This window comes from Lentilactobacillus senioris, assembly GCF_026798195.1.
GTDB classification, from domain to species: Bacteria; Bacillota; Bacilli; order Lactobacillales; family Lactobacillaceae; genus Lentilactobacillus; species Lentilactobacillus senioris_A.
The window spans coordinates 115343-172132 of sequence record NZ_JAPQEZ010000002.1 but is presented as its reverse complement, the minus strand read 5'-3'; the positions used below and the strand labels follow the sequence as shown (position 1 = coordinate 172132).

Annotated in this window: 61 protein-coding genes, 1 tRNA gene, 1 pseudogene, 1 riboswitch and 1 other annotated feature (2 of these 65 only partly in view); of the genes and pseudogenes, 40 read left to right on the top strand and 23 right to left on the bottom strand. The window is 40.6% G+C overall.

Annotated elements, in window-relative coordinates; genetic code table 11:
• A protein-coding gene (locus OXT66_RS02940; protein ID WP_268595584.1) for a proline-specific peptidase family protein crosses the window boundary here: on the top strand, positions 1-143 show its end. 769 nt of this gene lie to the left of the window's left edge; only the last 143 of its 912 coding nucleotides appear in the window; the start codon falls outside the window, past its left edge; its stop codon occupies positions 141-143.
• A gap of 186 nt (positions 144-329) precedes the next feature.
• On the opposite strand, the pseudogene asnA reads toward OXT66_RS02940, so the two are convergent.
• A pseudogene (asnA, locus tag OXT66_RS02935) lies at positions 330-1336 on the bottom strand (aspartate--ammonia ligase).
• Between the two features lie 54 nt (positions 1337-1390).
• Positions 1391-1633: a binding site (T-box leader), on the bottom strand.
• Positions 1634-1908: 275 nt separating this feature from the next.
• On the opposite strand from asnA, the gene OXT66_RS02930 reads away from it, so the two are divergent.
• Entirely contained in the window at positions 1909-2115 is a 207-nt protein-coding gene (locus tag OXT66_RS02930) for a PLDc N-terminal domain-containing protein (protein WP_268595583.1), read from the top strand.
• 34 nt (positions 2116-2149) lie between these two features.
• On the opposite strand, the gene OXT66_RS02925 is transcribed toward OXT66_RS02930, so the two are convergent.
• Positions 2150-3670 carry an ABC-F family ATP-binding cassette domain-containing protein gene (locus tag OXT66_RS02925; RefSeq protein ID WP_268595909.1) on the bottom strand — a complete coding sequence of 507 codons (1521 nt, stop codon included), beginning with the start codon at positions 3668-3670 and terminating at the stop codon, positions 2150-2152.
• Positions 3671-3837: 167 nt separating this feature from the next.
• On the opposite strand from OXT66_RS02925, the gene OXT66_RS02920 reads away from it, so the two are divergent.
• Together OXT66_RS02920 and OXT66_RS02915 are read left to right on the top strand one after the other, a co-directional pair.
• A complete protein-coding gene (locus OXT66_RS02920; RefSeq protein ID WP_268595582.1) occupies positions 3838-4197 on the top strand; it encodes a VOC family protein in 360 nt (119 codons plus the stop codon).
• Positions 4198-4199: 2 nt separating this feature from the next.
• Positions 4200-4871: a CPBP family intramembrane glutamic endopeptidase gene (locus OXT66_RS02915; RefSeq protein ID WP_268595581.1), complete on the top strand. Its 672-nt coding sequence runs from the start codon at positions 4200-4202 to the stop codon at positions 4869-4871.
• A 14-nt stretch (positions 4872-4885) separates the two neighbouring features.
• Here OXT66_RS02915 and OXT66_RS02910 read toward each other — a convergent pair whose 3' ends face one another.
• The 5 genes from OXT66_RS02910 to OXT66_RS02890 form a co-directional block, all read right to left on the bottom strand.
• Positions 4886-6064, bottom strand: a complete 1179-nt coding sequence (locus tag OXT66_RS02910; RefSeq protein ID WP_268595580.1) for a DUF2075 domain-containing protein — start codon at positions 6062-6064, stop codon at positions 4886-4888.
• Complete coding sequence (locus OXT66_RS02905) at positions 6057-6776, bottom strand: alpha/beta hydrolase (RefSeq protein WP_268595579.1); 720 nt, start codon at positions 6774-6776, stop codon at positions 6057-6059. The genes OXT66_RS02910 and OXT66_RS02905 overlap by 8 nt, the downstream gene beginning before the upstream one ends.
• A gap of 134 nt (positions 6777-6910) precedes the next feature.
• Positions 6911-7255: a fluoride efflux transporter FluC gene (locus tag OXT66_RS02900; RefSeq protein ID WP_268595578.1), complete on the bottom strand. Its 345-nt coding sequence runs from the start codon at positions 7253-7255 to the stop codon at positions 6911-6913.
• Entirely contained in the window at positions 7252-7638 is a 387-nt protein-coding gene (locus OXT66_RS02895; protein WP_268595577.1) for a fluoride efflux transporter FluC, read from the bottom strand. Before OXT66_RS02895 ends, OXT66_RS02900 begins: the two co-directional genes overlap by 4 nt.
• Positions 7638-8297 carry a DUF190 domain-containing protein gene (locus tag OXT66_RS02890; protein WP_268595576.1) on the bottom strand — a complete coding sequence of 220 codons (660 nt, stop codon included), beginning with the start codon at positions 8295-8297 and terminating at the stop codon, positions 7638-7640. The genes OXT66_RS02895 and OXT66_RS02890 overlap by 1 nt, the downstream gene beginning before the upstream one ends.
• A 333-nt stretch (positions 8298-8630) precedes the next feature.
• On the opposite strand from OXT66_RS02890, the gene trpX reads away from it, so the two are divergent.
• The 5 genes from trpX to OXT66_RS02865 all read left to right on the top strand — a co-directional run bounded on the left by trpX (position 8631) and on the right by OXT66_RS02865 (position 14400).
• Positions 8631-9629 (top strand): tryptophan ABC transporter substrate-binding protein, encoded by a 999-nt coding sequence (gene trpX, locus OXT66_RS02885; RefSeq protein WP_268595575.1) that lies wholly within the window; start codon positions 8631-8633, stop codon positions 9627-9629.
• A complete protein-coding gene (locus tag OXT66_RS02880) occupies positions 9626-10516 on the top strand; it encodes an ABC transporter permease (protein WP_268595574.1) in 891 nt (296 codons plus the stop codon). The genes trpX and OXT66_RS02880 overlap by 4 nt, the downstream gene beginning before the upstream one ends.
• 1 nt (position 10517) lies before the next feature.
• On the top strand, positions 10518-11291 hold the full coding sequence (locus OXT66_RS02875) for an ABC transporter ATP-binding protein (RefSeq protein ID WP_268595572.1): 774 nt from the start codon (positions 10518-10520) through the stop codon (positions 11289-11291).
• Positions 11292-11513: 222 nt separating this feature from the next.
• Positions 11514-13031, top strand: coding sequence for a YfcC family protein (locus tag OXT66_RS02870; protein WP_268595571.1), 1518 nt, complete (start codon positions 11514-11516; stop codon positions 13029-13031).
• A gap of 19 nt (positions 13032-13050) precedes the next feature.
• Entirely contained in the window at positions 13051-14400 is a 1350-nt protein-coding gene (locus OXT66_RS02865) for a M20 family metallopeptidase (protein WP_268595570.1), read from the top strand.
• 53 nt (positions 14401-14453) lie between these two features.
• On the opposite strand, the gene OXT66_RS02860 is transcribed toward OXT66_RS02865, so the two are convergent.
• Positions 14454-15734, bottom strand: coding sequence for a uracil-xanthine permease family protein (locus OXT66_RS02860; RefSeq protein WP_268595569.1), 1281 nt, complete (start codon positions 15732-15734; stop codon positions 14454-14456).
• Between the two features lie 271 nt (positions 15735-16005).
• Here OXT66_RS02860 and OXT66_RS02855 point away from each other — a divergent pair, with 271 nt between their 5' ends.
• From OXT66_RS02855 to OXT66_RS02835, 5 genes are all read left to right on the top strand, one after another.
• Complete coding sequence (locus OXT66_RS02855; RefSeq protein ID WP_268595568.1) at positions 16006-16629, top strand: hypothetical protein; 624 nt, start codon at positions 16006-16008, stop codon at positions 16627-16629.
• Between the two features lie 137 nt (positions 16630-16766).
• On the top strand, positions 16767-17276 hold the full coding sequence (locus OXT66_RS02850; RefSeq protein ID WP_268595567.1) for a YbhB/YbcL family Raf kinase inhibitor-like protein: 510 nt from the start codon (positions 16767-16769) through the stop codon (positions 17274-17276).
• A gap of 71 nt (positions 17277-17347) precedes the next feature.
• Positions 17348-17827, top strand: a complete 480-nt coding sequence (locus OXT66_RS02845; RefSeq protein ID WP_268595566.1) for a universal stress protein — start codon at positions 17348-17350, stop codon at positions 17825-17827.
• A 130-nt stretch (positions 17828-17957) separates the two neighbouring features.
• Positions 17958-18824 (top strand): SDR family oxidoreductase, encoded by an 867-nt coding sequence (locus OXT66_RS02840; protein WP_268595565.1) that lies wholly within the window; start codon positions 17958-17960, stop codon positions 18822-18824.
• Between the two features lie 132 nt (positions 18825-18956).
• Positions 18957-19466: a DUF308 domain-containing protein gene (locus OXT66_RS02835; RefSeq protein ID WP_268595564.1), complete on the top strand. Its 510-nt coding sequence runs from the start codon at positions 18957-18959 to the stop codon at positions 19464-19466.
• A gap of 91 nt (positions 19467-19557) precedes the next feature.
• Here OXT66_RS02835 and OXT66_RS02830 read toward each other — a convergent pair.
• A tRNA-Arg gene (locus OXT66_RS02830) sits at positions 19558-19629 on the bottom strand.
• 49 nt (positions 19630-19678) lie between these two features.
• Entirely contained in the window at positions 19679-20011 is a 333-nt protein-coding gene (locus OXT66_RS02825; protein WP_268595563.1) for a hypothetical protein, read from the bottom strand.
• A gap of 126 nt (positions 20012-20137) precedes the next feature.
• Here OXT66_RS02825 and OXT66_RS02820 point away from each other — a divergent pair, with 126 nt between their 5' ends.
• Positions 20138-20695: a M15 family metallopeptidase gene (locus OXT66_RS02820; RefSeq protein WP_268595562.1), complete on the top strand. Its 558-nt coding sequence runs from the start codon at positions 20138-20140 to the stop codon at positions 20693-20695.
• Positions 20696-20710: 15 nt separating this feature from the next.
• On the top strand, positions 20711-22588 hold the full coding sequence (locus tag OXT66_RS02815) for an FAD/NAD(P)-binding protein (RefSeq protein ID WP_268595561.1): 1878 nt from the start codon (positions 20711-20713) through the stop codon (positions 22586-22588).
• Between the two features lie 57 nt (positions 22589-22645).
• Here OXT66_RS02815 and OXT66_RS02810 read toward each other — a convergent pair whose 3' ends face one another.
• Entirely contained in the window at positions 22646-23272 is a 627-nt protein-coding gene (locus tag OXT66_RS02810) for an LVIS_2131 family protein (protein ID WP_268595560.1), read from the bottom strand.
• Between the two features lie 88 nt (positions 23273-23360).
• Here OXT66_RS02810 and OXT66_RS02805 point away from each other — a divergent pair, with 88 nt between their 5' ends.
• Positions 23361-24305, top strand: a complete 945-nt coding sequence (locus OXT66_RS02805; protein WP_268595559.1) for a linear amide C-N hydrolase — start codon at positions 23361-23363, stop codon at positions 24303-24305.
• On the opposite strand, the gene OXT66_RS02800 is transcribed toward OXT66_RS02805, so the two are convergent.
• Positions 24297-25088 (bottom strand): Cof-type HAD-IIB family hydrolase, encoded by a 792-nt coding sequence (locus OXT66_RS02800; RefSeq protein WP_268595558.1) that lies wholly within the window; start codon positions 25086-25088, stop codon positions 24297-24299. The genes OXT66_RS02805 and OXT66_RS02800 overlap by 9 nt on opposite strands.
• A gap of 162 nt (positions 25089-25250) precedes the next feature.
• Complete coding sequence (locus OXT66_RS02795) at positions 25251-26414, bottom strand: D-alanyl-D-alanine carboxypeptidase family protein (RefSeq protein WP_268595557.1); 1164 nt, start codon at positions 26412-26414, stop codon at positions 25251-25253.
• A gap of 157 nt (positions 26415-26571) precedes the next feature.
• Positions 26572-26661: riboswitch (TPP riboswitch) on the top strand.
• Positions 26662-26756: 95 nt separating this feature from the next.
• On the opposite strand from OXT66_RS02795, the gene OXT66_RS02790 reads away from it, so the two are divergent.
• The 4 genes from OXT66_RS02790 to OXT66_RS02775 all read left to right on the top strand — a co-directional run bounded on the left by OXT66_RS02790 (position 26757) and on the right by OXT66_RS02775 (position 29671).
• Complete coding sequence (locus OXT66_RS02790) at positions 26757-27317, top strand: ECF transporter S component (RefSeq protein WP_268595556.1); 561 nt, start codon at positions 26757-26759, stop codon at positions 27315-27317.
• A gap of 12 nt (positions 27318-27329) precedes the next feature.
• Positions 27330-28760: an energy-coupling factor ABC transporter ATP-binding protein gene (locus tag OXT66_RS02785; protein ID WP_268595555.1), complete on the top strand. Its 1431-nt coding sequence runs from the start codon at positions 27330-27332 to the stop codon at positions 28758-28760.
• Positions 28757-29425: an energy-coupling factor transporter transmembrane component T family protein gene (locus tag OXT66_RS02780; RefSeq protein ID WP_268595554.1), complete on the top strand. Its 669-nt coding sequence runs from the start codon at positions 28757-28759 to the stop codon at positions 29423-29425. Before OXT66_RS02785 ends, OXT66_RS02780 begins: the two co-directional genes overlap by 4 nt.
• A gap of 63 nt (positions 29426-29488) precedes the next feature.
• On the top strand, positions 29489-29671 hold the full coding sequence (locus tag OXT66_RS02775) for an LBP_cg2779 family protein (protein WP_268595553.1): 183 nt from the start codon (positions 29489-29491) through the stop codon (positions 29669-29671).
• 30 nt (positions 29672-29701) lie between these two features.
• Here the strand turns inward: OXT66_RS02775 and OXT66_RS02770 are convergent, their stop codons facing one another.
• From OXT66_RS02770 to OXT66_RS02760, 3 genes are read right to left on the bottom strand one after another with little or no spacing between them, the layout of a single operon-like run.
• On the bottom strand, positions 29702-30067 hold the full coding sequence (locus tag OXT66_RS02770; RefSeq protein ID WP_268595552.1) for a hypothetical protein: 366 nt from the start codon (positions 30065-30067) through the stop codon (positions 29702-29704).
• A gap of 17 nt (positions 30068-30084) precedes the next feature.
• Positions 30085-31227 carry a hypothetical protein gene (locus OXT66_RS02765; protein ID WP_268595551.1) on the bottom strand — a complete coding sequence of 381 codons (1143 nt, stop codon included), beginning with the start codon at positions 31225-31227 and terminating at the stop codon, positions 30085-30087.
• Between the two features lie 12 nt (positions 31228-31239).
• Complete coding sequence (locus OXT66_RS02760) at positions 31240-32214, bottom strand: asparaginase (RefSeq protein WP_268595550.1); 975 nt, start codon at positions 32212-32214, stop codon at positions 31240-31242.
• A gap of 92 nt (positions 32215-32306) precedes the next feature.
• Here OXT66_RS02760 and OXT66_RS02755 point away from each other — a divergent pair, with 92 nt between their 5' ends.
• From OXT66_RS02755 to OXT66_RS02730, 6 genes are read left to right on the top strand one after another with little or no spacing between them, the layout of a single operon-like run.
• Positions 32307-32678, top strand: coding sequence for a hypothetical protein (locus tag OXT66_RS02755; protein ID WP_268595549.1), 372 nt, complete (start codon positions 32307-32309; stop codon positions 32676-32678).
• A gap of 59 nt (positions 32679-32737) precedes the next feature.
• Complete coding sequence (locus OXT66_RS02750) at positions 32738-33847, top strand: ABC transporter ATP-binding protein (protein ID WP_268595548.1); 1110 nt, start codon at positions 32738-32740, stop codon at positions 33845-33847.
• Positions 33840-34655, top strand: coding sequence for an ABC transporter permease (locus OXT66_RS02745; RefSeq protein WP_268595547.1), 816 nt, complete (start codon positions 33840-33842; stop codon positions 34653-34655). Before OXT66_RS02750 ends, OXT66_RS02745 begins: the two co-directional genes overlap by 8 nt.
• Positions 34652-35458: an ABC transporter permease gene (locus OXT66_RS02740; RefSeq protein ID WP_268595546.1), complete on the top strand. Its 807-nt coding sequence runs from the start codon at positions 34652-34654 to the stop codon at positions 35456-35458. Before OXT66_RS02745 ends, OXT66_RS02740 begins: the two co-directional genes overlap by 4 nt.
• Positions 35459-35460: 2 nt before the next feature.
• Positions 35461-36531, top strand: coding sequence for an ABC transporter substrate-binding protein (locus OXT66_RS02735; protein ID WP_268595545.1), 1071 nt, complete (start codon positions 35461-35463; stop codon positions 36529-36531).
• A 58-nt stretch (positions 36532-36589) separates the two neighbouring features.
• Positions 36590-36925: a hypothetical protein gene (locus tag OXT66_RS02730; protein ID WP_268595544.1), complete on the top strand. Its 336-nt coding sequence runs from the start codon at positions 36590-36592 to the stop codon at positions 36923-36925.
• A gap of 46 nt (positions 36926-36971) precedes the next feature.
• Here OXT66_RS02730 and OXT66_RS02725 read toward each other — a convergent pair whose 3' ends face one another.
• Positions 36972-39692, bottom strand: a complete 2721-nt coding sequence (locus OXT66_RS02725; RefSeq protein ID WP_268595543.1) for an HAD-IC family P-type ATPase — start codon at positions 39690-39692, stop codon at positions 36972-36974.
• A 75-nt stretch (positions 39693-39767) separates the two neighbouring features.
• Positions 39768-39977 carry a hypothetical protein gene (locus OXT66_RS02720; protein WP_056978715.1) on the bottom strand — a complete coding sequence of 70 codons (210 nt, stop codon included), beginning with the start codon at positions 39975-39977 and terminating at the stop codon, positions 39768-39770.
• A gap of 68 nt (positions 39978-40045) precedes the next feature.
• On the opposite strand from OXT66_RS02720, the gene OXT66_RS02715 reads away from it, so the two are divergent.
• Positions 40046-42412, top strand: a complete 2367-nt coding sequence (locus OXT66_RS02715; protein ID WP_419146374.1) for an ATP-dependent DNA helicase — start codon at positions 40046-40048, stop codon at positions 42410-42412.
• Positions 42413-42463: 51 nt separating this feature from the next.
• On the opposite strand, the gene OXT66_RS02710 is transcribed toward OXT66_RS02715, so the two are convergent.
• Positions 42464-43507: a lactonase family protein gene (locus OXT66_RS02710; protein WP_268595541.1), complete on the bottom strand. Its 1044-nt coding sequence runs from the start codon at positions 43505-43507 to the stop codon at positions 42464-42466.
• Between the two features lie 92 nt (positions 43508-43599).
• On the opposite strand from OXT66_RS02710, the gene OXT66_RS02705 reads away from it, so the two are divergent.
• From OXT66_RS02705 to OXT66_RS02695, 3 genes are all read left to right on the top strand, one after another.
• Positions 43600-44085 (top strand): hypothetical protein, encoded by a 486-nt coding sequence (locus tag OXT66_RS02705; RefSeq protein WP_268595540.1) that lies wholly within the window; start codon positions 43600-43602, stop codon positions 44083-44085.
• A gap of 99 nt (positions 44086-44184) precedes the next feature.
• Positions 44185-44667, top strand: a complete 483-nt coding sequence (locus OXT66_RS02700; RefSeq protein WP_268595539.1) for a Fur family transcriptional regulator — start codon at positions 44185-44187, stop codon at positions 44665-44667.
• Positions 44668-44894: 227 nt separating this feature from the next.
• Positions 44895-46142, top strand: a complete 1248-nt coding sequence (locus OXT66_RS02695) for an N-acetylmuramoyl-L-alanine amidase family protein (protein ID WP_268595538.1) — start codon at positions 44895-44897, stop codon at positions 46140-46142.
• Between the two features lie 26 nt (positions 46143-46168).
• Here the strand turns inward: OXT66_RS02695 and OXT66_RS02690 are convergent, their stop codons facing one another.
• The 3 genes from OXT66_RS02690 to OXT66_RS02680 form a co-directional block, all read right to left on the bottom strand.
• Entirely contained in the window at positions 46169-46939 is a 771-nt protein-coding gene (locus tag OXT66_RS02690; RefSeq protein WP_268595537.1) for a YibE/F family protein, read from the bottom strand.
• Positions 46927-48057 carry a YibE/F family protein gene (locus OXT66_RS02685; RefSeq protein WP_268595536.1) on the bottom strand — a complete coding sequence of 377 codons (1131 nt, stop codon included), beginning with the start codon at positions 48055-48057 and terminating at the stop codon, positions 46927-46929. Before OXT66_RS02685 ends, OXT66_RS02690 begins: the two co-directional genes overlap by 13 nt.
• Before the next feature lie 134 nt (positions 48058-48191).
• Entirely contained in the window at positions 48192-48620 is a 429-nt protein-coding gene (locus OXT66_RS02680; protein WP_268595535.1) for a universal stress protein, read from the bottom strand.
• A 141-nt stretch (positions 48621-48761) separates the two neighbouring features.
• Here OXT66_RS02680 and OXT66_RS02675 point away from each other — a divergent pair, with 141 nt between their 5' ends.
• From OXT66_RS02675 to OXT66_RS02655, 5 genes are all read left to right on the top strand, one after another.
• Positions 48762-49661 carry a hypothetical protein gene (locus tag OXT66_RS02675; RefSeq protein ID WP_268595534.1) on the top strand — a complete coding sequence of 300 codons (900 nt, stop codon included), beginning with the start codon at positions 48762-48764 and terminating at the stop codon, positions 49659-49661.
• Between the two features lie 162 nt (positions 49662-49823).
• The gene (locus OXT66_RS02670; protein ID WP_268595907.1) at positions 49824-51716 is read left to right on the top strand and encodes a M13 family metallopeptidase; all 1893 of its coding nucleotides are present in this window, start codon (positions 49824-49826) and stop codon (positions 51714-51716) included.
• Positions 51717-51859: 143 nt separating this feature from the next.
• Entirely contained in the window at positions 51860-52030 is a 171-nt protein-coding gene (locus tag OXT66_RS02665) for a hypothetical protein (RefSeq protein ID WP_268595533.1), read from the top strand.
• A 46-nt stretch (positions 52031-52076) separates the two neighbouring features.
• A complete protein-coding gene (gene map / locus OXT66_RS02660) occupies positions 52077-52871 on the top strand; it encodes a type I methionyl aminopeptidase (RefSeq protein WP_268595532.1) in 795 nt (264 codons plus the stop codon).
• Positions 52872-52943: 72 nt separating this feature from the next.
• Positions 52944-53447, top strand: a complete 504-nt coding sequence (locus tag OXT66_RS02655) for a phosphatidylglycerophosphatase A (RefSeq protein ID WP_268595531.1) — start codon at positions 52944-52946, stop codon at positions 53445-53447.
• Positions 53448-53492: 45 nt separating this feature from the next.
• On the opposite strand, the gene OXT66_RS02650 is transcribed toward OXT66_RS02655, so the two are convergent.
• Positions 53493-54086 (bottom strand): DNA-3-methyladenine glycosylase, encoded by a 594-nt coding sequence (locus OXT66_RS02650; protein WP_327058992.1) that lies wholly within the window; start codon positions 54084-54086, stop codon positions 53493-53495.
• A 37-nt stretch (positions 54087-54123) separates the two neighbouring features.
• On the opposite strand from OXT66_RS02650, the gene OXT66_RS02645 reads away from it, so the two are divergent.
• The 4 genes from OXT66_RS02645 to OXT66_RS02630 form a co-directional block, all read left to right on the top strand.
• Positions 54124-54480, top strand: a complete 357-nt coding sequence (locus OXT66_RS02645; RefSeq protein ID WP_268595530.1) for a DUF488 domain-containing protein — start codon at positions 54124-54126, stop codon at positions 54478-54480.
• Between the two features lie 105 nt (positions 54481-54585).
• Entirely contained in the window at positions 54586-55581 is a 996-nt protein-coding gene (locus tag OXT66_RS02640) for a LacI family DNA-binding transcriptional regulator (RefSeq protein ID WP_268595529.1), read from the top strand.
• A gap of 158 nt (positions 55582-55739) precedes the next feature.
• Complete coding sequence (locus OXT66_RS02635) at positions 55740-56486, top strand: sugar phosphate isomerase/epimerase family protein (protein WP_268595528.1); 747 nt, start codon at positions 55740-55742, stop codon at positions 56484-56486.
• Positions 56487-56497: 11 nt separating this feature from the next.
• Positions 56498-56790, top strand: partial view of a hypothetical protein gene (locus OXT66_RS02630; RefSeq protein WP_056978745.1) — the start only. It continues 1006 nt past the right edge of the window; the window shows 293 of its 1299 coding nt (coding positions 1-293); it begins with the start codon at positions 56498-56500; its stop codon lies beyond the right edge, outside the window.

The window sequence follows — 56790 nt, the reverse complement described above, 5'->3', positions numbered from 1 at the left end:
GAATGGCTGAAATGATTCCTAACGCTAAGTTTGTTTCTACTCCAAACGGTGGTCACCACCACATGATCGATAACGCTCCAGTTTATTATGATCACCTTGCTACTTTCATCAAAGAAGTAGAAGTAGGAACGTTTAATAAATAAGTGTGACAAGCTTCGAGAACTAACGAAGTTTAACCTAAAAAGCCGTGATAGTTCGATCGTTTAGATCGCTATTACGGCTTTTTAGTTAAAGTATAGTTAGTTGAAGTGCGGAACACGTTAAGTGTGAACTGATTCGGTAAATTCCCAGCATACTAAAAAGAGATAGCTTTCTAGCTATCTCTTTTTTTATAGTAAATGAATTCCTGCTGCTTCACATTCATCAATCATTGCTTGGGGCCAAATACTAGCTTGCACTTCACCTACGTGCGCTTTACCTAGCAACAACATGCACACTCGAGATTGACCAATGCCACCACCAATTGTGTACGGTAATTTGCCGTTTAACAAGGCTTGATGGAACGGAAATTGAATTCGATCTTCGGCATCGTAGAGCTTCAATTGTTTTAACAAAGTCTCTTCATCCACTCGGACTCCCATGCTAGAAATTTCAATGGCTCGTTGCAATGGCTCATACCAGAATAAAATATCTCCGTTTAGCTCCCAGTTATCATAATCTGGGGCTCTAAAGTCATGTTTTTCACCAGAGTTAAGGTAGCCACCAATTTGCATCAAGAAAACTGCACCTAATTCTTTAGTAATAGCATTTTCGCGTTCCTTAGGAGTTTTATCTGGCCAGCGGTCTTCCAATTGTTGGGTGGTAATAAAATGAATTTGTTCTGGTAAATGATGAACAGCTTCCGGATATTGATTGGCAACTTCACCTTCTACGTGCTTTAACACCTGAAAAATTTGTTCTACGGTTTCGCGCAAGGTGTGTTCATTCAACTCATCTTTAGCGATCACTTTTTCCCAGTCCCACTGATCCACGTAAATAGAATGAAAGTTGTCTAACTCCTCATCCTTACGAATCGCGTTCATGTTGGTATACAAGCCTTCATGCATCCCAAATTCAAATCTAGCTAGGGCCATGCGCTTCCACTTAGCTAAAGAATGGACAATTTCAATTCGATGACCGGGCAGCCCCACCATTGTGAAGTTAACTGGTGTTTCAGTACCGCTTAAATTATCGTTTAATCCGGTATCATGATCAACAAACATTGGTGCCGATAATCGTGATAAATTTAATTGCTTGCCAAATTCGGTTTGAAACGTATCACGAATAAACCGAATCGCTTCTTGGGTCTTACGAGGAGAAATTTTGCATCATAATCGGTGGGAATAACTACTGGCATAATATCAGATCCTTTTTTTAGTTTACAAAATAAAAAAGCCCCTCATCCCTTCTAACAAGGGACGAAAGACCTTTCGCGGTACCACCCAAGTTTCTTGCATACACAAGACACTCTAATACGTACTAACATACGCTCCGGTAGTAACGTTCCGACGACGCCAACACCTACTTTGCATTCGCATTTCAGTATGAAACTTAGAGAGTGTTATTCGACTAAGCCGCAACTAAATGGGTTTTCACTAGTTCCCATCTCACTGATAGTGCCTGCCTAATGTACTTGTCTCTCATACGTTTTTATTTTGTTGAATATTATCTTATCATATCTCCATCCCATTACAACCCTTAAATTAAAAAAAATCTCATTTGATGATTATTTTTTTAATTATATTCCGGCTAATTTTTCAGGTCATTTAACCTGACGGGTATTTTAACTTTAGGATTGGCTACTAACTGATTCTCCCCTTATCAATTCACCAAAATAGCCTATCATTTTTCTTAAACCCTAAACTTAATTTAAGCTATCCGTTGGCCAACCGGTTATACTAAGGACAATTAAAGATTGGAGGCGGCAACATGAAAAAAAGAAACTTAACTTCCGGCCAAAAACAAATGTTGGCCCCATTTGTAGCTTTTGAACTCACTGCTCTTTTCATAGCTTGGGCCGACATCATTAAGGCCCCTTCGTTTCGTCGAGGCAACCGAACTACCTGGTTACTTATTAGTTTAATTCAACCAATTGGTCCATGGTTGTACTTAAAATTTGGCAAGGCCAAAGCATAATAAAAAGACTTGGAATTTTTCCAAGTCTTTTTATTTACTCTGATTTTTTCAAGCTTAATTTTTCGACGTTTAAAATCTTATCTACAACTCCCTCGTAGAAGCCACTTTCATGACTAACCACGATCAGATTACCTTCAAATCGTTGCAAGGCCCGCTTCAAAGCTTCTTTGGTTTCTTCATCCAAATGGTTCGTTGGTTCATCCATGATCAAGAAGTTACTAGGCGTAAATTCCATCATTGCCAACTTCACCTTGGTTTGTTCACCACCAGATAGTTGACCGATTGGTTTCATCGCATTTTCAGAATCCAACCCACACTGAGCCAACTTCGTCCGAATCGCCCGTTGTTGTAACTTAGGAAAGGCATCGGCAATAATGGCCATGGGAGTCATAGCATCGTTTTCCCAATCCAATTCCTGACTGAAGTAGTTGATTACCGCAGAAGGTGAAAATTCAGCACTCCCACCCTTAGATGATAATTTACCCAAAATAGTTTTAATCAGTGTTGATTTACCAACTCCGTTAAAACCAGCAAACGCTACTTTTTCACCTAATGACATCGAAATCGTCACTGGTGCTAGCAACGGCTTATTATAACCAACCGACAATTCCTCTACCGTCAATGCATTATGCGAACCGGTATCGGCATACGGAAAGTTAAACGAAGCCCGAATGTTAGTCGAAGGTGGATCAACCCGTTCCATTCTCGCCAGCTTCTTTTCCCGTGATTTAGCCATCGTGGATTTAGAACCGGCTTTATTTTTCCGAATGAAACGTTCTGCCTTTTCAATTTCAACCTGTTGCTTGTCGAATTGACGTTGTTGGAACTCTTCACGTTCTGCTCGTTGCCGCATAGCTTGTTTAAAACTCCCCCGGTATTTGGTAATCTTGCCAAACGCCACGTTAATGATACAGTTGGTAATTTGTTCTAGGAAGTCATAATCATGAGAAACCACCATAACGGCGCCTTGAAAACTATTGAGATAATCAATTAACCACTCGATTTGAGCGGTATCCAAATAGTTCGTTGGTTCATCTAGCAAAATAACGTCCGGACTGGCCAAAATCATCTTCGCTAAAATAATCTTGGACCGTTGCCCACCAGACATTTCGCCAACTAGTTGGTCACGACCAATACTATCCAGGCCTAAACCAGTAATGGTTTGTTCAATTTCGGTGTCAATTTCATAAAAGCCATGAGCATCCAAATACTCTTGAGTTTGTCCAGCTCGATCCAGATATTTTTCTTCACCCGTTTCGGCGTATTGATTATATAGTTCAGTTAATTGTTCATTTCGTTCAAATAAATCCGCATAAGCCGTTTGTAAAAATTGAGTCAAGGTTAAATCAGCTTCAATATCGGCATACTGATCTAAATAACCAATTTTAATGTTTTTTTGCCAGTTGATCTGGCCCTTAAGTGGCAATTCGCTTCCGGTAATGATCTTAATTAACGTAGATTTGCCGACCCCGTTTTGGCCCATAATTCCCATGTGATCGCCAGCTTCGAGTTGAAATTCCGCGTCAGCATACAGATCCTTTTCTGCAAAGCTCATCGTTAAGTCTGATACTGTTAATAATGGCACTTTTTATCCCTCTCTATTCGTAAACATACATGTAAGCACGCTACACTGTTTTGTTCGCCACGTCAAGTTAGAACAATTCACAAACCTTCCCTAAAGAGTATATAATGGAATCTACTAAGCAAAAAGGATGAATTAATATGAATATTCGAGAAATTGAAGCTCTAAACTTACCCGTTTCTAACCTACAAGCTAGCCTACGCTTTTACCATGAAGTTTTTGATCTGCCTATTTTGGATTTAGCAGATGACGTTAAGGCAGCTCGTCTAGCCAAACAACTATTGGTTTTTAGTCCCCAAGAAGTTGTTAATCCGATTGAATTCAGTGTGGTGGCTAAGGACTCAGTCGCTGCTCTTCAGTCTCATTTAGCTAATTACGGAGTGGACATTAAACAACCAGCGCACACCGTTAAAGTAATGGGTCGTGACGCTACGGCTATCGTCGTAGCTGACTTAGACGATAATTTGATTACCATCAACACCTACGCACAAAAGGGGTAATTATGCGATATCTCTTCTTAAAGGGTGGCCAAATTGTTAAATGGCTATTCTTCTTATTTATTTACCTGCTGTCATCTACGTTAGTGTCCGTAGCCGGTGAATTTCCTAATCAACCCGATCGCATGGCCCAGTTTTTAGGAATTGGCTTAATTTCTAGTGCTATTTCTTTAGGCTTCATTGGCTGGCGGTATTGGGTTCAACTACAGGCGAATAATCCGCGTAATTTTGGCAAATATCCAGTTACGTGGCAAAAAGTTAGCCGGTTATTTCTATTATTTGCCGCCATGTTAGTTTTGCAGTACGTCTGGAGCCTATTAATCACTTTAGGTGTGTTACATTTTCCTGCTAACCAACAAGCCGTCGATGTTGCAGCTAATCAAATGCCGTTTTGGAATAATTTATTTGCCGTCGCGGTGGCACCGTTCTTTGAAGAATTGATTTTTCGGGGAATTTTCTTAAACTATTTCTTCGCCAAAAATACTAAATGGAACAACTTCTTTGGTATTTTGGTTAGCGGATTATTGTTTGGCTTAGGTCACGAACCTAGTTTTGACTCGACGCTGCTAATGTACTCCGCAATGGGTTGGCTGTTAGGCTTGACCTACTTACGATTTAGAGACATTCGGTTTAACACCGCCCTACACATTATGAATAACTTGCTGACGGTAATTTAAAAAACGTCTCCTGTTTAACGGGAGGCGTTTTCTTGTTGGTTTAACCAATTTCTTAATCGGGGGTCATGGGCATACAAGTAGGTTCCCTTCACCCCCCGATTTAGTAATACGTTCAGTGAATTACGTAAAAGGGCCACTTTGCTATTTTCATAGTCAATTCCACTTAAGTCTGCTCGATGTTTAAAAACCTCAACGTCAGTTGCCAACTCAGGATTAACCCCGAGGCGTTTATCAGCCGTTAAGTAAAATGGCGGTCCAATAATGATCCCAATGTAACTCAAATCAAATCCTTGGACGGTATAAATACTTCCTACCTCGTCAATTGTTTGAGGTTGTTCCGCCCACGGGGTACTCGTAAAATTGTATTGATCCCAAGGCAGCTTAAACCGGCCTTCAGTAATATAGTGTTTACCGCCATCCAAGATGGAAGGGTAACCAGAGGTGGCCGTAATTCTAGCCATACCAACTTCTTGGTTCTTGGCTACAATTTGTTGACGCATTGCTTCAGCATCATCATACACTCGAAAATCATAATCCGTCGCTGGTAGCTCTATTGGTTTAATTATTTCACCACTGACAAAATCATTAAGCCAGTTCAATAATTCTACCGGTGCCTGTAATCGGAACTGCTGTTTTAATTGTACCCACTGTTGCGGCCGTTTACCAATTACTTGCTGGAGTCGTTTAGTTGTCCAGTAACTTTTAGTTTTTAATACCTGCTCCGGATCAAATACTAAGACGGTAACATGACTCAAATTAATAATATCAGCCAATTGGTTATTGCCATAATAGTTATTATAATGATCAGCCTTGCTTAACAGTAAATGTGCTTCGTCAATCACCGCTAAATCTACCTGTGTGTTTTGCTTATGGGCTTTGTTAATAAACGTAGTTGGCCGTTCGAAAAATTTCTTTAGTAGGCCCGGGGTTGCTCCAGCAATTTGGCGATAAACTTTTAATAACTCCGGATGGTTAACCAAAAAGCGTGGCGTATTTATCTGCCGAGCCATTTGAGTAAAAAATTGATTTAGCAGTACACTTTTACCGGTCCCTGCTTCTCCTTGAAGCACAAAAACGGCATGCTCAGATTGAGTCATTGCCGTTTGGGTAAAAGCTATCATTTGTTTTAATGTCGCTTGCTGTTCAGCAGTTAACTCTGCATTAAACGTTAAGGCCTGATACTCATTATTCATTAGTATAATGTTGTAACCAAGTTAAGGCCATTTCAAACCAACTAGCAAATTCTGGGTACACTTCTCCGGCGTTTTGGTCGGCAACGTACTCGTTAGCCAAAGAAATACCGTGATTACCAGTGCTAAATTCGTGCAATTCAAACGGCACGTGGTTAGTTGCCAAAGTTTGAGAATATGGACCAATATGTTGGGTATAAGGCGTCACAGTATCATTAATGGAACCAAAGATAAAGGTTGGTAAAGTTTGCTCTGTAACTAAGACGTTCACATCTTCAGACTTGACGCCCATCCCTTCATCCAAGGTAGGCGCAATTACTGGGTAACCCAATAAAACGTACTTCAAGGCGCTGTCTGCGTGAGTTGAATATTCAGCAACCAACTGTCCGCCAGCAGAAAAACCTAACATGCCTAACTTATCGGTATCCACGTTAAGTTCTGCAGCGTGAGTTACAACGTAGTCCACAGCAGCTGCTACGGTTTGCTTACCATCCGCGTAACTTTTATGTTCCCCAATTGGGTAACGAATTACGGCTGCTTGAAAGCCCTTAGTCATAAAGCTCAGTGCCACACGCGCTGAATCCTTAGCTTGAAATTGCTTGTAACCGCCACCAGGTACGATGAAAATCAATGGTAACTTGGTCTTTGTGTTGTTTAAGTATAAATCTAAGTATGTTGCTTGTTCACGATTCAATTCGATTTCTGTATGTTGCATGAAATCACCTCCATGGTTAATGATAATGATTTAACGAGCCTAGTTCAAATAAAAATAAGCAATGATGCAATAGGAAAATTTGATAGTAAGAAGGGGTCGGCGGAAATCTAACCCACGTCCAGCGACATCGCCACCTAAATCTGCATTCCTAACCACAACAATCCCCAGCCGCCCACATAACTCACTAAGAGATAGGTGATTAATCGGCCCCACTGACGGGCATTAATTAACATTGCGGATTCGTTCATAAAAGTGGAAAAAGTGGTAAAACCACCAAGTACCCCGGTTCCTAACAACAACCAGGCAGAATTGCCCCACCCTTGGGCCAACAGTAACCCCATCAAAAAACAGCCAAGTAGGTTAATCACTAACGTGGCGATTGGAAAAGTAATTAAAATGTACTTTTTGACTAAGTTAGAAATACCGTAGCGGGCACTAGCACCCACCATCGCACCGCCACCAACTAGTAATAAATTCATGCAGGTCGCCTCCGTTCTACTAATTGTCTGCTAAGCCAAATTGCTGTCCAACTAATTAACAGGCCACCAAATAGACTAATTCCGTCATACATAAACGCCAACCCATATTGATGATGTAAAAACATTTGCAGTGTTTCATTACTAAAGGTAGAAAAAGTGGTCATAGCGCCGACAAAACCAGTCCCCATACCAACAATTACACTACTAGGTAATTTACTGACTTCACCAACATAATGACTAATAAACGCTAACAAAAAGCAGCCTACTAAATTAACTAATAAGGTAGCTACCGGAAAACCGTGCGTTGGAGCTAGCCACAAACTAATTCCGTAACGGGTAACGCCACCCAAAAAAGCAAAGCAGGCAACTACTAAATAATTCATTAACGCCTCACTCCTTCATTTTTAATTACTAAACTAGCACTAGTTTTAAACACCACTCCCTCGGTCACTGCTGCTTCTAATTCCGGTAATAACACCTGAGCTTGTTGCTCGGTCATAAAAATATCGATCACCACTGGCACGTTTTTGCTAAACGAAAACTTGGGACTGTATTGCTTGCGTTCCTTACCAAAACCCTTGATTCCCTTGGTAACTGAAACCCAATCGATTCCAGCTTCTTGCAACGTATTTAAAACAACGTCTAAATCATCCCTGCCATCACTTTGCTTAACGTTTTTCATAAAAATTTTGACATTCATATGTTCACTAAGATTATTTTTCAACTTGTTATCAGCCTCCTCTGGCACGGTTGTCACTTCACCACGTTCCACCACCATTGACTTAATCGTTGGTAATACTTGAGCTAATTGTTCATTAGGCAACACGGCTTCTAAAATCAGCGGATCGTTATTAAAAGCCGAATCTTCCAAGACGTTATCTTGACGCGCTGTATAATCAGCTAACCCGGTCAAGCTCCTTCTGATGGTTAAACCAGCTACTTGTTTCTGCCATAAATATTCTTGAATTGTTTTTGCAACGTTTCCCGTTTGATTGCGCGCCATTTCTGGTACTAGGACTCGTAATAACGTTCGATTAGCCATCTTAAATTCCCCTTTGTAAATATTTTTAGTTGACGAATGGTACCTAACTAGCTTAATATTAAAATATTCTCACACGAAAGGAAAGATTACTATGACTAATTGTTACGTACTTCAAACTTGGCAAAGCCGGTAACAAGTCACATCGATTCGGATGCGGCTTGATCTTGTTGCGATCAAAAACGCATCCGGGCCGGTAATCTTTCACTAACTAAGGCTGGTCGGATGAAATCCGGCTGGCCGCTTTTTTTCGAGTAATTCCGCCACCGGCTGGATTACTCGTTTTTTTTTCGCTGAATTTTGATCACCCACTTTGAAAAGAAAGAAGAAAAAACTATGAAACGAATGTACGGCCTTATTATTATTTTACTAGTATTTTTAGGAGTGGCGTTTGTCAAAGAACAACCCACTTCTTCTCAGCAAATCAGCAAGACCCCCACAGTTGGGATCTTACAGTTAATGTCTCACCCCGCCCTTGACGCCATTCATAAGGGAATCGTTGCCGGCCTAAAGGACGGCGGCTACACCGAAGGTAAGAACCTGAAGATTGATTTTCAAAACGCTGAAAATGATCAGAGTAACCTGAAAACCATGAGCACCAAGTTTGAAAATGAAGACACTGATATTTCAATTGGAATTGCTACCCCAGCGGCTCAAGCATTAGCCAACACCATCACTAATCGCCCAGTGATTTTAGGAGACGTTACCGATCCTAAAGGCGCTGGTTTGGTTCAAAATAATAAACGCCCCGGTGGCCACATCACCGGCGTTTCTGATCGAGCACCACTTAAGCAACAACTGGGGTTAATCAAACAATTAATGCCTAAGCTCAAAACCCTTGGTATCATCTACACTTCCAGCGATGATTCCGCCGTGTCCCAATACAAACAGTTCGTTCAAATGTGTCAAAAAGAGCACATCCAATATAAAGCCTACTCCATCACCAACTCTAATGACTTGAATCAAGTAGCTCAAAAAGCAGCTGGCTCAGTGGATGCGATTTATGTTCCTACCGATAACACCATCGCCGGGGCTATGAGTACCCTATCCGCCGCTGCCGATCAACAAGGGATTCCGGTTTTTCCAGCTGTGGACACCATGGTGAAAAACGGTGGCCTAGCTACTTATAGTGTCGATCAATACCAAACCGGAGTGGCGATTGGTAAAATGACCGCCAAAATTTTAAAGGGTAAGGCTAATCCAGCCACCACACCCATCCAATTTGTCGACACCGGTAAACTGATTATCAACGAAAAGCAAGCCAAGAAGCTAGGTATTAATATTCCTGCTAACTTAATTCAAGAAGCCAAAACGAAGGGAGAACTAATCAAATGAGTATAATCGTATCTGCAATCGGACAAGGCCTCATTTGGGGTGTCATTGGGTTAGGCCTCTTCTTAACCTTTCGAATTCTAGACTTTCCGGACATGACCGTAGAAGGAACTTTTCCCTTAGGAGCCGCGGTTTGTGCCGCTGCCGTTTCTCACGGAGTTTCACCAATTTTAGCCACGTTGTTGGCTTTTGGCGCCGGCACTTTAGCTGGTCTAGCTACTGGAGTACTTTACACCAAGGGAAAAATTCCGATTCTGTTGGCTGGGATCTTAGTGATGACCGCCACGTACTCTATTAATTTACGAATTATGGGCCGAGCTAACCTTTCCCTATACGGCAAACACACCCTATTCAACGGCCAGTTCCTAAACTCATTACCACCATACTTTAATAGTGTGGTTTTGGGCTTAATCATCATCGCTATTATCACCGCCATCATTATTTACTTTCTCCAAACTAACCTTGGACAAGCTTTTATCGCCACTGGTGATAATCCAACCATGGCCAAATCTTTAGGTATCAGTACTGACAACATGCAAATTATGGGTGTCGGGGTTTCTAATGGTTTAATTGCCTTAGGTGGCGCTTTAGTTGCCCAAAATAACGGTTTTGCCGACGTTAACATGGGAATCGGCGTGATTGTAGTGGCGTTAGCTTCGATTATTATTGGCGAAGTGGTCTTTGGAGAATTAACGATGAATCAACGCTTAATTGCTACTACCCTCGGGAGTATCCTTTATCGTTTCGTGATTTTAATTGTCTTAACCCTTGGCTTTAATGCTAATGATTTAAATTTGATTTCAGCTATCGTGTTAGCAATCTTTATGATGGTCCCAGCGATGGAAAGTCGCTTTAGACTTAGACACACGTTCTTAAAAGGAGGTAAGTAACATGGCCACTCCATTACTAGAACTAAAAAACGTGGTGGTAACCGTAAATGCGGGAACCCCTGAAGAACTAAACATTATGGATCACCTCAATTTAACCATTAATCAAGGCGACTTCATTACCGTCCTTGGGACCAACGGTGCTGGTAAATCTACTTTATTCAACGTTATCGGAGGCGATTTGCCAATTACCAGCGGCCAAATTTTACTTAATGGCAAGGATATTTCTCACTTAAGCGTCGAAAAACGGACCCGTTTTTTAAGTCGTGTTTTCCAAGATCCCAAGATGGGAACAGCTCCACGGATGACGGTAGCAGAAAACTTACTACTAGCCCAAAAACGGGGGCAACGAAGAACTCTCCTTCCCAGAAAACTCAAACAACAACTACCTTCTTTTGAAGAACTGACTGCTACTATGCCTAACGATCTTCACGAGCGCCTAAATGCTCCCACTGGTAAACTTTCTGGTGGACAGCGCCAAGCCCTTAGCTTCTTGATGGCTACGGTTAAACGGCCAGATATCTTACTGTTAGATGAACATACTGCTGCTTTAGACCCTAAGACCTCCACTGATTTAATGCGTATTACTAACCAACGAATTAACGAAGAAAATCTTACCTGTTTAATGATTACCCATCATTTAACGGATGCCCTTCAATCTGGTAACCGGTTAATTGTATTAAGTCACGGCCAAATTGTTTTTGACGTCAACGGACAAGCTAAACAAGATTTAACCCAAGAACAACTTTACGATTACTTTAGTGATTTAGCTGATTAATAAATATTTTCTGAGCAAGGCTACCATTATATGGTGGTCTTTTTTAGTTAATTTGTTGGCACTGCTTTCATTGAACCCTTTGCTCACTATTGCTATAATACTTTTAACAGGAAAAAATAATAAAAATTAATCACGTTATTATTTATCTTCTGTAAAAGTTCATTTTTTCACCACATTTATTGTTTATAGTATGTATTAATAATTAGTAAAGGAAGTGACACCATGCAAAATGATACTAAGAAGACCAAGAAGAAGTTTCAGATGCCCTCGGCGTACACGATTTTATTCCTGATTATTATTTTCGTTGCATTACTATCCTGGATTATTCCGGCAGGTTCTTATTCCACAGATAAAGCTGGCAATATTATTGCTAATACTTATCGATCTGTGGCTTCTAATCCGCAAGGAATTTTGGATGTTTTCTCTGCTCCAATCTACGGAATGATTGGAAACGATAAAACTGACGGAGCTATTTCGATTTCGCTATTTATTTTAGTAATTGGTGGCTTTTTAGGTGTTGTCAATCAGACTAGAGCATTAGATGATGGGATTGCTTCAATCGTTACCCGCTTTAAGGGTCGCGAAAAATTACTTATTCCTATTTTAATGATCTTATTTGCAATCGGTGGTTCTACTTATGGAATGGCTGAAGAAACAATTGCCTTTTATCCCCTTTTAATTCCGGTAATGATTAGCGTAGGCTTTGATTCATTAGTCGCAGTTGCTATTGCGCTAGTGGGTTCTCAAGTAGGATGTTTAGCATCTACCGTTAATCCGTTTGCGACCGGGGTGGCCTCTCAATCTCTGAATATTTCTCCTGGAGATGGCTTGTTATCCCGGATCGTCTTATTAGTGATCTCAGTTGGGATCAGTATTATCTATGTTTACCACTACGCTTCTCAAGTCGAAAAGGATCCTAAACGTTCCTACGTCTACAACCAACGAGAAGATGACCTCAAGCGCTTTGCATTAGACACTAAAAACGTGGATCAAGAAGGCATGACTGGCCGGCAAAAAACCGTCTTAACCATCTTTGGTCTCACTTTCTTCATCATGATTTTAGGTTTGGTACCTTGGGACAGCATTAATCCTAAGTGGACCTTCTTTAATAACTTTGCCAAATGGTTACAAAACTTACCAGTAATCGGTGACATCATTGGTTCTAATATCGTACCGTTTGGTTCTTGGTACTTTACCGAAATTACTACACTCTTCTTAATGGCTGCAGTGTTAGTAATGTTTATCTTTAAGATGAAAGAAGCTACTTTTATTGAATCCTTCATGAACGGAATGAGCGACTTCTTAGGCGTTGCCATTATCGTAGCCGTAGCTCGGGGTATCCAAGTGGTTATGAACGACGGTAATATTACCGCCACCGTTCTTCATTGGGGTGAAACTGGCCTTTCCAACTTAGGGTCAGCATTATTTATTATCGTAACCTTCATTTTCTATATCCCAATGTCATTCTTAATTCCATCCACTTCTGGATTAGCAGCAGCTACTATGGGAATTATCGGACCAATGGGTAAGTTTGCTGGCGTTGATCCTAGCTTAGTAGTCACTGCTTACCAAAGTGCTTCTGGCTGGGTAAACTTGATTACTCCAACTTCTGGTGTGGTTCTGGGGGCCTTAGCTATTGCTCACGTGAACATCACTGATTGGTGGAAGTTCATGTTCAAATTAATGATCTACCTATTCATTTCTACGATTGCCTTTCTAGCAATCATGACTTTTATCTAGACATTTAGGAGGCCTAATAATGAACAAAATTGTAACTGAAGAACAACAGCAACAAGCCATTGAAGCGTTAAAAAGAATGGTTCAACACCCTTCTTATTTAGACCAAGAACATAGTGCTGCTGGTGCTCCGTTTGGTCCTGCCATTGCCGCTGCGTTAGATGAAATTCTTGAAATTTGCCAAGAAATTGGCTTTAAAACCTACCGTGACCCAGCTGGTAATTATGGTTATGCAGAAGTCGGTGAAGGTGACAAAATTTTCGGAATTATCGGTCATGTTGATGTAGTGCCTGCTGGCGATGCCAGTGATTGGGACAGTGATCCTTATCAAGCTACCATTAAAGACGGTTATATTTATGGTCGCGGAACTCAAGACGATAAGGGACCTTCAGTAGCCGCTATCTTTGCAGTCAAAGCCCTAATGGATGCTGGCTATCAATTTAACCACCGAATTCGGTTTATTTTTGGGACCGACGAAGAAAATCTGTGGCGCGGGATTGCCGTTTATAACCAAAAGGAAGCACCGATTGATTTAGGGATTGCTCCTGATGCGGAATTTCCGTTAATTTACGCAGAAAAAGGCCTTGAAGAAGGTTACTTAACTGGGCCTGGTAGTTCCGAATTTACGTTAGAGATGCAAAATCCATTTAATGCGGTTCCTGCTAAGGCCGGTTATAACGGGCCTAAATTAGCTGAAGTTAAGGATGCTTTAACTAAGTATCACTTTGACTTTGTTGACAGTGCTGACGGTGGAATTACGGTTACTGGTAAATCCGTCCACGCGATGAACGCACCAGAAGGAACTAACGCGGTCTTAAGATTAGCCATGGCATTAGACGAAGTCTTTCCATCTAAGCCCCTAGATTTCATTGGTAAGCTCTTCAAAGAAGATGCTACTGGTGAAAATGTTTTGGGCAAGGTAGCAGACGAACAATCCGGGCAACTAACCGCTAACATTTCCACTCTTACCGTTAGCCCCCAAGAAACTAAGATGCAACTAGATATGCGAATTCCAGTAACTATCGATCGCGATGAGTTATTAGCTCAATTACGGGCAGCAATTGCTCCATATGATTTAGCTTATGAAACCTTCGATTATCTTGCTCCCCTATACGTCCCAACTGATAGCGAGTTAGTCAAGACTTTGATGAGTACCTACGAAGAAATTACTGGTGATCAAACTCAACCTCAAATTTCTGGTGGTGCTACTTATGCTCGAACTATGAACAACTGTGTGGCTTATGGAGCTATGTTGCCTGGAGTACCTGATTTTATGCACCAAGTTAACGAAAACTGGGAACTAGCTAAAATGTTTGAAGCAATGGATATTTACGCCGAAGCAATTAGACGTCTTTGTACCGTTGCCAAATAGTTCTTAAAATTAAAACCGGTAACTCGATTAATCGAGTCACCGGTTTTTTTATTTTATTTTTCACTGGCTGCCTCTTGAGGCATAACTAAGTTCAAAATAATAGCGATAATGGTAGCTAGTGCTAACCCCGTAAATTGAAAACTCCCCAGCTGCAAGTATGCGTTCCCTACTCCAATTACTAACGTGGTAGAAGCAATCATCAAGTTTCGTTTTTTGCCTAAATCAACTTGATGATCAATCATCACTTGAATGCCGGAAGTAGCAATTGTTCCAAATAGTAAGAAACTAATTCCCCCAATAACCGGTAATGGCATTTGCATGATTAGTACGTTAAGCTTGTTTACAAAGGCAAACAACATGGCAAATACAGCAGCGCCCATCAAAACGTAAACACTGTGTACCTTGGTAATCGCCATCACACCAATATTTTCACCATAACTAGTAACCGCTGGTCCCCCAATTAACCCCGCTACTAGTGAAGCTACTCCATCTCCAGCTAACGTCCGATTAAGTCCAGGATCCTTGAAAAAATTTCGGTGAGTGAGCTCATCTAACACCATAATATGGCCCATATGTTCAGTCATCGTCACAAATGCAATCGGTGTGATGGTAATAATGGCGCCCCAATCGATTTTAAACGGATAGGAGAGTCCCGGCACTTCAAACGGTGGCAACTTAAACCACGGCGCTACAGCTATAGCATGCAAATCAACAATTCCACATGCTACCGAGATAAGATAACCACCGACAATGCCCAGTAAGATTGGAATTAAACCAATCAAGCCCTTAAACGCCATGTTAAAGAAGATCGCTAACCCCAGCGTAGCCAAGGCAATCAAGAAATACGTAAGATCATAATGATTATTTTTCATCATTGCGTCAGTAGCAGCACTTCCAGCTAATGAAAGACCAATTACCATTACGATTGGTCCCACCACAATTGGTGGTAAAATTTTATCCACCCAAGCAGAGCCAATCGCCCAAATGATTCCTGCCACTAACAGGTAAACCAGGCCAACCCCAATTACCCCTTGAGCAATTCCTGGATAACCAGTAGTTTTCATCAATGCCATCATTGGTGTAATAAACGCAAAACTTGACCCCATATAAGCGGGAATTTTACGTTGGGTGATCATAATATGTAACAGCGTTCCAATCCCTGACGAAAACAGGGCAATACTAGGACTTAGGCCCACTAGTAACGGAACGATTACTGTTGAGCCAAACATGGAAAACATATGCTGCAAGGATAACCCCGCCCATGCTAAGGGACTGGGCTTGTCATGAATATCTAAGAGCGCCGAATCGTCATGAAAATCAGAATTTTGTGCCATATTGTCACCTCATTAGTTTTTAACTAATCAAAAACGCCCGCTGCCAGTAAGCAGCGGACGCAACACGGTGGTGCACTTTTCCCGTCTAAACGATTCGCAAAGATCTTACCGGCCTCTCTGGACCAAGTTAAAGATTAGTTATTGGACTAAGTATAGTGAACTCACCAATAAACTGTCAAGGTTTTTAGTAAATTTTCGTCTTTATCTATTTTCTGGTATAATAACAATTACAGTAGTGTTTAAGTGTCATTGAAAAGTAAGGGATTAAAAATTGAAAAATTCAGATGATAAACCTCAGTATAAGACCTATGACTTTAACACCGATGCACAACGTAAAAATCAACACCGCAGAAAGACAACTAATTATCTGCATGGTTGGTGGATCGGATTTCTAATCATTGCGATTGCTTTAGGAATCGTTTACGGTATTAACTTGTGGCAAAATCACGCCCACTCAGTAACCAATACCGCTGTAGTCACCCAAAAATCTAAACGCCAAATTGAAAAAATTACGGCAGCTACCAAAAAAAGTGCGGACCGGGATGTAGCAGCTGATAAAGTCGAACGGTTCCGTAGCCAGCTTAATAAACAAAATAATAACGGTTTAACAACCGATCAACGAACCAATTTGCAAAAACAAATTGATCAAGAAGCTAATCAAAATGCTAAGTCACAGGAACAAACGTTATTGGATAATACCGCTGCTAAACAGGTAGCTGCCAATAAAACGGCTCCAGTAACCGATCAATTTAGCCAAACTCACACCTTCAGTACCATTGCTGATGCCAAAAATTGGGCCAATGCTACTAAAACGGAATGGCTCAAAGCCGGTTACTCTGACTACACCATTACCGCTAATGGTCAAGGATACTATGTCCTGAGGTTTTTAAAATAATTAGAATTAAGACTGAACATCATAGATGTTCAGTCTTTCTTTTTAAGTCCTAGTTTAATTTTATTTTTCAAGTTAAATATTAGAGCCCAGCTACAATCTGGATTATAATAGGATTAGATGTTAAGGAGGTACCACATATGAAAATTCAAGTACCACTCGAAGCTGGTCAACTGGCCGACCGATATTCTAAATACGCAACGATGGCTAATCAAATTGACAACACCCCTATTGTTTCTTTTCCTATTCACATCAGTGATACCCCTAAAGAAGCTAAAACACTAGCTTTAACCCTGTTAGATTGGGATGCCATTCCAGTTAGTGGGTTCGCCTGGATTCACTGGATTGCAGCCAATATTCCGGCAGAAGTAACTGACATCCCCGCTGACAATAGTCAAAATCCATTAGTAGCAATGGTTCAAGGCCGTAATAGTACTGCTGGTTCTTTAATTGGTAATCAAAATCCACTCACCGCATTTCGTTATAACGGCCCGCAACCACCTGACAAACCCCATAATTACCGCTTAATGGTTTTTGCATTAGACGTTAGCCTTAATTTAGAAAACGGATTTTGGTTGAATGAGCTACAACACCAGATGCAAGGTCATATTTTAGATACCGCCGAATTTATTATTCCGGCCCGCAATTAAAATTTAAAATTTCAGAAAAGACAAAGTTAGTGATATAATATACTTATTAACGAGTCCGGGAGGTTTTGCAAATGAACACTCACTATTCCAATGTTTTAGTTCCCCTTGATGGATCAAAACAAGCTGAAATGGCGCTTCAAAAGGGCGCTAAAATTACCGTTACTAATGAAGGTCATCTTGATATTTTGATGGTTTTAAACACATCTCAATACGGATATAGTTACGGTGGTTTAGTAGATGGTGATGTCATTAACAATCTTGTCGATGACAGTACTGCCTACCTAAAGCAACAATTAGCTGACCTACAAAAGAAATATCCCGAACTAAATGCCAATATTCATATTCGGTTTGGTAACCCTAAGACCGTTATTAGTTTTGAATTTCCTAAAGACTACCATAGCGATTTAATTGTTATGGGAGCTACTGGAATGGGACGACTCCAACGGGTAGTCGAAGGTTCTGTTACGGCGTTCGTGAACCGTAATGCTACTTGTGACGTCATCGTCGTTCGTACCGACTTAAATAACGAACCAATCAAAAGTGTAAAATAAAGGTAAGACGGTGATCAGTGATCATCAGTCTTACCTTTTTGTTAGTCACGAGTTCAATTTATTGCACCTCTTGTAAAAGACGTTATCATGAATATAAGCCTTAAATTCGAATAGAAACGGAGTCCGTATTATGAAATATGCTATCACGGGTGCCACCGGTCATTTTGGCCAACACGCTATTAATACCCTACTAACTAAAGTCAATGCCAGTGACGTCATTGCCATTGTTAGAAATATTAGTAAAGCTCAAGAATTTTTGCCGGCTGATGTTACCATTCGTCAAGCCGACTATACTAATCCAGAGCAATTAACTGCCGCCTTAAACGGGGTAGATAAATTATTGTTCATTTCATCTCAACCTGGAGCAGCCGTTCCCCGCTTACAGCAACATCTCAACGTAGTTAATGCTGCTAAGGAAGCCGGAATTAGCTTTATCGCCTATACTAGTTTCCCCCATGCTGACAAGGCTACTTCTCCTCTTTCTGCAGATCATAAAGCTACTGAAGCTGCCATCGAACAAACTGGAATTGCTCACAGCTTTTTAAGAAACAACTGGTATATGGAAAACGAACTGGGCTTAATTTTAGCCGTGAATGCTGGTAAACCATTCATTTACTCTGCTGGTAACGGTAAAGTAGGTTGGGCCTTGGAACGCGACTATGCAGAAGCTGCTGCTCGTGTTTTGACGGCCGATAATCCTAAAGCAGTATATGAATTTGCTGGACCCAGCCATACTTTTTCAGAATTAGGAGCTGTGGTAAGCGAACAAGCAGCTAAAAACGCCCATGTTAGAAGCGTTTCGGATACAGAATACGCTGATTACCTAAAAACCGAAGATCAATTAGATGAACAGTCTATTGCAACCATCTTAGCCATTCAAGATCTCATTAAAGCAGGCGAATTGGCAGAAGAAACTGATGATTTGGCGACTGTTTTGCAACGTCCGATCGCTTCTTTAGGTGAAATGGTGAAAGAAGTTATGAGAGAAGATCGTTAATATTTAACCGTGAGGGACTAATGGCTAGTCCCTCTTTTTTAAGCATTATTTTCTCTATCTTAATGTCAATGTAGTATATTGGAATTGAGGGTTATTATAACCTAATTATTAAAAGAATCTGGGGGAATCATCATGCAAGAAAGAATGAGTGGCTTTGATCCATTTGAATTGGTAGTTGGTATTTTAAGTGTTATTGTTTCAATTATTAGTTTAAGAAATCCACTATCAACTTTTGGATCCGTCGTAGTCATTGCCGGAATCGTTTCAATCATTGTGGGATTATATAAGTTATTTAGTGTTAGACCTTATGCCGAAAGCAAAGGTTGGCTAACCTTTAACGCCATTTTAGATATTATTATCGGTAGCTTAATGTTATTTAATAACGCCTTTGGATACCTATTCGTTGCTATTGCCTTTGCTATTATGTTTTTAACCGACTCCTTTACTACCTTGTGGGCTGCTAAGTTCATTAAAGATGATAACCACGGTCTATACATTTGGGATATTATTATTTCTATTTTGGGAATTATTTTAGGAATTTTCCTACTACTTTCCCCAGCCCTATCAATGATTTCATTATCATTCATGATCGCCGTTTTATTTATGACTTTTGGAATTGAAATGATTGTTCATTCATTTTAAATTAAAGTAAACAAAAAGCTGGAAACTAATTAGTTTCCAGCTTTTTTAAATCACAACTATGGATTTAGTTTTGATTTAGTGCCCCTGCCAATGCGTCCCCTCGGAATCGAACCGAGATCATGAGGACCGAAATCTCATGTGCTATCCATTACACTAAGGACGCCTTACAGAGTCTATCATAGCAAACTAAATACCAAATTTCAATTTACGTTCTATTGTTGCATTGCAATATTACCAGCTTGATCTTCTAACAGAGTCAATAATTTATCAGCGTCTGTATTAAAATCGGCTAAAAAGCTTTCCCCACTGGGCTTAATAACGTTAGACACTTTGCCAGTAACTCCAACTACTTCTAAGTTAGCACCGTTAAATTTAACCGTGTCATAGTGACCTTCTTCGGCATAGTCTAAGTAACGTTGGAAAATTTCCGTTAAAACGGTTTGAAAGAACTCAGTTTCATCAGTTTGCGGTTCATGAACCCGTTGCACTGCCAAAGCTTCTTGAAATTCAATGGGGGTGGTTGGTAAGTTTATTAACATAATCATTCTCCCTTCTTCTGGTACTATCCTAACATTTTTAACTTTTTTTCGCTGATGACTTGCAATTACGGCGCGAATAGTTGACGATATAGATAAATTTAATTTTACAGCCCACGCCATCGGAGGACTATAATGAATACTAAATTTAATCAAAGTTATCTTAACGTTAAAACTATCGCTCCAGATGTAATTGTTGATCTTCGTTATGCTACTACCAATAACTTCACCGGTAAAGTTATTTATGATTTTGATCAAGCCATTGCTAGAGAAGATACTGCTAAAAAATTAGCAGTCGCTAGTGAAAACTTGAAGCGCCAAGGTTATCGAATCAAAATTTGGGACGCCTATCGCCCTGTTTACGCACAAGAACATTTATTTGAAGTTTATCCAGATCCTACTTGGGTAGCTGAACCCGATCCCAACTTTAGCCATCAAAAGGGCGTTACGTTTGATGTTACCCTAACTGACTTAGCCGGTAACGAATTAGAGATGCCAACTGCCTTTGATGATTTTACGGCAGCCGCTAAGCGGACTGCTCATCGGACCCAACAAATTGATAAAAATTACCACATTCTTACCGACGCCATGGAAGCCGCTGGCTTTGTCGGTTACGAAAATGAATGGTGGGATTTTCGGGACGCCGATATGGATCAATTCGGACCCAACCAGGTTGATCCCAAAGAATACTAAACTAGGAGTATATAAATGAAAACTGCAATTATTGGTGCAGGACCCCGTGGGGTTTTGACCGTCTCCGCCTTAATCAATCAATACAAAAATAGAACCGATAAGGAACAACCTTTAACTATCGAATTATTTGATCCATATCCAATTGGTGGTCGCGTTTGGACAGTTGATCAATGGCCTGGATTAATTATGAATACGCCGGCTGACCAGGTGACTTTATTCACCGATGCCTCCGTCACTCTTTCCAGTCCTGTATTCGACGGACCATCCCTATTTGAATGGGCTGCCAGTGACTTAGCTACCAACTACTTAACTGATAAGGGATTAGCTAAAGAATTAATCACGGCTGCTCAAAACTTAGGGCCTAAGGACTATGCTCCACGAGCTTTATTTGGAGCCTATATTCAATGGTTTTACGATCAATTATTGTTGCAATTACCTTTTAATGTACACATTAATTTTCACCAAGAACTCGTAATTCGACTAGACCGACTAAAAAACAGTTCCATTACTTTAACTACAAGTGAACAAGAATATATGACCGATTCAGTAACCATCAGTCTAGGCCAGCAAGAAAATTATCTAACAGAAGCAGAACAAACCCTAGCTATGTACGCCGAAGAACATAATTTAAGTTACACTCCCCCAATTAGCCCTGCTGATGCCGATTTAAGCAAAATTCCGGCTAACGAAAACGTAATTGTACGAGGAATCGGACTCTCATTTTTCGATTATGTTTCAGAACTAACATTGGGCCGGGGTGGTCATTACATGCAAAATAGTGATGGCACCCTTGTTTATCAACCTTCAGGTAGAGAACCACGCATTATCGCCGGTTCTAAACGTAGTATCCCATACTACCCTAAGGCAATTAGTCAAAAGGGATACGGTGAAAAAGTTCGCCCTAGCTTCTTAACGGAAGCCAACATCCAGGCTGCATTGATCGATGGTCGTCTTCCCTTTGAAGAGTTCATCAGCCTACTTAAATTAGATATTGAGTTAGCTTACTATACTGCCTTAATTGATACTCATTATCCTACCCAAAATGCTAGCCAGTTTAAAGCCGCCTTTATTCAAAATGAAAACCGCCAAGCCGTTATTGAATCCTTCAATATTTTACCTGGAGATGTTTGGAATTGGGATCGAATTATTCATCCCATCGGTAACCAAGGCGTTATTTCTACAGCTGAATACCAAAATGAATTAATAAGCTGGATTGACTGGATTACTGCAGATGCTAAATTAGGTTCTAAAACTGGACCCATTACTTCAGCACTAGAATTGCTACGAGATTTTCGGGACGTAATTCGTTCAAGTATCAATCGGCAATTATTCACAGATGATGAATATGTCAATCGCTTTTTAGCGGAATACAACTCAACTAATAACTTCTTATCGGTTGGACCACCGGCTTTACGAACAGCTCAGTTATCTGCTTTAATGCGCGCTGGAATTGTTACCATTACCGCTCCAGATATGGAAATCGAAGGGCGAGATGGGCGCTTTGTAGCAATCTCACCTCGTAATAACGACGTTTTTGCTTCCGATATTGTTTTAGAAGCGCGAGTTCCCAAGCCATCTATTTTAACTACTGCTAATCCATTATTAGAAGACATGGTTAGCAGCAATTTATTAAGTCCTGAAACCATTATCTACAATGGAAAAATTATGCCATTACCGGCCGTGGCGGTTACCCATAATAGTGATCAAGTGATAGCTGCTACTGGTCCCGTTCTTCCGAATGTCTTTGTTTGGGGATTACAACTAGAAAGCCTTCGCTGGAGTACTACTCTAAGCCCTCGTCCTGGTGTAAACGACTTAAATCTCCAAACTGCTGATTTCATTGCAGCTAAATTACTCCACTTAACTCCTGCAGACGATGCAGAATTGATGTAAAAAACGCACTGAGGAGATCATTACGATCTGCTTAGTGCGTTTTTTTACCAATTAAATTTAATTGTCTGTGTTCATAAATGATTTATCTGGAATACGGATTAAGCTAAAGCGGTTAGCTTGACGACCTGCGTGCAACCCAATTCCGTTTAAGAAGGTTTTCTTATATGTTGTCGTCACCGTTCCCACCCATGCTTTTTGGTAGCGAGTGTCTAAATGGTCCAGCTTCTTTTGGTCCCAATCATACGCTGAGGCCTGGACATTAACGTTATGTTTTCCCATTACGATGGTGGCGTTCAAACTATCAACGTGGTATTTTTCCCCATTCACTAAGTAGGTATACTGTTGAATAGGCCGTTTTTTACCAGCATTTTTAACTTGAACGTAGTATGAATGATCGCCATTAGAATCAATTACCAACGGTTCAAATTGATACGATGTGTCTACGGCTGATTTACTTAGCTGATTAACATCTTGGAAGAAGGTTACCTTGCTCATCGCAAAAAAAGCTGCTAAAAAAATTACTAATTCAACTGTTGATTTTCCTAAATTGCGCCATGAGAAATTGCGTTTTTCGGTAACAATCAGTTTAATCCGCCGAACTCGCATGTCGTGAACCATCCAAATTCCGTAAATTAAAACGATTGCCCATAACGCCATCCCGACCAAGTTCCAGGTTGACTTCATAAATAAATTCTCCTTTTCCTTGTCAATAAGTCTAGTTTACACTATTTTAGAGTTAATTGAAAAATAAAGCCGATTGAAGGTGGATAAAATGTGTACCAGTTTAACATTAAGTAGTTTAAATCAACATCAGTTCCTAGCACGCACCATGGATGTCCCCGTAGCAGAGGATTGGCACGTTATCTTAATGAATCAAACCACTTGGCAACCCGCGCTAGCCCCTAATCGTCCAGTTCAGTTCCCGTTTGTGGGAGGTGGCCGACAAGTGGCAGATCAATTTGTGATGGCCGATGGAGTTAACACCGCAGGTTTAGCTTGTGCTGAATTACAGTTTCCGATTCGCGCTAAGTACCAATCCGAACTATCTGATAGTAAATTAAATCTAACTCCCCAAGATTTGCTTTTCTGGATCCTATTTGAACATGATAGTGTTCAAGCCGTAGCAACTGATTTGGCTAATATTGAATTAGTAGCCCGTCCCTGGTTAGCTGGCAATAAAATTTTTAGTTTTCATTGGATTGTTAGCGATCGAACTGGCGAATGCTTAATTATTGAATCCACTAAGGAAGGCCGCTTAGTCGTCAATTCAGAGCTAGGAGTATTAACCAACTCTCCAGACTACCCCACCCATGTCGCTAATTTAACCACGGAGCTGCACACTAATAATGGCTTGGCCGCCTTAAAAGCAGCCGCCAGTCAACGGGTATTAGCTAACGAAATTCCTATGGCAACTAATACCCCAACCACCCGCTTTTTATACGCAGCCATTGCCAAATTAGGAACTAGCCAGCCAATCAACCATCATCAGGCTGTTAATTGGTTGTTTAATTTGCTCGATCAAGTAGCCATTCCCTTTACGGATGATATGTTGGAGCATGCTAACTATAATTTTACCCACTACCAGTCAATTTGTGATACCACTTCGTTAACGTATCGATTCCGTTCCACCATGCCCCACGAAAAGCGAACGGTACTCAGATTTGAGTTAACCGATTTATTAACCCGTTATCCCCACCAAACTAGATTACTAAAGTAGTTGTTGCATAATTTGTTGGACTCCACTGTGATTATTATCTAGCGGGGTAACTTGAGAAATTCGAGCTAGCAAATTAGCAGCGGCATTTTTCATCGCCCAGCCTTGTTGAGCAGCTTGTAGCATGGCGTAGTCATTATCATTATCACCAAAGGCCACTAATTGTTCTTCGGTTAACTGCCAACTAGTTAATAACCGTTGAATGCCTGTTAACTTGCTAACCCCTGGTAACATAATATCAATGCCATTCATCCCACTCATGACCGCTTCCACTTGGTCACCGAATTGATTTAAAATGGCTTGCTTATATTCAGTCACATCTGCTTGCGGCCAAGTTACATCTAACTTATACGCTGGTTGATCAATAGTTGATAGATCAATTGCCTGCAAATCAGCATAGAAATACCGAGCTGCTACGAAGCACTCACTATCTGCCGGCTGGTTGGAATACGTTTGCGTTGCCGTTACCACAATAATTGCCGCTTGTGGATATGTAGTTACCAGCCACTCAACCACGGATTGCCAAAGCGATAATGGTATTGAAGCTTGATAAATGGTTTGACCAGTTTCATTTACTACGTGAGCGCCGTTATCACAAACATAAGAAATTGGGCCAGTCACGTTCGCAAATAATTGTCTTAAATGTTCATAATGATTACTACTAGCCACCACTAAGTGATCACCATTAATTTTCATTTGGGCTAATAAACGTTGGACTAGCAGTGCATCAAAGTTTCCTTGATCGTTTAAAAAGGTGCCATCCATATCACTAGCAAAAACTGTCACTTAACATCCCTTCTTTCACCATCAGCATACAAGAAAAGCTTATTTTTGACCAATAAGTAAATGGGCTACATCTTATTCGTTAATTTAAATAATAAAAAAACTCAGTTGAAGACAATTCATCTTCTACTGAGTTTTTATTGTAATTATCACTAATTCTGAACTCTACTTATACACATCTGCCGTGCTGTAAACGTGTTTCATTAAAGTATTAGTTTCAGTAAATTCATTTTGATCGTTTAACACCACTGTGATCAACCGGTGCTTACCCGGTTTTTGAGAAGTGGCTACCAAACATAAGCCAGCGCGAGGAGTATAGCCGGTCTTCAAACCGTCCACATTTAGATCACTAGAATAATAAGTCTTCCCCTTTAGCAATCGATTAGCGTTAGTTAACGTTTGGCCGTCAGTTTTCATTGAAGTCAACTTGGCCTGATCTAACACTTCTGGATACTCGTTAATCAAATTACGTGCGATAGTAGCCATATCTTTAGCAGAGACTTGGTTACCATCAGTATAATTGCCGCTGACCCAGTATCCAAATGGACTAAGATCATCGTTTTCTAGTCCGGAAGCTGAAACAAACTTAGTTTTACTGCTTAAGCCCCACGCATCAGCTTGGGAATTCATCTTTTGAATAAACTTAGCGTTACTGCCTGAAACCCAACGTCCCAGAGCAATCGCCGCATTATTAGATGATTCAATCAAGGCTGCATTATATAATTGGCGCACAGTATATTTATGGCCAGTCTTAAATTGAAAACCACCAACAGCATAACTTAAGCCCATGGAACGTAAGCCGGCCCCTGAGACAGAAACCGTCTTATTCCAGGCATTTTCTTTTTCTGCTTTTTGAACGGCTAAATAAATAGTCATTAACTTGGCAGTAGAGGCCACTAACCGTTGAGTATTGCCATTATGTGATTCCAATACATCACCGGTCTCAGCATCCATGGCCACGTATGATTTAGCGTATTTCAACCCAAATGGTGATTCACCTTCGGTCAGGTATTTACGCCAAATCCAACCACCGATCCCACTAGCACTCTTGGCATAGTAGAAGACGGCCTTTTTACTACCGTTTTGCATCACTGCTTCTTTGGTGACGTAATATGTAACGTACGGATGAGTTTTGACGTTCACAATCTTCTTAGTGTGAGCTTGATTATAAAAAGATCCCGCATTGCTAGCCTTATGGTATGCCGTTTTAGTGACATTTTTCATACTTACCGTTTTATAAGCCGCTTGAGAATTAACTTGGTTGATAGTAAAACCACCCACTAAGCCAAAAGTTACCGTTGCTAATAATTTGATCATTTGTGTTTTCATTTCGTTTTCTCCTTTAACCCTATCTAAAATAGCATGGAAAAAGGTTAGCAACAATACTTCTAACCATTCTGTAACCCAGATGTTGAAGTGTTAATCCATTTGTAATTTTGGAAATAATTTGTAAGTATCGAAGGGATTCGTTATAATACAAGTATCATACAACTATCTGGGGTGCCTAACGGCTGAGAAACACCCATCGAACCTGATCTGGTTAGTACCAGCGAAGGGAGCATATTCCGTTGTATTCCGAATGGATAATAATGCTAGATGAAATGGGCGCAGTTCGTTAACTCGGACTGCGTCTTTTTTAGTTGCGTGAAATTTATTTTGGAGGTTGTTGTCATGAAACAACAACGTTGGTCTTTACGTAATATTATCTTAATCGCTTTAATCGCTATTTTTTGCGGTTTGATTTTCTGGGGGGCCGGTTTCTTATATACCGCTCTCACCGTTGCTTTGACGCCCCTAGGAATGGCGCCTTACGCCAATGATATTTTGATGGGCTTATGGTGTATGGCCGGTCCGTTAACCGGTTATATCATTCGCATTCCTGGTTCCGCCTTCTTAGGAGAATTTTTAGGCTCTGCCGTAGAGGTTTTTCTGGGTGGTCAATGGGGAGCTAGTGCTTTTATTTCTGGCTTAGTGCAAGGAATTGGTTCAGAACTTGGGTTTACCTTAACTGGTTACAAGCATTACGACTGGTTGGGCTTAAACGCTTCAATCTTGTCCACCACTTTGATTACCTTTGCTTGGGACTGGTTCCGAAGTGGTTACAACCAATACGGGGTCTTAATGTTAATTGGTTTGTTTATCACCCGGTTAATTTCCACATTCGTATTCGCAGGTTTACTAACCCGGTTAATCACTAATTTACTAGATCGCAGTCAAGTTTTAAGTCGCTAAGTAGGTGTTAAAATGACCCAAGTTACCCTTTCAGATTTTTCGTTTCAATATGCCAAGACCACTCAACCGGCACTAAGTCACCTTAATTTGACCTTTCCGAGTGCTCAATTCAATTTGTTGATTGGGCCGTCTGGTAGTGGTAAAACCACCCTGTTAAAATTCATTGCGGGCTTATACCCTCAATTCATCGAACAACCAGCAAGTGGCCAAATTTACTTTGACGATCAAGAAATCAATTCATTAACGGCCATGGCTAAAAATCATCAAGTCGGCATGGTCTTTCAAAACCCTAATCAACAGTTTGCGATGGACACCGTCGAAAATGAACTAACTTTTGTCCTTGAAAATATGCAAGTGCCACCAGAGCAAATGACTGACATGATCGATCAAGCCTTAGAGTTTTGTGAGGTTAAATCATTAAAAAAACGGTTGTTAAACACCCTTTCCGGTGGCGAAAAACAACGGGTAGCTTTAGCCTGTATTGTGGCTATGGATCCAGCAGTGATCGTTTTAGATGAACCATTTGCCAGCATTGATCCCCATACTCGCCAAGACCTTATCGAAAAGCTCAAGCAGCTGCAATTACAACACCATAAAACCATTATTTTAGCAGATCACGACTTAAGTGATTACGCCACTGTAGTGGATCAAGTGTTTGAATTAGATCCGCAGACCCACCAAATCAGTGAGTTAACTTCAGCTGAAGCCCAACAACGATTTGAGCAATTTAGCCAAAACATTAACGCCCAACAAGCCGTTTTATTACCCACTGATTCCGCGGTTAAATGCTTAACACTTAACCAATTCAGTTTAGCTCCACATGGCAGTGAACTGATTGCCTCCACTGATTTTAGTTTTTATCAGGGACAAACTACACTAATCACCGGTGAAAATGGAATTGGCAAATCGACTCTGTTCGCAGCTTTAACCAAGTTGATTAACTATCAGGGAATCATTGATTATCTAGATCACAACATCGCTAAACTCAAGGCTAAATCATACGCTTTAGACGTTAGTTTGCTCTTTCAAGATGCAGAAAATCAATTTTTAACCATTACGGTGGGTGAAGAAATAGCCTTAGCTAAAAAATATCGACGCCATTTTAAATATTCTGACGAGCAAATTCAAACCATGTTAAGCCAACTAGGCTTAGCTGGTCGCGAAGAGCAAGTGGTCTATTCCTTGAGTGAAGGACAAAAGAAAAAACTGCAAATTATTATTATGCTTATTATGGCTAGCCCCGTATTACTAATGGACGAACCTCTTAAAGGCTTGGATCTAGCTTCAGTCCAAATAGTGGTGAGCTTACTTCAACAAGCTAAACAACTCTTTAATCAAACTCAAATCATCATTAGCCATCAGTTAACGGGATTAGCCCCCTTAATTGATTTACACGTACTATTTAAAGATCATCAATTAACCTACCAGGAGGTGCTGGGATGAATGCAGGCTTAAAACTCTTTTTAACCATTTTAGTCGCCATTGAAATCTCGTTTGTCACTAACCTCACCGTTAATTTGGTGGTCATTGGCGTCAGCCTTATCATTTTATTATTCACCAAAATCAAATGGCGATCGTTAGTGAAACTGTTTTTTTGGCCGCTGTTTCCAGCAGCTGGCTTACTAGTTTCTCAATTGTATTATGGTAATGGCGGCCCACTTTTTGCTTGGATTTTATTCACACGAATCTACGCATATGTTTTTGTGGGAGCCATCTTTACCGAAACTACCGACCTCACCACTCTGGCGTTAACCCTCGAGCAAAATTTTCATCTCCCTGCCAAGTTTGCTTACGGTGTACTGGCGGCATTTAACCTCCTACCTAAAATTGTAGAACAGGTGAAAACCATTAAGACGGCCGGACTGATGCGTGGCGTGGTCTTGCATTTTTGGTCCCCTCAGCTATACTTCAAAGCCATTTTAGCTTCGATCTCCTGGTCCGAAAATCTAGCAGAAGCAATGACCTCTCACGGTTTTGTTGAAGGCCAGCGTCGCAGCTTTCGGTATCCGATTAGACTTAACTACCTAGATTGGGGTGCATTTTTCATCATAATCGGAGCTTTACAATTATTAATCTGGTGGGCCACCAACTCTCAGAGTCTTTTTTAACTGAAACTGCCATTTATTGGTATAATGGGATTAGAATCTTATGCTAATAATGGAGGTAACAACATGAGTGATCATTTTAGTACCCTAGCCGAAGAAATTATCGACTTTCAAAAACAGCACGAATTAGCAGATACCCAACTAGCTTTTAACCTACACATGTCAGTAGAACGACTTCACGATATTAAATCAATGGAAGTTAAACCCACCGCAGAAGAAACTGCTAATATTACTAGTTATGTACGTTAAATAAAAAGTCGTTCCCTATTGGGAGCGACTTTATTTTTTATGTTGTTTTTGTGCTTGAGCGTTCTTTTGTCTTCTGATTTCAGCCTTATGTTCGGCTTGTTCTTCGAGAAGCTGTCGTTTTTTTAATTGTTCCGCTTCAATTTGTGCGGCCTTTAATTTTTGTTCCGCAGCTTTTTTAGCCTGCCGTTCTTCATGATAACTCCAAAGACCCACAAAAATGAGGGCCAAAATAATTGAAAACGGAAATGTCCACCACTCAAAGTAGCGACCATCAGGATAGACCAGCGGACCAATTAAATTATAGCCGGCCATAAAGACCGTTAAGCTCCCTACCACTTCCAATGTGTTTTTTAACCACTTAGGTAATTTGGAGGGCGTTTTTTTGTTGTCTGGCATGTTCTTCCTCTACGATTCTATAATCGGGATAAATAGGCTTTTAGAAATTCAAACGCCATTTCTACAATCGTTTCTAACCCGATAGTTTCTTCACGCATAATATCATCATCCCTAGTTGCGATAGTTATCGTTGCGTTTTGCATATTGATCTTTTTAATGACCCCGGTAATCGTGCCCGCTTTTAACGAGCGGAAACGAATCACAGCTTGAGTTCGTTGACTTTGGCCAATAATTCGTAAAAAGTTATTATCCGTAGCATCAAACGCCCGATCAGAATTTAACAATGGCGCTGAAAAACGGTGCCAACTCTTATTTTCAGCTACGACCGCCGCGATCAGACTTAAATAATCACTGGCTGTGATAATTTGGTAGATATCATCATACCTAAACCACACATAGCCACCAAATTGACCATTACCATCCACCATCGCCATAATTATTTCACTGGCGTTCACCACCAAAAATTGCCCGATATAAAAATACTCTCGGTTGTTTTTCGGTTGCACAATGGCTAATTGCTGACTGGTGACCAATGCTTGTAATTGCTGCGATAGATCCGTCAAAACTAATTGCTGCGGATCTACGTGATTGGCCGGCACCATTTGAGCCAATAATGGCGTCAATGAAGCCATTTCTTGACCCCCAAACTCAATTCCCACTACCTCATCAGTAGTCAAAACCGCAGTCTGACGCTTTTGAAAGTCGTACTTATCTACTCGATCAATTAAAATTTGTTGATCGTCAAATTTAACTACGACCCCTTCTTGATACTGTTCGTTCTTACCCACGCGAGTGGTAATTAACATAGCTAACATTTGTTGATTTTGCAGTAAGGTTAATAATGCCTGAGTTAACTCCATCGCTGAAGGTAGTAGTAATTCAGTTTCTTCATGGTGTAATTTTTGTTTATCCGCAAATAAAATCAATTTTTTCATGTGATCTAAATCAAAACTGTCGGTTTCAATAAAATCAACGATCGCATTTTTTAATAACACGCCACCATCTCGGATGCCGTTGTCATTATAGGTTTCCAAAATGAAAGCTTGGCTGCCTACCCGTTTAACATAACCAGTATAAACTACATCATTATTAACTTGATAAACGTTAATTAGCTTACGCCGTTTTTGGGCCTTCAATAATTGTTCCTTTAATTCACTCAAATAGTTACCGCCTTACGAAATGGCGTCACTGACGAAGTTGGCCAAATCAGCACCGGTTTTACCAGCACTTAACCCTACCAATAGCTTAATACGGGCTTTAGGTCCGTTTAAGCCCCGACAGAAAGTAACACCCATTTTCTTTAATTCAATTCCGCCACCCTCATAACCATAAATGTCTTGGGCAACTCCGTTATAACAACGAGAAACTAAGACAATTGGAATATTATGGGCTAATAATTTAGTAATTCCAGCTAGTGTTTCTGGTGGCACGTTACCAGCACCAGTTCCTTCCAACACTAAGCCTTTGGTTTCTGGTCTGTCAATAGCATCAAATAAGAAACTATCCATTCCAGCATAGGCTTCTAGTAAGTAGACATTATCAAGCACCTGATCAATATCACATACTTCGGATTGCACTAGTTCTTGGAAAAAGACCGCTTTGTGTTCTACAATCAAACCAATTGGTCCAAAAGTAGGAGTTCTAAAAGTATCCACGTTAGTTGTATGGGTTTTAGTTACGTATCTAGCAGTGTGAATTTCATCATTCATCACCACTAAAACGCCCTTGCCGTAAGCTTCTGGGGTTGCGGCTACTAATACAGCCGACTGAAAATTATAAAGACCATCTGAACCGATTTGGTTAGATGAACGCATTGCCCCGGTCATGACTACCGGAATAGTGTTTGGAAGCGTAAGATCTAAGAAGTAAGCCGTTTCTTCTAACGTATCCGTACCGTGAGTAACAACTACGCCGTCAATCCCCTCGTCTTCTGCACGCTTAATACGTTGCTTAATCTTAAGCATGTGTTTAGGGGTAATGTGGGGAGATGGTAGGTTAAATACTTCTTCATTAATTAATTCAATCTCGTCATTAAGGGGTCCAGTTGCTGAAGCAATTGGGTTTGCACTGTTCGGAGTTACTTCTCCATTTTCATCTTGTGACATTGAAATGGTACCGCCAGTATGTAGCGCCAAAATTCGTTTCATTTTTGGTTCCTCCGTTTTTTATAATTATCTCATTCTATTGTACAGTTATCCGATTTTAATTTGAACCATAATTCACGAAAGAAGGAAAATTCATGAGTCAATCTGATCGTTTTTTTCAACCACAAAACTCCAAAGATGCGATGCGTCAAATCGAAAAGCTTTTTAATCAATACAAAGACGCTCCGTTAACTAGTGAACTAATTGCTTACCACCGTTCGCTAGTGAGTCGGCTACAAACCGATATTTTAGCAGCCGCTAAGCAAGAACATGTCCCCGAGCGAATCGCTGCTAACCGATCCATGATAGACATCATGAACCGTTGGCTCACCATTCGTTTAAGTGGCCAACCCTATAATGGTAAAATGAAAAGTTTCAAGTTTGTGGCTGAAAACAGTAACCCTAAATTTAAACGCCGAGTTCTCAAAACAAAAGGAACAAGCAATCACCGATCCGCTAGGCATTAGCGAAGACACAATGCTATAATTAAATTAATATTGGCTTAGAGATTGGAGGTTCGATTCACATGAATCAACCCATCATTGAATTATCTAATGTATCTAAAAAATACGGTGACCAAACCGTATTAAAAAATATTAACTTGCAACTAAACCAAGGAGATTTTTATACCCTTTTAGGTCCTTCTGGCTGCGGTAAAACTACCATTTTACAAATCATTGCCGGTTTTACCCAACCAACCAGCGGTCAAGTGTTGTTTAACGGCAAACAAATCAACGATCTACCAGCAAATCAACGTCCCTTAAACACAGTCTTTCAAGACTACGCTTTATTTCCTAATATGTCGGTATTTGATAATATCGCCTATGGTCTTAAAATTCATAAAACTCCCAAAGCAGAAATTGCTGAGCGAGTTCATGAAGCTTTACATCTAGTTCAATTAGACGACTTCGGCGAACGTGAAATTGCCGAATTGTCTGGTGGTCAACGCCAACGAATCGCAATTGCTAGAGCGGTGGTTAACCGCCCTCAAGTCCTATTGCTAGATGAACCACTATCGGCGTTAGATGCCAAGTTGCGCAAAGACATGCAATATGAACTACGAGAATTACAGCAAAGTCTAGGAATCACTTTCTTATTTGTGACCCACGATCAAGAAGAAGCCCTAGCAATGAGTGATGATATTTTTGTCATGAATAAAGGCGAAATTTTACAAGAAGGCGATCCGGTGGATATTTACGATGAACCGATTAACCATTTTGTAGCTAATTTCATCGGTGAAAGTAACATCATCCCCGGTAAAATGATTGCGGATTATAAAGTTGCGTTCTTAGGACACCAGTTTGAATGTTCTGATGCGGGCATGCAACCTAACGAACCCGTGGAAGTGGTAATCCGACCAGAAGATTTAGTCATCACCACTGCCGAAAAGGGTAAGATTCAAGTCAAAGTAGCTACTCAACTATTCCGTGGGGACCACTACGAAATTATCGCTTTTGATCAACAAGATAACGAGTGGCTAATTCACTCCACTAATGCTACTGAAGACGATGCCATAGTAGGATTGCAATTCGGACCTAAAGATATGCATGTCATGCGCTACAACGAAACCGAAGACATCTTCAACCAACGATTAGAAAGTTATGAAGATGACGATGAGGAGCCAGATCATGACTAAACAACGAAAAGCAATTTTATACGTTCCTTACCTCCTATGGTTATTGTTATTTGTGGTAGCACCAATGGCCTTGATTTTTTACTATTCCTTCTTCAACGTTGAACATCAATTCACCCTGGCGAACTACGCTAAGTTTTTCACCTCGGGTACATACTTAATGATGACGGTCAATTCGGTTTGGTACGCCCTTTTAATCACAGTGATTACCCTACTAATCAGCTATCCTACTGCCTGGTTTATTACCAAGTTAAAACACCGTGATCTATGGATTTTGCTGGTCATTTTACCAACCTGGATTAACTTATTATTAAAAGCCTATGCTTTCATCGGCCTTTTTGGTCGGGGGGGCTTAGTTAATAGTGGTTTAGCCGCTTTAGGATTGGGATATCATCAACTTTTATTTACCAACACTAGTTTTATCTTAGTAGCCGCCTACATCCAAATTCCGTTCATGATTCTACCAATCTACAATTCGTTAACGGAAATTAGTGACTCCTACGTTAAAGCCAGCTGGGACCTAGGCGCTACTAACCGGCAAACTTTTTGGCATGTTATTTGGCCCCTTTCAATGCCCGGAGTAAAATCTGGTATTCAAATCGTCTTTATTCCTTCACTCTCCCTTTTCATGATTTCGCGTTTAATTGGCGGAAACAAGATTATTACCCTGGGGACTGCGGTTGAAGAACATTTTTTGACCACGATGAATTGGGGGATGGGATCTACCATCGGCGTAGTTTTAATTATTTCGATGCTGATTGTGATGGCAGCCACCCGCAATCGGCGCCATAAAGGGGGAACCTTCAAATGAAAAAAAGTCTCCTGCGTTGGCAAAACTGGTTTTTGATTATCGTTTTTGTCATTTTATACGCTCCCATTGTCTTTTTAATTGCCTATTCATTTAGCAGCGGCACCACCATGGACCATTTTGGTCACTTAAGTGGCGTTCATTACGTTGAATTGCTTAGTGATAAGCGTATTTTGGCCATTTTTTTGGATACCATCTTAATCGCCCTGTTATCTTCAACGTTAGCGACTATTGTCGGTACCCTAGGCGCCATGGCTATCCATAACGCCAAGCACCGCCAAACTAAACAGGCGCTCTTGTCTTTTAATAGTGTCTTGATGGTCTCTCCCGACGTTATTATCGGGGCTAGTTTTTTAATTTTCTTTACAGCATTACGCGTTCCATTAGGATTTTGGTCGGTATTATTAAGCCATACTGCCTTTGAAATTCCCATTGTGGTCCTAATGATTCTCCCACGATTAGGAGAAATGAGCCCTTCCCTATTAAATGCTTCGGCAGATTTGGGAGCTTCTAATTGGCAAACCATGTCCCAAATCATTTTGCCGTTTATTTCACCGGGAATTATTGCCGGCTTCTTCATGGCGATCACCTACTCACTAGATGATTTTGCCGTAACCTTCTTTGTAACCGGTAATGGTTTTACCACCCTCTCAGTAGAAATCTACTCCAGAGCTCGGCAAGGAATTAGTCTAGAAATTAATGCCTTGGCTGGTATCATGTTCATCTTCTCGTTAATTTTAGTGGTGGTTTATTACTTGATTGAAAACCGCAAGCCCGTTAAGCCCAAACGAATGGGGGCGCTTTAACCTTGAAAAAAATTGTAAGTGCCTTAATCTTAATGCTGTTAATTTGTTTAGGATTAGCCTATGGTAGCCACCAATTACAACAAGCTACTGGTGACGGTGGCGATAAGGTTTTAAACCTTTATAACTGGGGCGATTATATTGATCCTAACTTATTAACCAAGTTTCAAAAAGAAACTGGCTACCACGTCAACGTCGAAACCTTCGACAGCAACGAAGCTATGTACACTAAGGTTAAGCAAGGTGGGACTAGTTATGATTTAACCATTCCTAGTGAATATATGGTCGAAAAGATGCGAGACGATCACTTATTAATTCCACTAGACCATAGTAAACTGACGGGCTTTAATAACTACGGTAAGGACTACCTCAATAAAAGCTTTGATCCGCATAATCAGTATTCGCTACCTTACTTCTGGGGAACGTTAGGCATTATTTATAACGATCAACTGATTAAGAAAAATAGTGTCACTCACTGGAACCAGCTATGGAATCCAAAATACAAAGATCAAATCATGTTAATTGATTCCGCTAGGGATATCATGGGCCTCAGTCTGATTTCGCAAGACCATTCCGTAAACACCACTAATTCTAAAGAATTAGTGGCTGCAAAAGATAAGTTAGACCGTCTGGCCCCCAACGTGAAAGCCATTGTGGCGGATGAAATTAAAATGTACATGGCCGAAGGTGAAGCCCCACTAGCCGTGGATTGGTCCGGAGAAGCCCGGGAAATGATGGATCAAAATCCTCATTTACACTACGTAGTTCCTAAAGAAGGCAGCAATATGTGGTTTGATAACCTAGTGATTCCCAAAACTGCTAAGCACTTCAAGGCCATCTATGCCTTTTTGAACTTTATGAGTCAGCCTCAAAATGCCGCTCAAAACGCTGAATACATTGGTTATGCCACCCCTAATACCGCCGCATACAAATTATTACCTGCCAGCACCAGAAATGATCAAGCATTCTATCCACCAGAATCAGTCATTAAACACCTACAAGTGTATAAAAACCTCAGCCAAGCTAAAGTCGAAGAATACAACGACCTCTACTTAGAATTTAAAATGCACAAGTAAGCTGATTGGTTGCAGTCAAAGTCAAAAAAGCATTAAGATAAGATTGAGGTGAATGAATATGGCAAATAAAACTAAAAAACAACGCGACGATATTATGATCGATATGAATGAATTTTTAATTACCTACGCCGCTTCCATTTTAGGTGGTAACGAAAACGTTTCTCAAAAAGTTTACGATACCGCTAAAGACGATATCAATAACTTGGATACCCTATTTGATGACGATGGTTTTGGTCGGAAAGAAAAATTCGTTGCCATTGGTGAAGGCTACCTTCGTGATAGTGAACAAATCAGCGGTGATCAACTCATCGAAGAAACTGGGGTATTAACCCAGGATGCTTTAAATTATTTAGGCAACCATATCGACCAATTTGAACATTGGCGAACAGAATAATAAAAAGCCGGAAGTCATATGACTTCCGGCTTTTTATTGGCATTAATTATGCCCCTAATTTATTCTTTTTAACTCGTAATTTAGCAATGTGTAACCGAGTTAATTTGACTACTTCGGTGACTGCTAAGACGATTAAGCCACACACAGTTGGTACCCACCAACCGTAGTAGAAATTAACGTTAGAAGTATGGAAGATCTCTTGCATAAATGGTACGTAGATCAAGAAGGCCTGCAAGGCAATCAGAATCGCAATAATCACAAACGCAGCCTTATTTTCAAAGAAATGCTTTGAGAAAATAGGGTACGAGTTGCGAATGTTAAACAAGTAGAAAATCTTACCAAAGATAATAATGTTAACGGTCATGGTACTTGCTAATACTGGTGTTAAGACTCCAGCATTGACGAAGCGGTCGAAGGTGAAAATCCCTAATGACGCAATTAGAATTGAGACATAGGTAATTTCTACCACGTCGAATTTACTCAAAATCCCCTTCGTAACGTCTCGTGGTCCCCGTATCATGATCGAATTTTCAGCCGGCTCGAAAATAAAGGCAAACTGAATCGTCAACGCCGAAACGGTATTAATCCACAGCAATTGGGTTGGGAATAATGGTAATTCTTGCCCCATAATCATACTAATTAAGACTACTAACCCTTCAGCAAAACTGGTTGGCAGTAAGAAACGAATAGTTTTTTGAATGTTATCAAAGACGTGTCGACCTTCTGCCACGGCATCCACGATGGTAGTAAAACTATCATTAACCAATACCATGTTAGCAGCTTCCTTCGCCACTTCTGTTCCTTTAATCCCCATGGCAATTCCGATGTTAGCTTGCTTCAAGGCGGCCGCATCGTTAACCCCATCACCAGTCATCGCAACGATTTTAGCGTTAGCTTGTTGAGCTCGCACAATTCGTAACTTATTGGCTGGAGTGGTTCTGGCAAAGACGTTGTACTTACCAATTACTTTGGTTAGCTCTTCATCAGATAGTTCGTCGATTTCAGGTCCGGTAATAGCATGAATTGATTCCGCTAAGCCCAATTGTTTAGCAATTGCGGTAGCCGTATCAGGATGATCACCAGTAATCATGTTAACTTGAACCCCAGCTCGCCGTAAGTTAGCAATTGCCGGAATTACCTCTTCACGTGGTGGATCGATGATACCGACTACCCCGCTAAGCCGGATTGCAGCGCTAATTTCGTCCGGATTAATTTCGTCGATTTGTTTGACCGGAACAGAGCCTAACGCTACCACCCGCAAACCTTTACTACTTAATTCTTTCACCTTGGCTTGCCAACCGGCAACGTCAAAGCTAGCATCGGCTTTTTTAACCATTTCAAAAATGGTATCCGGAGCCCCTTTGACCATTAATTCGCGTTGACCATCAACGTCAACTAACCGCGCACTATAGCGGTAAGCCGAATCAAACGGTAAGGAATCAATTTCGTTAATATCAGGAGCATGCCCTTCTAACTTATGGTACAGCGTCGTTAACGCCCCATCGGTTGGTTCACCGGTAATACTCCACTGGTCGTCTTGTTGCACTAGTTCAGCATCACTGGTTAAGCCAGCAATTTCAACTAGTTCGCTAAAGTCACTATCAGTCCGCCAATCAGTTGGTTGACCAGCTAATAACACTTCACCGGCAACATTTCCGGTATTGGTCGCAAAGCCCACACCGCTAACGGTATAGTGATGTTTAGCGGTAACCACATCGGTAACCGTCATTTCGTTTTTAGTTAACGTCCCGGTTTTGTCAGTATCAACAATATCCACGGCCCCCAAAGTTTCCACCGCTGGTAAGTTCTTAACGATGGCCCCTTTCTTGGTCATGGTTTGAACCCCACGGGCTAATACTACCGAAGTAGAAGCTGGCAATCCTTCAGGAATGGAACCAACTACCATAGTGATGATAGCGATCGTTAACGTCGGTAAACTATAGATCTTAGTAAATAACCCGGCGATAAACAGAACTACCGCTACTACCACGATAAATAATGACAAATTAACCCCCAGTCGGTTTAAGTTTTTCATCAATGGGGTAACTTGTTCCTTCACGTCTGAAACGTCTTGTTGGATTGAGCCGATTTCCGTATCCGTCCCAGTTTTAACAACGATTCCCATCGCAGAACCCTGAGTCACGGCGGTAGAGGCGTAAGCCATGTTAGCTCGCTCGGCTAACGCTACCTTATCAGCATCAATGGGATCTTCGCCCTTTTCCACAGAATTACTTTCACCAGTCAGCGTGGATTCTTGAATTCGGAGGTTATCAGCGGCAATCAACCGCAGATCGGCAGGCACCGCGTCCCCCGCCTCTAAATCAACCAAATCACCAACTACTAAATCCTTAGCCGCCACTTCAATTTTATGGCCATCGCGCACTACAATGTTTTGGCTAACCAATAAATCTTGGATTTTGCTAAGGGCATTATCGGCTTGCCGTTCTTGAACGTAACCAATAATGGCGTTGGCCACGATTACGAACCCGATTACGGCCGCATCGGAATAGTGACGCATCACAAACGTGATAATTGCCGCCGCAATTAAAATATAGGTAATCGCATTATTAAATTGGAGCAGGAATTGGAGCAACTTGCTCTTCTTAACCGTTGCCAATTCATTGGGACCGTTTTGACGTAACCGTCGTTCTGCTTCTTTGGAACTCAATCCATTTTCTGAATTCGTTTCAAACTGTTGTTCTAGTTCTGACGTTGATAAACGCCATAACTGTTCATCCGGAGGAACCTTCTGTGCTTCTTTTGTCATTTTTGCATTCACCTTTCTTAATTCAATGAGATTAATATTAATGATAAGGGATTAACTTAGCCACGTAAACTAAAATCACTTCAATAAGCCCCAAACTTGTTTATTAATTTCATCGGCCAGGACACGAGTGATTAGTTGGATCAATTGTTCAACCATATAGCTGTTAGCGTCAAACTCAACTTCTCGTTGATTAATTTTAGTAATCAGCATTTCATTGGTCTCAATTTGAATATTATATTGTTTAAAAATAGTTACAATGTCTTGTAACTTAGCTGCCGTCATCATTTTTAACTGTCCCCTTTTTTGGTATTTACTTTATAGTATAATAGATGCCTAACTAAAAAGGAGTCTTAATCATGCTCAGTCAAATTGGCGTGAGACAACTCGTGGAATTTCTGTTTCGCAGTGGGGACCTCAACGTCGCCGCAGGTAGCGATAACAGTATGCAAGCGGGGAGTCGCATCCACCGTAAAATTCAAAAAAGTTGGCCAGCAACTTACCAAGCAGAAGTGGCCCTTAGCACCACCATTGATTACTACGACGATCAATACGTAATTAGTGGCCGAGCTGATGGCATCGATACTGCCACTGACATCCCGTTGATTGAAGAAATCAAAACTTCGGATGTTTTATTTGCGGAACTGCCGGTTGGTACCTTAAACCTTTACTGGGCTCAAGCCAAAGTTTACGCCTACATGTACCTAGCTGAACATCCAGCAACTGATATCACCCTCCAGTTGACCTACGTCCAAACCCCGAACGAAGTTACCACCGTTACCCAACAAAAACTAACTAACGAAGAAGTTCAACAGTTTTTTACTGAGTTAGTCACAGAATATCAAAAATGGTTAAAATTACGCCGAGAGTTAAATACTAATCGAGTTCAAACCGCTCAAGCGCTTCAATTTCCATTTGATCATTATCGCAAAGGCCAACACGAACTAGCGGTTTCAACGTATAAATCCATCTTGTTAGAAATTCCACTATTAGTTGAGGCTCCTACTGGAACCGGGAAAACCATCTCGACTTTATTTCCAGCAGTCAAAGCAATGGGTGAACAACTAATTGCTCGGGTCTTTTATTTGACTGCCAAGCAAAGTACCAGACGGGTCGCCGAACAGGCGTTGACCTTAATGACTGAACGCGGATTAAATCTTAAAGCCATCACCTTAACCGCTAAGGATAAGATTGTCCTGCCAGAAGAGACAGACTTAGCCCCAGAAGATAATCCCTACATGGTCGGTTATTATGACCGCATCCGGCCCGCCATCATGGACATTGTTGAACACGAAACTTTGATTACCCGGGAGATCGTTCAGCAATACGCTCGCAAACATATGGTAGATCCTTTTGAATACTCACTTGATGTCAGCCTATTTTGCGACGTAATTACCTGTGACTACAACTACTTATTTGATCCTCAAGTTCACTTACAGCGCTTTTTTACGGTGCCAGATAAAAATAATTGTTTTCTAGTGGATGAAGCCCATAACCTAGTAAAACGATCTCGGCAAATGTACTCTGCTGAAATCACTTCAGCGCCCATTTGGCCCCTAATCAATCAGTTAAATGATGCCCCGGGTAACAATCAAACGTTAATAAAGGCCCTAAAAGCCTTCAAACGGGCATTTCGTAAATACGGGCGCAGTGCCCGCGAAAGCGACGAGCACCAATTATTTCAAACTGCTGACGTTCCTAATTTTAATAAAGCCGTTGCTAAGTTTATCGATGCGGTGGCTGATTGGCTGCCTAAACAGGATGGAGAATCTGACTGGCAGGCTTTGTTAGACTACTACTTCAATTGCCGCCGATACCAGTTAATCAGTACCTTTTACCAACCTGACAAATACCAAACTCAAGTGAGTTACGGGGACAAACAGTACCGTTTTCGCCAAATCTGTTTAGATCCTAGTGACCAAATTGCCGACAGTCTAGCATTAGGTCGCAGCGCTATTCTATTTTCCGCGACGTTGAGTCCGCTTTCTTACTATCAACGCCTCTTTGGCCTTGCTGATAATAGCGGGGTCCAAGCATTACCCTCTCCGTTTGATAGTCAGCGTCAACGCTTAGTTATCGCTAGCCAGATTCAAACCACCTATAAAAACCGCCCTAACAGTATCCCCCAAATCTGTGACACCATTAACACCATGGTCCAAGCTAAATCTGGCAATTACTTAATCTTTTTTCCCTCGTTTAAATACCTAGACGAAGTGGCCACTACTTTTGCTAACCAGTTCCCTAATCTACAAATAATTCGGCAAACCCCAGCTATGAGTAACGAACAACGCCAAGCATTTTTGGACGCTTTTAGCGATACCCAAACACCGAAAGTCGGGTTCGCATTACTAGGTGGACTGTTTTCAGAAGGAATTGATTTACGGGGATCCCAACTAATTGGCGTCGGGATCGTCGGGGTGGGCTTACCCCAACTAAACACGGAAACGAATCTATTGCGGGATTATTTTGACGAACAAGTTGGCGATGGTTTTGCCTATGCCTATCAATTACCCGGATTTAACAACGTGGCTCAGGCAGTTGGTCGCCTGATTCGCACTGAAACCGATGGTGGCGTAGTGGTATTAATGGATCAACGGTTCAATACCCCCCGTTACCAGCGCTTATTTCCTAAGCATTGGTCCCAAATTAGCCGTACTATAAATAGCAACCAACTGGCTCAGCAATTAACAGATTTTTGGCGTGGCTTTACTAACAAAAAGTAATATAATAAAAATAACCAGAAAAGCTATAGCCTTTCTGGTTATTTAATTAATTTATTTTCTAGGAGCAACACAGATACCTTCTGGAACCGCAAAATCCTTTTGAATCAAGGTTAGCTTACCAGTTTGAGCATCTCGTTCAAACAAACTAGCGTTGCCACTATTTTGATGAGGAACGATCACAAAGTGTTCGTCGCTATTAAAGTTAAAGTCTCGAGGAAAATCTCCTTCAGTAGCAATTCGTTGCACCAAAGTAACCGTTCCGTCCGCAGCCGTTTCAAAAACGGCGATGGTGTTGTTACCTCGATTAGAAACGTAGACAAAGCGACCATCACTAGACATGCGTACTGCAGCTGCCCCATTATGGGCAGTCCAATCAGTAGGAATAGTGGAGATAATTTGCTTAACGGCAAAGGTAGCTGCTTCTTCGTTGTATTCCAAGACCGCCAAGTTACTACTTAATTCACCAACTAAGTAGGCGACGCCCTTTTGGTTGTCAAAAGTAATATGGCGGGGGCCAAAACCACTTTCCATTTCAAATTCGGAAACTAAAGATAATTTACCGTCAGCGGTGATGTCGTATAGGAACAATTTGTCGATCCCTAAATCAACTACCACTAAGCGACCATCAGGCGTAACGTTGGCAAAGTGAGGATGAGGCCCATCTGCTTGTTCTGGCCGGGGACCGACCATTCCTTGATCGGTTTTACGATCGGTTAATTCTAAGCGGCCATCAGCTAAAATTCGGTAAACACTAACCGTACCTAAATGGTAGTTGGCTGTATAAACTAATTGTCGCTTTTCATCGATTGCCAAGTAAGCCGGATTAGCACCAGGATCTAATTGTAGGTCAACCTGGTTAGCCGGAATTTGATCATCTAAAACCAACACTCCTCCTTGAGCTTCATCGTTAGGCCCTAAGACTTTATCAACCGAATAGATTCGGTGAGCGTCAGACTCAGCCAAATAAGTTGGATTAGTCGCTTCAGCAACCAGTTGCAAATTTTGCAATTGCTTGGCTTGCGTATCTAGCTCCAGTTGGTAAATTCCTTTACTAATAGAATGGGTATATGTACCGATTAAAAATTTTTCAATCAAAACTATTCGCCTCCATTGCTAATTAACAACTTCATTATGCCACAGCTAACGCGAAAACGATACCAAAAATACTTAGCTGAGAAAGGATTCCTATGCCATCATTTGAACAACTTCATCCGGTCTTAACCCCCCATTTTCGGTTGGAATGGTTAACTAAATTTCCGGTCAAAGCAATCATCCACGAGTTTAGCTTAACTCCTACTGCTCAAACTAACTTAACAATTCCTAACCAGCCCTTAGAAGTGGTTGCGTTTGTTAACCAGACCATGCGCCAAGTAATGGCTCAACAAGAGCTAACTTGGGGATTTGCTGCCCTAGATAACCCTAGTTTTTTAGGCTTTATCAGTATCCAAAATCCCCATGAAGAAGTCACTGACATTTCATTTTGGTACACTGATATTTCCACTGCCGCTTTTAGTGAAATTTTTAGTCGCACCGTGACCTTCATCACCGACCATTTTGAAACCAAAATTATTCAAGTTAAATTAAATACCGTTAACCTAGAACTCAGTAATATATTTAAGCAAACGGGATTTACTAGTCCAGATGAATTAACCTGGCAACTGCAGGTACACTAGTATTTAGTAACCCAAAACTGAAATATTTGCGAAATTATTTCAAAAAGACTAGAATGATTCTAAACAAACTCGATTATTTTGAAAGGAGGCTCCCGCCTGATGACCGAAGAATCTGCAGCTCAAACCTTGGCCGCTGTTATCGCTAAGTTAAAATCCCGCAATATTCGTATTACTCCACAACGGGAAGTCATTTTAAATTATCTAATTACCCACCACAATCACCCCGATGTTGAAACCATCTACCAAGGAATTGCTGATCAACTACCTAATTTGAGTGTTGCCACCGTTTATAACACCCTAAAGTTATTTATTGATAACGATATCATCATTGAACTACCTAGTACCGACAAGGACGGCAGCCTTCATTACGATTTCTTCGGCGTGCCCCATTTTCATGCTATCTGTGAAAACTGCGGTAAAATTACCGATGTATTTGCCGATGAATACAGTGCTATTAACAAACAAGTAGCTCAATTAACCCGTCAACAGACTAACTACCAGGTGACTAATAGTCATCTAGAAGTCTATGGCTTATGTCCAGAGTGCCGACAAAAACTTAATTTACAAAAAGGGACCGGTTAATTAAGTCTAATATTGAAGAAATGTTGCAATCTGTTATCAACATTTAACATGTTTGACACCTTTGCGTTCAACCCCACTAGTAGCAACGCTTTTAAGCTATTAGTGGTTTTTTTATGGCTTGTTTTTCCAATCTAATTTGCGTAATATAGCTTTCGTTAGAGGTATTTAAAAAACGACTAAGTTTTCATTTAAAAAAGTTAAAAAGACATTTCTGGAGGAAACATCTATTGAAAAAGGGAAGTATTATCACTAGTTTAGCTACTTTAGGCGTTGCCGTTGTTGCTATGTTAGGATTCGGCCAAACTGCCAATGCTAGTTCTAGCGCAGTTAATAACTACATTAAAAATAACAACATTTCACATGCTCAAGTAACTTCATCCGTATGGAATGGTTTTCCTAAGAATAAATATCGGGGTGGCAAGGGTAAGCCTGAAGGGGTTGTAGTTCACGAAACTGCCAACAATAGTTCCACTTTATTTAACGAAGTGGCTTTTATGAAGCGTAATTACCAAAACGCATTCGTGCACTCATTCGTTGATGCTAGCCGAATTGTAAACATTGCTAATACCGATTACCTTTCATGGGGCGCTGGTTATCCAGCTAATGCTCGTTACGTTCAATTTGAACAAGTTCGAGTTCATTCTAAGAGTGCCTTTGCTCATGAAATTGCCAACGCAGCTTACTACACTGCCTACATTTTGGACAAGTACGACTTGAAGCCTAATGATGCTGCTTACGATGGTAAAGGAACCGTTTGGTCTCACTACTCAGTAGCTAAATTCTTAGGGGGTTCAGATCACAGTGATCCAGTTGCTTACTACTCTGCTACCGGTAAAAAATATTTCGGTGCTAAATACACCATGGCTCAATTCTATACGTTGGTAAAAGACTACTATAACGAAATTCAAGGAACTGGCGGAACCATTAATGCTAACGCTAAAAAAACCGTTAAGTATGACAAAGTTACCTACTCTGCTGGTTCTGGTAATGAAATCGCTAAGTTAAGTAATAAAAAGTCCAGCTACGCCCTTTATAATCACGTTAAGAATAGTCGGGCTAACGTTAAGAGTTACAAGTGGCCTAAAAACGCTAAAACTAACACCAAGGTTTACGTTGATGAAGTTGGTAAAAAAGCCAATACTAAGTGGTACCGTATCCGCTTCTCATCTAACACCAAAGCAAAACGCTATTGGGTATATAGTGGTGCTTTAAAGTTTGCTAGTGTGGGTTACACTGATACTGCTGCTAAAGTAACCGTTAAATCTGGTATTAACGATAGTACTAGAAACCATGTCTTTAACTCCAGTTATTTATCTAAAAAAGTAACTAACTTAAGTAGCATTGCTGGTCAAACTTTCACTGCTAACAAGATGGCTTCTATCACCGACTTAAACGGTAAAGCCAAATCTTACTACCGAATTAATGTAAACGGTCAAGATCAATGGATCTATGCTAACCACGTAACCGTTGAATAATAAAAAGGATTGAAATGATAATCATTTCAATCCTTTTTTTGGTTGGCAATAATATTGCGCCAATGACGACTCATTAATTGGGCCGTAATGGGAATAGCCAAAATAACTCCCAGAACGGCTATTAAAATGGCCATCAATTCCGTCGCAAATACTTTATCATTAATGATCTCACCAAAAGAATAATCTAGTCCCGTTAACCAAATAAATAACGCTAAAGAACTTCCAAAAAAGCCAAAAAATAACGTATTTAAAGCTGTACCGATAATTTGATGGCCAATTTGAATGCCATCCTTAGTTAAACTGGCAGCGCTAATTTGCGGGTGCTGACTAGTAATTTCATCTAACCCAGAAGCAATTGCAATAGCCGCCTCACTAATCGCCCCCAGAGAACTAAGTAAGGTAGTTACCATGGCGACCTGGGTAAAGTTAATTCCGATTAAGGTAGTTAGGCCCTCTAACTCTTCGCTATCTTCCAACCCAAAGCCGCCAATAGCGGCCCAGTTACTGGTGATTACAATGACAACTATTAAAATGGCCAGCACAATTAACGATGACCAAAAAGCCATCATTGAAGCCACATCACTAGCACTACTCCAAAAAATGGTAATTGCTAACAAGACGACACTAGCAACCATTCCCACTGCGAGCGGATTAAACTGAAATGCTATCAAGACGATACTAAAAAACAAGATTCCAAAATTGACTAACAAACTTAAAAAACTACTAATTCCTTGTTTGCCACCCACCGCGAGCATCAAAATTAATAGTAACAACCATAATCCCGTTATTGTTCCCATTTTGACCGCTCCTTTCGCACTGGTACTTTAATTCCCCAACTGGCTAATAAACTGGCCAATAGTACCGTCAAAACAATTCCAATCGCGCTGATTAAACTTGAAAGCATCCCTAACGACATGTTCATCGAAAAAGAATATGACCAAGTATTACCATTACGCAGATATATCAGGGTCATTGGTAAAGTTTCCGCCATAAAAATAAAAAAGAGCACATTAATTAGTGGTCCCATAATTGCTTGACCAATTTGGCGGCCAGAGTTGAATAACGCTCGCTTACTTAGTTCGGGGCGTTCCTGTTTCAAAGCTACCAATGAAGCAATAATATCAGTAGCTACATCCATAGCGGCCCCTAATACCCCAATAATTACCTCCGCTAAAAATAACGGTTTAGGCGGTTGAGTGACGTACTCCATGGACTCATAATAAACTCCGTGGGCCCCAGTTAATGCGATCACTATTTCACTAATAATAACTGCCAGCGCAGTAGCTCCCACTACTGCCAGCAACGTAACTACCATTTGCCGGTTGATCCCAATCACTAATCCCAGCGTAATAATGGCGAATACTACCGCTAAAGTAATGAAAATTGGAAGCACTTGGCCTCCGTCAGTTTGTTTATTTAACTGTAATGCTAAAATAAAGAGAACTGTATTGATTGCCATGCTAGCAATCGCACTAATCCCACTTCTCCCCAAAGTCATAAGTAAAATCATCATGGCTAACCCTACTAGTAACCAAATGACCTGGTCTCGCTTGCCGTCCTTAATAGTCGCTTTTAGTTTAGGTTTAGTATGTAAAACCACAAATATTTTTTGTCCCACATGATAACGCTGATCCATTGCCCTCGATTGAGAATAAGTATTTTCAATCGTGACTTGTTTTCCCCGTTGCCTACCATTAGTAATTTTACCAGTTAATATTTGAACTCGTTGTTGGTCTTGGTTATTAAACTCATCGCTTACCTTGGTAGAACGGCCGTTAGTAACCTTTTGAATTTGCACAATGGGTTGAGAGTATAAAAAATCGTCGTGTCCCACCAACCAAACGCTAAACAATAATAGGACCACCATCAATCCAAAACGATACCATTTAATTTGCTTTATTCCGTTAGTTTTCATAACCTGCCGGCTTTCTATTCTCTTAATTAATAGTCATTATTTTAGCACTTTCATTAATCATGGCAGTGACTAGAGCTAAACCTTAAGAAACAAAAAAAGGATTGGTACTAGACCAACCCCACTTGATTATTAATTTAATTTTCTACTACTAACACGTTGACCTGAGAATGCCGAACTACGTATTCGGTCGTTGATCCCAAGAACGCTCTAGAAATTCCACTCATTCCGGATTTACCCATTACCGTCAAATCGGTTTTAAGGGTTTCTGGTAGTTTTTCAGCGATTTGAATCTTCGGAATTCCCACCACGTAATGAGTTTCTACGTCCACTCCAGCCGCCTTAATTTCATCAGCGGCTTTTTGGAGGGTTTTATCGGCAGCTTTTTCAAATTGGTCCATCACGTCTTGTCCCAAGGTAACTCCATACTGAATATAACGTTGGTCGGTAGCAACCATTACTACGTGCAGTTTAGAATTGTGTACTTGAGCTAAAGCAATTGCCTCTTTGACAGCTTTTTCTGCATTTTCACTACCGTCGATCGGTACTAAAATATTTGCATACATAAGTTCCGCCTCCATTCTATCTTTGGCTTTATTTTAGCACCTTCTTTTTCAAAACGGAATTTAAATGATTACGCTCTAACCCTTATTTTATGATAGTATAGATGGTATCTTTTAACTAAATTAATGGAGCAAGTGTATATTATGAAAGCATCTCGTTTATTGATTCCCATTTTGGCACTGTCTGCAATTTTAACCGGTTGCGGTAACCAAAAACTAAGTACTACCAAAACTAATTATCCCGTCACTAACATGGCCGCTACCGTTAAAGGCACGGTTAAGGACACCAACACCGTTAAGTACCAAATTGACGATGGTAAAACTCAGTCAGTAAAGGTTAATTCCGATAACTTCTTCTTCACGGTTCCTGCTAAACAAGAGAAACAAACCGTCACTATCAAGGCCGGAAGCCAAGAAAAGAAGATCACTGTAAGTTCACAAAATAAATTAGGATCCTACAAGCAAGTAGCTAAAAAGTACAATACCCAATTAGTCCAAGCTAACTTACCTAAGAGTCTAATTACCAAGGCCCAAGCAGCGCAAAAGACTCAAAAAAGTACGGCCGCTAAATTAAAAGCGTTAGCTAAATCAGATCCCCAAAAAGCAATGCAAGAACAACAAAAATTGGTGGCTGCCGGCAAACAATTACAAGCCGAAATGGCTACTGCTAGCAAAGCCGCTGCCCAAAAGGTTAAAAACCAACAATTACCCGCTACTAGTGAAGGGCTAAAAACCAACGTTACTACTGATAACTATCAAATCAGAACTAACGTGGATAACGATGCCCTCCTAAGCGTGGGACTCATTATTCCTACCAGCCAACTCAAGACCACAGCCGGTCAAAAGAGTTTTGGAACCACTCTAGCTTTACTAGCCAATAGTACTGGGGCTGATGCTAAAAAAGTCCTCAAAGATTTTGGTAACCAAGTTAAAAAACAAAAAAATAACCAAAGTTCTACCCAAACCCATACCATTAATAGCAATGGTGTCAATTTTAAAACCGCGGTTTCAGTAGAAAAAATCTATATTTTTATCACCAAGTAATTAATTTAAAGATAGCAAAGTATTTTTTAAACTTTGCTATCTTTTTTTATTCAACAATTAACTTTGCTTTTAAAAGCCTAGCTAAAGGCATATACTAGCTTAAATACTATTAATTAGGAGGGTCATTACTTGACTGATACTAAAGATCAAATCAATTACTCAATGATTAAAGATGATTTATACCAGGCCGTTAACGGTGAGTGGCTAAAAACTGCAACGATTCCTGCAGATCACGCCTCTGCTGGCGGCTTTATGGATTTAAATGACAATATCGATAAGGAATTAATGGCCGACTTTGCCGATCTTCAAAAGCACGCTACTGACGCAGAAGGTCCCATGGCAGAATTTTTGAAATTGTATGCCCTGGCTGCTAATTTCCAAAAGCGAGATCAAGATGGCGCCGCTCCATTAAAGCCTCTCCTAAAACAAATCGAAGACCTCCCAGATATGGCCGCCTTAAACGCGCAGCTTAGTAACTGGGTTAAGATGGGATTACCACTACCATTTAATTTTGACGTGGATGCCGACATGAAAAACACCAGCGTCAACGCATTATTTGCTGGCGTTCCCGGGTTATTTTTACCTGATAAGACTTACTACGCCAAGGATAATCCGGCTAAAGATCAATTACTAACCGTCTTTAGCAACATGACCCAACAACTATTAGTAATGGCTGATTATAGTAGTGCTGAAGCAGAAGCTATCGTTAAGTCAGCTATTCGCTTTGACGAAAACATTGCGCCGCACGTTAAGTCAGCGGAAGAATCTGCTGATTATAGTAAGATGTACAACCCAATGCCATTCAGTGAATTTGCTCAAAGCACTAGTGAATTAGATCTAACCGCATTAGCTAAAGATTTATTCGACCAAGTCCCTGAACAAATTATTGTTACTGAACCTGCTTATTATCAAGCTTTAGCTGGGATTATGAACTTAGAAACTTTCGATGACATGAAGAACTGGATGTTAGTCAAAACCATTAACGCCTACTCTAGTTATCTATCAGAAGAATTTCGGCAAACCGGCTCAACGTTTAGTCGGACCCTCTCAGGGCGCAAAGCCACTACTAGCCAACCAAAATCAGCCTTTTACCTAGCTAGTGGGGTCTTTGGCCAAACCGTTGGTGACTTTTACGCCCACAAATACTTCGGTGATAAAGCCAAGGCCGATGTAGAACACATGGTTAAACAAATGATCGCGGTTTATAAAAACCGGTTAAGTACTAATCAATGGCTGGGCGAAGCTACTCGGCAAAAAGCTATTTTGAAGTTAGATACTTTGGAACTCCAAGTTGGCTTCCCTGATCATATCGATCAACTAGAATACAAATTCAAAATTACCACCGCTGAAAATGGTGGCAGTTTGATGCAAAATATCCGGCAAATTTCTGAAATTAGTCGCTTAGATAACTATGCTCGACTAGGCAAGCCAGTGGACCGTTCTCGTTGGGAAATGAGTGCTAGCACCGTCAATGCTTATTACCATCCATTTAAAAACATCATTGTCTTCCCCGCTGCGATCTTACAAGCACCATTTTATAGCTTAGACCAATCTAGCAGCCAAAATTACGGTGGAATTGGGGCCGTGATTGCGCACGAAATTTCACACGCGTTTGATAACAACGGGGCCCTCTTCGATGAACATGGTAACCTAAATAACTGGTGGACCAAGGAAGATCATGAACACTTTCAAAAATTAGCCGATCAGATGATTCAAGAGTTCGACGGTCTCCCATTTGCCGGCGGCAAAGTGAACGGTAAACTAACTGTTTCAGAAAACATTGCCGATGCTGGTGGGTTAAGCTGTGCTGAAGAAGCAGCTAAAAACGAGGCCGACTACGATTTAACAGCGTTCTTTACTAACTGGGCTCGAGTTTGGCGCACCAAAGCTACTAAAGAATATCAACAACTGCTTTTGAACATTGACGTCCATGCGCCAGCAGAATTACGCGCCAACGTTCAAGTTAAAAATTTAGCTGATTTTTACACTACTTTTAACGTTACTGAAACTGATGGAATGTATTTAGCTCCCGACAAACGAGTAACTATTTGGTAGTCATTATTCAAGGTTATGGTTCTCAACAGAATCATGACCTTTTTTATTTGCTTCTAAAAACCTATCAGGGATTCCCTAATGCTAAATTACCCACATTGAGCTATAATGGTTGGTGATACTAACGGGAAGGAAACGGTGTAAGTATGAAACTGACTGAATACCTTCATGACCAACTAGAATTTTTAGATGGTCAATTGCAGGAGGCCAAGGAAAAGCAAAACAAAACCATGGAATACTTAGTAGATTCTAAAATTTCAGAAGTTAAGCTAATTCTCGAAGCTCTCCAAAAGGGCATTATCGATCAAACTAACTAACATTAGTTGACCTCAATTTATTAACAGCAACAGAAAGGATAAACTATTGATTACTTTAAAATCAGATAGAGAAATCAAAAAAATGGCTGAATCCGGAGCCATTTTAGCTGGTGCTTTGCGCGAGCTACAAGACATTATTGTTCCCGGATACGACACTTGGGATATCGAAACTTTTACTCGTGATTACATTGAAAGTCACGGAGCGATTCCTGCTGATTTAGGCTTCGATGGTTATAAATTTGCCACCAACATCTCCATTAATGACGAAGTAGCTCATGGAATTCCCCGTAAGGGTCTTAAACTTCGCGAAGGCGATATTGTTAAAGTGGATACCACCGTTAACTTTAACGGCTATATGAGTGACGCCTGCTCTTCTTACGCTGTCGGCAAAGTGGCTCCTGAAATCCAAAACTTGATGGACGTAACTAAAAAATCCCTTTATTTAGGAATTGATCAGGCCGTGATCGGTAACCGGATTGGTGACATTGGAGCTGCCATTCAAAAATACGTTGAAGATGAACACGGCTATGGTGATGTTCGCGAATTAATCGGTCATGGAATTCAACCTACCATGCATGAAGCCCCTAACGTTCCGGGGTACGGAATTGCTGGTAAAGGCCCTCGGTTACGCGAAGGCATGACGATCACTATTGAACCTATGATTAATATCGGCACTTGGGAAATTGCCGATCGTTACGATGCCGAAGACGACTGGACTTACTATGTTTCTGCTGATGGTACCCCATCATCACAATATGAACATACTATCGCCATCACTAAAGACGGTCCTAAGATTTTGACTTCTCAAGATCCCGTTTTAGATGCCAAATACCTATTGTAAAAGTAAAAAACGCGAGGCAAGAATTGCTTCACGTTTTTTTGTATAATGAATTTAACTAAGGATGTGATTAATTTGAATAACAAACAATTTAAATACCCAGATACTGCTGCATACGACTACGTTATTAAAGCGTTTGCTGCTAAAGGGATTTCCTATAAGGATATTGCTAAAATCGCCTACCAAATGCAAAGTGTTTTTATTGACGATTTAGATATTAAAGAAGTAGAAAAAGATACCATCGACGTTTTGCATAAACGAGAAGTATTAAACAATGCCATGGTTGGGTTGGAATTAGATCGCCTAACTTCTGAAGGTCAGCTCAGTCAGCCACTAGAAGCCATCATTCAAAATGACTCTGGTGTTTTTGGGGTAGACGAAGGCTTGGCTCTAAATATTGCCAACATTTACGGTACCATCGGGGTAACTAATTATGGCTACATCGACCGCGATAAAGTCGGCATTATCAAACAACTAGACGAGGATAAGGATGAAGACGTTATTAACACCTTCATTGACGATTTAATCGGCGCGATCGCTAGTGCGGTATCTGCCAAAGTGGCCCACCGCTACAATTAGTCTTGCCATCCCAAATTGATTGAATCAATCTCCCGTTTTCTGATTTTAGAAACGTAGGGATTGCCGCCCACTAGAAAAACGGTATGGTTTACTGGCCCAATCGCCTTGATTTTCTACTCCAATTCGCGCACTGGCCACAATCGTTTGTGGTTGTCGGGGGTGACTATAATCAATCCAAAGTGGTGGCTGTTGAGCTAACTGGCCGTTTAAGTTTAAATCATGGATTCCAAACGCCGCCATCACTTTACCAGGACCGTTGGTTAAATTATAACCAGTTTGGTGCCGGTTCATTTGCATCTGTTCTAAGCCAGCTATCGGCTGAATGGCCCGAATTAAAACCCCTTGTGGCACCCCTGCTTCTTGAGTAGCCACATCAAACAAGTAGTGTCCGTAAATAGAATAAATATAAATAGTACCTGCTGGTCCATATAGTGGATCATTAGCCGCTGTATGCCGCCCCTTAAACGCATGAGCAGCTGAATCTTGTTCACCTAAATAAGCTTCGGTTTCCACAATTAAACCACTAAATAATTGCCCCGTGGCATCTCTGTAATTTAACGTGGTGCCCAGTAATTTTTGAGCAATTTGGTCCGTAGTCCCGTCCCGAAAAAATGCTATGCCAGCAGAATTGATATCCATGTTATTTGGTCCCTTCTTAAATATTAGAGGTGTTAATATGCAAATTAAATTAGAACGAATTTATACAAAGCCCGCTGATCTAAGCGGATATCGTATCTTAGTTGACCGTCTATGGCCCCGTGGTATCTCCAAAGTCAATGCTGCTTTAGATTGGTGGGCCAAAGAAATTGCCCCCTCTAAAGAATTGCGGGAGTGGTTTCATCATGATCCCCAACTATTTGCCGAATTCAAGCAACGCTATTTAACTGAATTGGCAGCTAACCCCTTCACCACTGAGTTTGTGGCCCAAGTAAATAAGCAACTACAAACTCAAGATGTTATTTTGCTCTACGGTGCCAAAGATCAAGTTGATAATCAGGCCGTAGTTCTAAAAGAATATTTGGAGAAAGCCTAGTAAAGTATTATGCTATAACTTAGCATCCCTATTTTACATATCTTCAATTTCTTTTTGCAAGAAATGCTAATTTAAAATCAATTTTTAATCCACCAAGGAGTATTCATGAAACAGCCAACCATCGCAGACGTTGCCAAAATTGCCGGAGTCTCTAAGACTACGATGTCTCGATTCTTAAATCAAGATTATGATCATATGTCCCAGAAGACCAAGGAAAAGATCACACAAGTAGTTAAGGAGCTTAATTATCACCCCAATAGGCACGCCCAGTCATTAAAATCCAAAGTTACTAGGGAAATTGGAGTTCAGATTGCCGATATTTCTAATACCTATGCTTCCGAGCTTCTTAAAGGGATTGGTAATATTTTGCGCGACAATAATTATCAAATGTTAATTACTGATTCTGCTAATAGTTTAGAATTAGAACGTCAACAACTAGAAAGCTTAATTAGACAACAAGTCGACGGCATTATCCTCCAACCAGTTAGTAGAAATGCCTCTGACTATCAGTTCATCAAGGATGCTAATATTCCATTAGTGTTAGTAGATCGTCAAGTCAACCAATTACTCTGGCCTACGGTTACTTCGGACAATTATAAGATTACTAAAGAACTTGGCCGCCTTATGGTAGAACGCAAATACCAACGCGTTATCACCATTACCAACCCGGTTCACGAAACTTCTACGCGAGAATTACGTTACCAGGCAATTAAAGAAGTTGCCTCCGCCAACCAGTTAATAGATGAGTTAGTGGAATTAAATCCTAATTTGGATTTAAAAGATTACCTACGCAATTCTCTCGCTACCTCTAAATTAAAAACCGTTTTATTCACTACCAATAGCATGGTGTTATCCCAAGTCTTAGCTACCTTAATGAAACTAAAGATTAAGTTTCCTCAAGACATCGGAATTTGTAGTTATGACGGATGGAACTGGACACAATTAATTGGTAACGGAATTACCACTATCGACCAAGATCCTATCAAAATCGGGAATACCAGCGCACAAATTATCATTGATGCTTTAAATGATCCGGATAGTTATCCAGATTTGAAAAAGCATATTATTACTGCCCATTTAATTACCAAAGATTCACTTTAATAACTTCTTTCAACCTGAGGATTGTCAGTTAATGACATTGCTCAGGTTTTATTTTGTTTTTAAAACTAGTTGACATTTCAATTGTAAGCGATTACTATTACTTTTGTAAACCGGTTCCCGAAATCGGTTCCCAAACTAATTATTCAGGAGGCAATAACATGAATCAACCCATCGTTGTTAACACACTAGAATTTCAAAAAGAACTTCAAAGCGGTGTTGCTCAGGCATCTCTCTTTGAAAGAATCGCTAACTTAGGTGCAACTGGTGTCGAAGTCCGTCGAGAATACATTACCGATTTTGACCAGGAGCTTGCTAACATTAAAGCCAATAGTCAAAAATTGAATTTGACAGTTTTTTATAGCGTGCCAGATGAAGTGTTTGTGAATGGTAAGTTAAACGACCAACTTCCTAAATACCTAGCTGAAGGAACTAAAATGGGAATCACCGCCATTAAATTCAATACTGGTGACTATGCTAATTTCCATGGCGACTTAAAAGCCACTTTAGCTCCAATCGTTTCTACTGGCATTCAAGTTAACGTTGAAAACGACCAAACCCAAGTTAGTGGAACTATTGCCCCACTCCAAAACTTTCTCCAAGCCGTTAAAGATAACCAAATCGACTTAGGATACGTTTATGATCTGGGTAACTGGCGTTACGTTGGTGAAAATGAAATAACCGCCGCTCAAAAATTAGGCGAGTTTACCCGCTATATTCATTTAAAGGACGTTCAAGTTACAGATGGTAAACCAGCAGTAACTCCATTAGACGATGGAGAATTAGACTGGCATAAAGTTCTTAACATTTTGCCTAAAGACCTTCCTATCGCTATTGAATATCCTAGTGACAGTGACGCAATCGTTAAGGCCGGAATTGAAAAGGTCGAAGCTGCACTAGCCGATTAGGGGGGATTTAAATGTTAAACGTAGTCATCGGTATTTTACTTTTACTTACCTTTGTTGGTTTTGTTATTTACGCCGTTAAAGGGGGAAACCTAATGATTGGTTTCTTCGTAATGGCGGTATTATGGGCCATAATTGGAATGGTACCTTTCAATGAAGCCATCAACGATATTTTTGCTCAACCAGCGTTAGACTACGGCCCCACCATTATTTATATTGTTTTTGGGTCTTGGTTCGGTCGGGTATTAGTTGATAGCGGCATTGCTACCAGTATTAGTAACGACACCCGTAACGTTGGGAAAAAATC

What these genes read in the sequence shown, in the direction of transcription:
- OXT66_RS02930 (WP_268595583.1), top strand. Translation starts at nt 1,909, where the DNA reads ATGAAAAAAAGAAACTTAACTTCCGGCCAAAAACAAATGTTGGCCCCA.
- OXT66_RS02925 (WP_268595909.1), bottom strand. Translation starts at nt 3,670, where the DNA reads ATGAGCTTTGCAGAAAAGGATCTGTATGCTGACGCGGAATTTCAACTC.
- OXT66_RS02920 (WP_268595582.1), top strand. Translation starts at nt 3,838, where the DNA reads ATGAATATTCGAGAAATTGAAGCTCTAAACTTACCCGTTTCTAACCTA.
- OXT66_RS02915 (WP_268595581.1), top strand. Translation starts at nt 4,200, where the DNA reads ATGCGATATCTCTTCTTAAAGGGTGGCCAAATTGTTAAATGGCTATTC.
- OXT66_RS02910 (WP_268595580.1), bottom strand. Translation starts at nt 6,064, where the DNA reads ATGAATAATGAGTATCAGGCCTTAACGTTTAATGCAGAGTTAACTGCT.
- OXT66_RS02905 (WP_268595579.1), bottom strand. Translation starts at nt 6,776, where the DNA reads ATGCAACATACAGAAATCGAATTGAATCGTGAACAAGCAACATACTTA.
- OXT66_RS02900 (WP_268595578.1), bottom strand. Translation starts at nt 7,255, where the DNA reads ATGAATTTATTACTAGTTGGTGGCGGTGCGATGGTGGGTGCTAGTGCC.
- OXT66_RS02895 (WP_268595577.1), bottom strand. Translation starts at nt 7,638, where the DNA reads ATGAATTATTTAGTAGTTGCCTGCTTTGCTTTTTTGGGTGGCGTTACC.
- OXT66_RS02890 (WP_268595576.1), bottom strand. Translation starts at nt 8,297, where the DNA reads ATGGCTAATCGAACGTTATTACGAGTCCTAGTACCAGAAATGGCGCGC.
- trpX (WP_268595575.1), top strand. Translation starts at nt 8,631, where the DNA reads ATGAAACGAATGTACGGCCTTATTATTATTTTACTAGTATTTTTAGGA.
- OXT66_RS02880 (WP_268595574.1), top strand. Translation starts at nt 9,626, where the DNA reads ATGAGTATAATCGTATCTGCAATCGGACAAGGCCTCATTTGGGGTGTC.
- OXT66_RS02875 (WP_268595572.1), top strand. Translation starts at nt 10,518, where the DNA reads ATGGCCACTCCATTACTAGAACTAAAAAACGTGGTGGTAACCGTAAAT.
- OXT66_RS02870 (WP_268595571.1), top strand. Translation starts at nt 11,514, where the DNA reads ATGCAAAATGATACTAAGAAGACCAAGAAGAAGTTTCAGATGCCCTCG.
- OXT66_RS02865 (WP_268595570.1), top strand. Translation starts at nt 13,051, where the DNA reads ATGAACAAAATTGTAACTGAAGAACAACAGCAACAAGCCATTGAAGCG.
- OXT66_RS02860 (WP_268595569.1), bottom strand. Translation starts at nt 15,734, where the DNA reads ATGGCACAAAATTCTGATTTTCATGACGATTCGGCGCTCTTAGATATT.
- OXT66_RS02850 (WP_268595567.1), top strand. Translation starts at nt 16,767, where the DNA reads ATGAAAATTCAAGTACCACTCGAAGCTGGTCAACTGGCCGACCGATAT.
- OXT66_RS02845 (WP_268595566.1), top strand. Translation starts at nt 17,348, where the DNA reads ATGAACACTCACTATTCCAATGTTTTAGTTCCCCTTGATGGATCAAAA.
- OXT66_RS02840 (WP_268595565.1), top strand. Translation starts at nt 17,958, where the DNA reads ATGAAATATGCTATCACGGGTGCCACCGGTCATTTTGGCCAACACGCT.
- OXT66_RS02835 (WP_268595564.1), top strand. Translation starts at nt 18,957, where the DNA reads ATGCAAGAAAGAATGAGTGGCTTTGATCCATTTGAATTGGTAGTTGGT.
- OXT66_RS02825 (WP_268595563.1), bottom strand. Translation starts at nt 20,011, where the DNA reads ATGATTATGTTAATAAACTTACCAACCACCCCCATTGAATTTCAAGAA.
- OXT66_RS02820 (WP_268595562.1), top strand. Translation starts at nt 20,138, where the DNA reads ATGAATACTAAATTTAATCAAAGTTATCTTAACGTTAAAACTATCGCT.
- OXT66_RS02815 (WP_268595561.1), top strand. Translation starts at nt 20,711, where the DNA reads ATGAAAACTGCAATTATTGGTGCAGGACCCCGTGGGGTTTTGACCGTC.
- OXT66_RS02810 (WP_268595560.1), bottom strand. Translation starts at nt 23,272, where the DNA reads ATGAAGTCAACCTGGAACTTGGTCGGGATGGCGTTATGGGCAATCGTT.
- OXT66_RS02805 (WP_268595559.1), top strand. Translation starts at nt 23,361, where the DNA reads ATGTGTACCAGTTTAACATTAAGTAGTTTAAATCAACATCAGTTCCTA.
- OXT66_RS02795 (WP_268595557.1), bottom strand. Translation starts at nt 26,414, where the DNA reads ATGAAAACACAAATGATCAAATTATTAGCAACGGTAACTTTTGGCTTA.
- OXT66_RS02790 (WP_268595556.1), top strand. Translation starts at nt 26,757, where the DNA reads ATGAAACAACAACGTTGGTCTTTACGTAATATTATCTTAATCGCTTTA.
- OXT66_RS02785 (WP_268595555.1), top strand. Translation starts at nt 27,330, where the DNA reads ATGACCCAAGTTACCCTTTCAGATTTTTCGTTTCAATATGCCAAGACC.
- OXT66_RS02780 (WP_268595554.1), top strand. Translation starts at nt 28,757, where the DNA reads ATGAATGCAGGCTTAAAACTCTTTTTAACCATTTTAGTCGCCATTGAA.
- OXT66_RS02775 (WP_268595553.1), top strand. Translation starts at nt 29,489, where the DNA reads ATGAGTGATCATTTTAGTACCCTAGCCGAAGAAATTATCGACTTTCAA.
- OXT66_RS02770 (WP_268595552.1), bottom strand. Translation starts at nt 30,067, where the DNA reads ATGCCAGACAACAAAAAAACGCCCTCCAAATTACCTAAGTGGTTAAAA.
- OXT66_RS02760 (WP_268595550.1), bottom strand. Translation starts at nt 32,214, where the DNA reads ATGAAACGAATTTTGGCGCTACATACTGGCGGTACCATTTCAATGTCA.
- OXT66_RS02755 (WP_268595549.1), top strand. Translation starts at nt 32,307, where the DNA reads ATGAGTCAATCTGATCGTTTTTTTCAACCACAAAACTCCAAAGATGCG.
- OXT66_RS02750 (WP_268595548.1), top strand. Translation starts at nt 32,738, where the DNA reads ATGAATCAACCCATCATTGAATTATCTAATGTATCTAAAAAATACGGT.
- OXT66_RS02745 (WP_268595547.1), top strand. Translation starts at nt 33,840, where the DNA reads ATGACTAAACAACGAAAAGCAATTTTATACGTTCCTTACCTCCTATGG.
- OXT66_RS02740 (WP_268595546.1), top strand. Translation starts at nt 34,652, where the DNA reads ATGAAAAAAAGTCTCCTGCGTTGGCAAAACTGGTTTTTGATTATCGTT.
- OXT66_RS02730 (WP_268595544.1), top strand. Translation starts at nt 36,590, where the DNA reads ATGGCAAATAAAACTAAAAAACAACGCGACGATATTATGATCGATATG.
- OXT66_RS02725 (WP_268595543.1), bottom strand. Translation starts at nt 39,692, where the DNA reads ATGACAAAAGAAGCACAGAAGGTTCCTCCGGATGAACAGTTATGGCGT.
- OXT66_RS02720 (WP_056978715.1), bottom strand. Translation starts at nt 39,977, where the DNA reads ATGATGACGGCAGCTAAGTTACAAGACATTGTAACTATTTTTAAACAA.
- OXT66_RS02705 (WP_268595540.1), top strand. Translation starts at nt 43,600, where the DNA reads ATGCCATCATTTGAACAACTTCATCCGGTCTTAACCCCCCATTTTCGG.
- OXT66_RS02700 (WP_268595539.1), top strand. Translation starts at nt 44,185, where the DNA reads ATGACCGAAGAATCTGCAGCTCAAACCTTGGCCGCTGTTATCGCTAAG.
- OXT66_RS02690 (WP_268595537.1), bottom strand. Translation starts at nt 46,939, where the DNA reads ATGGGAACAATAACGGGATTATGGTTGTTACTATTAATTTTGATGCTC.
- OXT66_RS02685 (WP_268595536.1), bottom strand. Translation starts at nt 48,057, where the DNA reads ATGAAAACTAACGGAATAAAGCAAATTAAATGGTATCGTTTTGGATTG.
- OXT66_RS02680 (WP_268595535.1), bottom strand. Translation starts at nt 48,620, where the DNA reads ATGTATGCAAATATTTTAGTACCGATCGACGGTAGTGAAAATGCAGAA.
- OXT66_RS02675 (WP_268595534.1), top strand. Translation starts at nt 48,762, where the DNA reads ATGAAAGCATCTCGTTTATTGATTCCCATTTTGGCACTGTCTGCAATT.
- OXT66_RS02670 (WP_268595907.1), top strand. Translation starts at nt 49,824, where the DNA reads ATGATTAAAGATGATTTATACCAGGCCGTTAACGGTGAGTGGCTAAAA.
- OXT66_RS02665 (WP_268595533.1), top strand. Translation starts at nt 51,860, where the DNA reads ATGAAACTGACTGAATACCTTCATGACCAACTAGAATTTTTAGATGGT.
- OXT66_RS02650 (WP_327058992.1), bottom strand. Translation starts at nt 54,086, where the DNA reads ATGGATATCAATTCTGCTGGCATAGCATTTTTTCGGGACGGGACTACG.
- OXT66_RS02645 (WP_268595530.1), top strand. Translation starts at nt 54,124, where the DNA reads ATGCAAATTAAATTAGAACGAATTTATACAAAGCCCGCTGATCTAAGC.
- OXT66_RS02640 (WP_268595529.1), top strand. Translation starts at nt 54,586, where the DNA reads ATGAAACAGCCAACCATCGCAGACGTTGCCAAAATTGCCGGAGTCTCT.
- OXT66_RS02635 (WP_268595528.1), top strand. Translation starts at nt 55,740, where the DNA reads ATGAATCAACCCATCGTTGTTAACACACTAGAATTTCAAAAAGAACTT.